The organism is Nocardioides sp. (assembly GCF_036493135.1).
Taxonomy (GTDB): Bacteria; Actinomycetota; Actinomycetes; order Propionibacteriales; family Nocardioidaceae; genus Nocardioides.
Genome location: NZ_DASXQG010000097.1, coordinates 1 through 56420 on the forward strand (window position 1 = coordinate 1; position 56420 = coordinate 56420).

At 70.6% G+C, this 56420-nt stretch carries 52 protein-coding genes, 2 tRNA genes and 2 pseudogenes; 21 read left to right on the forward strand and 35 right to left on the reverse strand.

Annotation, left to right across the window (positions count from 1 at the left end; translation table 11 throughout):
* From VGJ24_RS18495 to VGJ24_RS18505, 3 genes are all read left to right on the forward strand, one after another.
* A partial coding sequence (locus VGJ24_RS18495) for an N-acetylglucosamine-6-phosphate deacetylase (RefSeq protein WP_331502118.1) occupies positions 1-911 on the forward strand: 911 nt, incomplete at its 5' end.
* A gap of 52 nt (positions 912-963) precedes the next feature.
* A complete protein-coding gene (locus tag VGJ24_RS18500) occupies positions 964-2847 on the forward strand; it encodes a glycoside hydrolase family 3 protein (protein WP_331502119.1) in 1884 nt (627 codons plus the stop codon).
* Positions 2848-3089: 242 nt separating this feature from the next.
* Entirely contained in the window at positions 3090-4700 is a 1611-nt protein-coding gene (locus VGJ24_RS18505; protein WP_331502120.1) for a beta-N-acetylhexosaminidase, read from the forward strand.
* Positions 4701-4768: 68 nt separating this feature from the next.
* Here VGJ24_RS18505 and VGJ24_RS18510 read toward each other — a convergent pair whose 3' ends face one another.
* The 5 genes from VGJ24_RS18510 to VGJ24_RS18530 form a co-directional block, all read right to left on the reverse strand.
* The gene (locus VGJ24_RS18510) at positions 4769-6562 is read right to left on the reverse strand and encodes a S9 family peptidase (protein ID WP_331502121.1); all 1794 of its coding nucleotides are present in this window, start codon (positions 6560-6562) and stop codon (positions 4769-4771) included.
* A 36-nt stretch (positions 6563-6598) separates the two neighbouring features.
* Positions 6599-7177, reverse strand: a complete 579-nt coding sequence (locus VGJ24_RS18515; protein ID WP_331502122.1) for an AAA family ATPase — start codon at positions 7175-7177, stop codon at positions 6599-6601.
* A gap of 44 nt (positions 7178-7221) precedes the next feature.
* Entirely contained in the window at positions 7222-7593 is a 372-nt protein-coding gene (gene trxA, locus VGJ24_RS18520) for a thioredoxin (RefSeq protein WP_331502123.1), read from the reverse strand.
* A 107-nt stretch (positions 7594-7700) separates the two neighbouring features.
* Positions 7701-8096, reverse strand: a complete 396-nt coding sequence (locus VGJ24_RS18525; RefSeq protein ID WP_331502124.1) for a VOC family protein — start codon at positions 8094-8096, stop codon at positions 7701-7703.
* Complete coding sequence (locus VGJ24_RS18530) at positions 8093-8869, reverse strand: methyltransferase domain-containing protein (protein ID WP_331502125.1); 777 nt, start codon at positions 8867-8869, stop codon at positions 8093-8095. The genes VGJ24_RS18525 and VGJ24_RS18530 overlap by 4 nt, the downstream gene beginning before the upstream one ends.
* 96 nt (positions 8870-8965) lie before the next feature.
* Between VGJ24_RS18530 and VGJ24_RS18535 the strand changes: the two genes are divergently transcribed.
* A complete protein-coding gene (locus VGJ24_RS18535; protein WP_331502126.1) occupies positions 8966-9460 on the forward strand; it encodes a MarR family winged helix-turn-helix transcriptional regulator in 495 nt (164 codons plus the stop codon).
* Positions 9461-9542: 82 nt separating this feature from the next.
* On the opposite strand, the pseudogene VGJ24_RS18540 reads toward VGJ24_RS18535, so the two are convergent.
* From VGJ24_RS18540 to rsmI, 6 genes and pseudogenes are all read right to left on the reverse strand, one after another.
* Positions 9543-11349, reverse strand: a pseudogene (locus VGJ24_RS18540) (ABC-F family ATP-binding cassette domain-containing protein).
* Complete coding sequence (locus VGJ24_RS18545) at positions 11342-12265, reverse strand: 4-(cytidine 5'-diphospho)-2-C-methyl-D-erythritol kinase (protein ID WP_331502127.1); 924 nt, start codon at positions 12263-12265, stop codon at positions 11342-11344. The pseudogene VGJ24_RS18540 and the gene VGJ24_RS18545 overlap by 8 nt, the downstream one beginning before the upstream one ends.
* Positions 12262-13116 carry a 16S rRNA (adenine(1518)-N(6)/adenine(1519)-N(6))-dimethyltransferase RsmA gene (rsmA, locus tag VGJ24_RS18550; protein WP_331502128.1) on the reverse strand — a complete coding sequence of 285 codons (855 nt, stop codon included), beginning with the start codon at positions 13114-13116 and terminating at the stop codon, positions 12262-12264. The genes VGJ24_RS18545 and rsmA overlap by 4 nt, the downstream gene beginning before the upstream one ends.
* 118 nt (positions 13117-13234) lie before the next feature.
* Positions 13235-14434 (reverse strand): transglycosylase family protein, encoded by a 1200-nt coding sequence (locus VGJ24_RS18555; protein WP_331502129.1) that lies wholly within the window; start codon positions 14432-14434, stop codon positions 13235-13237.
* 188 nt (positions 14435-14622) lie between these two features.
* On the reverse strand, positions 14623-15495 hold the full coding sequence (locus VGJ24_RS18560) for a TatD family hydrolase (RefSeq protein WP_331502185.1): 873 nt from the start codon (positions 15493-15495) through the stop codon (positions 14623-14625).
* Positions 15496-15511: 16 nt separating this feature from the next.
* Positions 15512-16378, reverse strand: coding sequence for a 16S rRNA (cytidine(1402)-2'-O)-methyltransferase (gene rsmI / locus VGJ24_RS18565; RefSeq protein ID WP_414691117.1), 867 nt, complete (start codon positions 16376-16378; stop codon positions 15512-15514).
* A gap of 95 nt (positions 16379-16473) precedes the next feature.
* On the opposite strand from rsmI, the gene VGJ24_RS18570 reads away from it, so the two are divergent.
* On the forward strand, positions 16474-18204 hold the full coding sequence (locus VGJ24_RS18570; protein WP_331502130.1) for a dolichyl-phosphate-mannose--protein mannosyltransferase: 1731 nt from the start codon (positions 16474-16476) through the stop codon (positions 18202-18204).
* Between the two features lie 40 nt (positions 18205-18244).
* On the opposite strand, the gene VGJ24_RS18575 is transcribed toward VGJ24_RS18570, so the two are convergent.
* The gene (locus tag VGJ24_RS18575; protein ID WP_331502131.1) at positions 18245-19840 is read right to left on the reverse strand and encodes a fibronectin type III domain-containing protein; all 1596 of its coding nucleotides are present in this window, start codon (positions 19838-19840) and stop codon (positions 18245-18247) included.
* A 172-nt stretch (positions 19841-20012) separates the two neighbouring features.
* Entirely contained in the window at positions 20013-20981 is a 969-nt protein-coding gene (locus VGJ24_RS18580; RefSeq protein WP_331502132.1) for an aldo/keto reductase, read from the reverse strand.
* A gap of 47 nt (positions 20982-21028) precedes the next feature.
* On the opposite strand from VGJ24_RS18580, the gene VGJ24_RS18585 reads away from it, so the two are divergent.
* Positions 21029-21271, forward strand: coding sequence for a hypothetical protein (locus VGJ24_RS18585; protein WP_331502133.1), 243 nt, complete (start codon positions 21029-21031; stop codon positions 21269-21271).
* A 277-nt stretch (positions 21272-21548) separates the two neighbouring features.
* On the forward strand, positions 21549-22904 hold the full coding sequence (locus tag VGJ24_RS18590; protein WP_331502134.1) for a helix-turn-helix transcriptional regulator: 1356 nt from the start codon (positions 21549-21551) through the stop codon (positions 22902-22904).
* 7 nt (positions 22905-22911) lie between these two features.
* Here VGJ24_RS18590 and VGJ24_RS18595 read toward each other — a convergent pair whose 3' ends face one another.
* On the reverse strand, positions 22912-23055 hold the full coding sequence (locus VGJ24_RS18595; protein WP_331502135.1) for a hypothetical protein: 144 nt from the start codon (positions 23053-23055) through the stop codon (positions 22912-22914).
* Between the two features lie 638 nt (positions 23056-23693).
* Between VGJ24_RS18595 and VGJ24_RS18600 the strand changes: the two genes are divergently transcribed.
* Positions 23694-23936, forward strand: a complete 243-nt coding sequence (locus VGJ24_RS18600) for a DUF3263 domain-containing protein (protein WP_331502136.1) — start codon at positions 23694-23696, stop codon at positions 23934-23936.
* Positions 23937-24000: 64 nt separating this feature from the next.
* On the opposite strand, the gene VGJ24_RS18605 is transcribed toward VGJ24_RS18600, so the two are convergent.
* The 7 genes from VGJ24_RS18605 to VGJ24_RS18635 form a co-directional block, all read right to left on the reverse strand.
* A tRNA-Ala gene (locus VGJ24_RS18605) sits at positions 24001-24076 on the reverse strand.
* 101 nt (positions 24077-24177) lie between these two features.
* Positions 24178-24951, reverse strand: coding sequence for a hypothetical protein (locus tag VGJ24_RS18610; protein ID WP_331502137.1), 774 nt, complete (start codon positions 24949-24951; stop codon positions 24178-24180).
* 60 nt (positions 24952-25011) lie between these two features.
* Positions 25012-25611 carry a GNAT family protein gene (locus tag VGJ24_RS18615; protein ID WP_331502138.1) on the reverse strand — a complete coding sequence of 200 codons (600 nt, stop codon included), beginning with the start codon at positions 25609-25611 and terminating at the stop codon, positions 25012-25014.
* 10 nt (positions 25612-25621) lie between these two features.
* Entirely contained in the window at positions 25622-26092 is a 471-nt protein-coding gene (locus VGJ24_RS18620; protein WP_331502187.1) for a MogA/MoaB family molybdenum cofactor biosynthesis protein, read from the reverse strand.
* Complete coding sequence (gene moaC, locus VGJ24_RS18625) at positions 26092-26562, reverse strand: cyclic pyranopterin monophosphate synthase MoaC (protein WP_331502139.1); 471 nt, start codon at positions 26560-26562, stop codon at positions 26092-26094. Before moaC ends, VGJ24_RS18620 begins: the two co-directional genes overlap by 1 nt.
* A gap of 8 nt (positions 26563-26570) precedes the next feature.
* Positions 26571-27803, reverse strand: a complete 1233-nt coding sequence (gene glp / locus VGJ24_RS18630) for a gephyrin-like molybdotransferase Glp (protein WP_331502140.1) — start codon at positions 27801-27803, stop codon at positions 26571-26573.
* The gene (locus VGJ24_RS18635) at positions 27796-29172 is read right to left on the reverse strand and encodes a UTP--glucose-1-phosphate uridylyltransferase (RefSeq protein ID WP_331502141.1); all 1377 of its coding nucleotides are present in this window, start codon (positions 29170-29172) and stop codon (positions 27796-27798) included. The genes glp and VGJ24_RS18635 overlap by 8 nt, the downstream gene beginning before the upstream one ends.
* Positions 29173-29194: 22 nt before the next feature.
* Between VGJ24_RS18635 and VGJ24_RS18640 the strand changes: the two genes are divergently transcribed.
* Positions 29195-29809: a 5-formyltetrahydrofolate cyclo-ligase gene (locus VGJ24_RS18640; protein WP_331502142.1), complete on the forward strand. Its 615-nt coding sequence runs from the start codon at positions 29195-29197 to the stop codon at positions 29807-29809.
* Positions 29810-30015: 206 nt separating this feature from the next.
* Positions 30016-30108 (forward strand): annotated as a pseudogene (locus VGJ24_RS18645) (FmdB family zinc ribbon protein); the annotation flags it as partial.
* A 62-nt stretch (positions 30109-30170) separates the two neighbouring features.
* Here VGJ24_RS18645 and VGJ24_RS18650 read toward each other — a convergent pair.
* Complete coding sequence (locus tag VGJ24_RS18650) at positions 30171-30395, reverse strand: hypothetical protein (protein ID WP_331502188.1); 225 nt, start codon at positions 30393-30395, stop codon at positions 30171-30173.
* A gap of 80 nt (positions 30396-30475) precedes the next feature.
* Between VGJ24_RS18650 and VGJ24_RS18655 the strand changes: the two genes are divergently transcribed.
* Together VGJ24_RS18655 and VGJ24_RS18660 are read left to right on the forward strand one after the other, a co-directional pair.
* Positions 30476-31129 (forward strand): SAF domain-containing protein, encoded by a 654-nt coding sequence (locus VGJ24_RS18655; protein WP_331502143.1) that lies wholly within the window; start codon positions 30476-30478, stop codon positions 31127-31129.
* 51 nt (positions 31130-31180) lie between these two features.
* Complete coding sequence (locus VGJ24_RS18660) at positions 31181-31576, forward strand: MscL family protein (protein ID WP_331502144.1); 396 nt, start codon at positions 31181-31183, stop codon at positions 31574-31576.
* 24 nt (positions 31577-31600) lie between these two features.
* Here the strand turns inward: VGJ24_RS18660 and VGJ24_RS18665 are convergent, their stop codons facing one another.
* Positions 31601-31798: a hypothetical protein gene (locus VGJ24_RS18665; protein ID WP_331502145.1), complete on the reverse strand. Its 198-nt coding sequence runs from the start codon at positions 31796-31798 to the stop codon at positions 31601-31603.
* A gap of 19 nt (positions 31799-31817) precedes the next feature.
* Positions 31818-33008, reverse strand: a complete 1191-nt coding sequence (locus tag VGJ24_RS18670; RefSeq protein ID WP_331502146.1) for an LCP family protein — start codon at positions 33006-33008, stop codon at positions 31818-31820.
* A 198-nt stretch (positions 33009-33206) separates the two neighbouring features.
* On the opposite strand from VGJ24_RS18670, the gene VGJ24_RS18675 reads away from it, so the two are divergent.
* The 3 genes from VGJ24_RS18675 to VGJ24_RS18685 all read left to right on the forward strand — a co-directional run bounded on the left by VGJ24_RS18675 (position 33207) and on the right by VGJ24_RS18685 (position 37390).
* Positions 33207-34601, forward strand: a complete 1395-nt coding sequence (locus VGJ24_RS18675; RefSeq protein WP_331502147.1) for a PQQ-binding-like beta-propeller repeat protein — start codon at positions 33207-33209, stop codon at positions 34599-34601.
* Positions 34602-34647: 46 nt separating this feature from the next.
* A tRNA-Arg gene (locus VGJ24_RS18680) sits at positions 34648-34723 on the forward strand.
* A gap of 228 nt (positions 34724-34951) precedes the next feature.
* Positions 34952-37390, forward strand: coding sequence for a CHAP domain-containing protein (locus VGJ24_RS18685; protein ID WP_331502148.1), 2439 nt, complete (start codon positions 34952-34954; stop codon positions 37388-37390).
* Here the strand turns inward: VGJ24_RS18685 and VGJ24_RS18690 are convergent.
* Positions 37387-38580, reverse strand: coding sequence for a saccharopine dehydrogenase family protein (locus tag VGJ24_RS18690; protein WP_331502149.1), 1194 nt, complete (start codon positions 38578-38580; stop codon positions 37387-37389). The two genes, VGJ24_RS18685 and VGJ24_RS18690, sit on opposite strands and share 4 nt — an antisense overlap.
* Before the next feature lie 56 nt (positions 38581-38636).
* On the opposite strand from VGJ24_RS18690, the gene VGJ24_RS18695 reads away from it, so the two are divergent.
* From VGJ24_RS18695 to VGJ24_RS18705, 3 genes are read left to right on the forward strand one after another with little or no spacing between them, the layout of a single operon-like run.
* Complete coding sequence (locus VGJ24_RS18695) at positions 38637-40610, forward strand: beta-propeller domain-containing protein (protein ID WP_331502150.1); 1974 nt, start codon at positions 38637-38639, stop codon at positions 40608-40610.
* Between the two features lie 30 nt (positions 40611-40640).
* On the forward strand, positions 40641-40910 hold the full coding sequence (locus VGJ24_RS18700) for a DUF2277 domain-containing protein (RefSeq protein ID WP_331502151.1): 270 nt from the start codon (positions 40641-40643) through the stop codon (positions 40908-40910).
* A 9-nt stretch (positions 40911-40919) separates the two neighbouring features.
* Positions 40920-41744, forward strand: a complete 825-nt coding sequence (locus VGJ24_RS18705) for an NAD-dependent protein deacetylase (RefSeq protein ID WP_331502152.1) — start codon at positions 40920-40922, stop codon at positions 41742-41744.
* Between the two features lie 49 nt (positions 41745-41793).
* Here the strand turns inward: VGJ24_RS18705 and VGJ24_RS18710 are convergent, their stop codons facing one another.
* Together VGJ24_RS18710 and VGJ24_RS18715 are read right to left on the reverse strand one after the other, a co-directional pair.
* Positions 41794-42348: a hypothetical protein gene (locus tag VGJ24_RS18710; protein ID WP_331502153.1), complete on the reverse strand. Its 555-nt coding sequence runs from the start codon at positions 42346-42348 to the stop codon at positions 41794-41796.
* Between the two features lie 187 nt (positions 42349-42535).
* The gene (locus VGJ24_RS18715) at positions 42536-43222 is read right to left on the reverse strand and encodes a metal-dependent transcriptional regulator (protein WP_331502154.1); all 687 of its coding nucleotides are present in this window, start codon (positions 43220-43222) and stop codon (positions 42536-42538) included.
* Between the two features lie 66 nt (positions 43223-43288).
* Here VGJ24_RS18715 and VGJ24_RS18720 point away from each other — a divergent pair, with 66 nt between their 5' ends.
* Positions 43289-44080, forward strand: a complete 792-nt coding sequence (locus tag VGJ24_RS18720; protein WP_331502155.1) for a hypothetical protein — start codon at positions 43289-43291, stop codon at positions 44078-44080.
* A gap of 6 nt (positions 44081-44086) precedes the next feature.
* A complete protein-coding gene (locus VGJ24_RS18725; RefSeq protein WP_331502156.1) occupies positions 44087-45691 on the forward strand; it encodes a glycoside hydrolase family 13 protein in 1605 nt (534 codons plus the stop codon).
* 4 nt (positions 45692-45695) lie between these two features.
* Here the strand turns inward: VGJ24_RS18725 and VGJ24_RS18730 are convergent, their stop codons facing one another.
* From VGJ24_RS18730 to VGJ24_RS18750, 5 genes are all read right to left on the reverse strand, one after another.
* A complete protein-coding gene (locus tag VGJ24_RS18730; RefSeq protein WP_331502157.1) occupies positions 45696-46139 on the reverse strand; it encodes a MarR family winged helix-turn-helix transcriptional regulator in 444 nt (147 codons plus the stop codon).
* A complete protein-coding gene (locus VGJ24_RS18735) occupies positions 46126-46248 on the reverse strand; it encodes a hypothetical protein (protein WP_331502158.1) in 123 nt (40 codons plus the stop codon). The genes VGJ24_RS18730 and VGJ24_RS18735 overlap by 14 nt, the downstream gene beginning before the upstream one ends.
* 323 nt (positions 46249-46571) lie before the next feature.
* The gene (locus VGJ24_RS18740; protein WP_331502159.1) at positions 46572-47957 is read right to left on the reverse strand and encodes a radical SAM/SPASM domain-containing protein; all 1386 of its coding nucleotides are present in this window, start codon (positions 47955-47957) and stop codon (positions 46572-46574) included.
* A gap of 9 nt (positions 47958-47966) precedes the next feature.
* Entirely contained in the window at positions 47967-48377 is a 411-nt protein-coding gene (locus VGJ24_RS18745; protein WP_331502160.1) for a hypothetical protein, read from the reverse strand.
* A gap of 90 nt (positions 48378-48467) precedes the next feature.
* The gene (locus VGJ24_RS18750) at positions 48468-51269 is read right to left on the reverse strand and encodes a helix-turn-helix transcriptional regulator (protein ID WP_331502161.1); all 2802 of its coding nucleotides are present in this window, start codon (positions 51267-51269) and stop codon (positions 48468-48470) included.
* A 138-nt stretch (positions 51270-51407) separates the two neighbouring features.
* On the opposite strand from VGJ24_RS18750, the gene VGJ24_RS18755 reads away from it, so the two are divergent.
* Positions 51408-51944: a helix-turn-helix transcriptional regulator gene (locus tag VGJ24_RS18755; RefSeq protein WP_331502162.1), complete on the forward strand. Its 537-nt coding sequence runs from the start codon at positions 51408-51410 to the stop codon at positions 51942-51944.
* 41 nt (positions 51945-51985) lie between these two features.
* Here the strand turns inward: VGJ24_RS18755 and VGJ24_RS18760 are convergent, their stop codons facing one another.
* Genes VGJ24_RS18760 through VGJ24_RS18770 form a run of 3 tightly spaced genes read right to left on the reverse strand, consistent with a single transcriptional unit; the run spans position 51986 to position 56356 of the window.
* Positions 51986-54004, reverse strand: coding sequence for an ABC transporter ATP-binding protein (locus VGJ24_RS18760; protein ID WP_331502163.1), 2019 nt, complete (start codon positions 54002-54004; stop codon positions 51986-51988).
* A complete protein-coding gene (locus tag VGJ24_RS18765) occupies positions 54001-55734 on the reverse strand; it encodes an ABC transporter ATP-binding protein (protein ID WP_331502164.1) in 1734 nt (577 codons plus the stop codon). The genes VGJ24_RS18760 and VGJ24_RS18765 overlap by 4 nt, the downstream gene beginning before the upstream one ends.
* A gap of 4 nt (positions 55735-55738) precedes the next feature.
* The gene (locus VGJ24_RS18770) at positions 55739-56356 is read right to left on the reverse strand and encodes a helix-turn-helix domain-containing protein (RefSeq protein ID WP_331502165.1); all 618 of its coding nucleotides are present in this window, start codon (positions 56354-56356) and stop codon (positions 55739-55741) included.
* Between the last annotated feature and the right edge of the window lie 64 nt (positions 56357-56420).

Sequence of the window (56420 nt, forward strand, 5' to 3'; positions counted from 1 at the left end):
CCACGATGCTGGCCAGCCTGGTGAGCGCGTCGTCCCCCGACCTCGTCGCGGCGATCGCGGCGATCTCCTCGATCGCCGGGACGGGGTCACCGGTCGTCGGCTGCCACGTCGAGGGGCCCTTCCTGGATCCGGCGCACCGGGGCGCCCACGACCCCGCCTCCCTGCGCCTACCCGGGCTCGACGAGCTCGGCACCTGGCTGGCTGCCGGTGTCGACGACACCGGTCGCCCCACGGTCCGGATGGTGACGCTCGCCCCGGAGCTGCCGGGTGCCGCCGCGGCCGTCGAGCTCCTCGAGCGGTCCGGGGTCGTGGTGGGCCTCGGCCATACCGGCGCCGACGCCGCCGTCTTCGGAGAGGCCCTGCGGTCACTGCGCAGACCCCTGGTCACCCATCTGTTCAACGGCATGGAGCCGCTGCACCATCGCCACCCAGGCCCGGTCGCCGCCTCCCTGGATGCGCTGGCCCGCGGGGCCACGCACGTGGAGCTCATCGCGGACGGCGTGCATCTCGCCGATGAGACGGTGCACCTGGTGTTCGCGGTGGACCCCGGGCGGCACGTCGTACTCGTCAGCGATGCGATGGCGGCCGCCGGGATGCCGGACGGCGACTACGAGCTCGGGTCGGTACGCGTGCGGGTCGAGAACGGCCGGGCGTGGACCCGCGCCGATCCGCCGTCGCTTGCGGGAGGCACCTCGCACGTCGCCGACCTGGTCCGCCGCTGCGTGGTGCGGGCCGGCGTCGATCCGGTCGCGGCGGTGGCCGCGGCCAGCACCACACCCGCCGCCCTGCTCGGCCTGGACGACCGCGGCAGCCTTGCGACCGGTCTGCGCGCCGACCTCGTGGTACTCGACCGCGACTGGAGGGTCCGCCGGGTGGTGCAGGGGGGCGACTGGGTCCGGGTTCCAGGCTAGTGTCGTCTCGTCCTTCATCTCGGGGGGCAGGCAAACGAGCCCGGAGGCGCCTGTGTTCGCTCGGTCAGCATCCACCACCCACCACACCCGTACATCGCTCCGGCTGCTGGTCATCGGCCTCTCGATGGTGACGGCCGCGACGTTCGGTCCGACCGCGGCCACGGCCGGAGGTCCCGGACATTCCGGCGACGCGCCGTACCGCGGCAAGGTGATCTCCCTGATGCGGCACATGACGCTGGAGCAGAAGGTCGGCCAGCTCTTCGTCATCGAGGTGGCAGGTCGCGACGCCGACAACGTCAGCGACGCCGCCAAGACCGTCAACCAGCGGCTGTACGGCGTCGACACGCCCGCCCAGGCGATCGCGAAGTACCAGCCCGGCGGCGTCATCTACTACACGACGCGACAGGCCTGCTCCGGTTGCCCCAGTGACGACAACATCGGCGATCCCGCCCAGGTCGCCACCCTGTCCAACGGGCTCCAAACCGCATCGCTGGCGCAGCCTGCACACATCCCGCTGCAGGTCTCGGTGGACCAGGAGGGGGGCGCGCTCGTCGCCCGCTTCCTCGCCCCGGCGACGCAGATGCCCGGCAACATGGCGCTCGGCGCGGGCCGATCGGCCCAGGATGCCTACGACTCGGCGAAGGTGATCGGCGAGGAGCTCAAGTCGGTCGGGGTCACGCAGGACTACGCGCCGGTCTCCGACGTCAACATCAACCCCAACAACCCCGTGATCGGGATCCGCTCCATCGGGGGCGATCCGGATCTGGTCTCCCACCTGGCCTCGACGCAGGTCAAGGGCTACCACGCGGGCGGGATCTCCGCGGTCGCCAAGCACTTCCCCGGCCACGGCGACACCGGCGTCGACAGCCACTTCGGCCTGCCGCAGGTCACCCACACTCTGGCGCAGTTCCACGCGATCGACCTGCCGCCCTTCGAGGCCGACATCGCAGCCGGCGTCGACACGATCATGACCGCCCACGTGGTCTTCCCGGCGGTCGACCCGTCCGGCGCGCCCGCGACGATGAGCCACAAGATCCTCACCGGCGTGCTCCGCGACGAGCTCGGCTTCAAGGGCCTCATCGTGACCGACGCGCTCGACATGGCTGGCGCCACGTCGACCTACCCGCCGGACGTCGCACCGGTCCAGGCGATCCTCGCCGGCGCGGACCAGCTGCTCGTCCCGCCGCAGATGGACACGGCGTACGCCGCCGTGCTCGACGCGGTCCACAGCGGCGTGATCAGCAAGCAGCGGCTCGACGAGTCGGTCTACCGGATCCTTCTGCACAAGTACCAGCACGGCATCTTCCAGCACCCGTTCGTCGACCCGGCCGTGGCGCCCACCGTGATGGGCGCCCCGGACCACCTCGCCGCAGCGCAGGCGATCACCGACCGCACCACGACGCTGGTGAAGAACGACAGCGGCCTGCTCCCGCTCGCCGCCGGTCCCCGCCAGGTGCTCGTGGCCGGCTGGGGCGTTGGTACGACGCAGACGATCGCGAGCGCGCTGGCCGCGCGAGGCGCGACGACACAGGTCCTCGAGTCGGGCACCACCCCCTCGGCGACCGCGATCGACAAGGCGGTCGCAGCGGCGCAGGGTGCCGACCTCGTGGTGGTCTCGACCAACAACGCCTACGCCGTCGACGCGACCACGGGGCAGCCGACGGCGGCCGCCGCGGCGCAGACCCGGCTCGTGCGGGCACTGCTGGCGACCGGGAAGCCCGTCGTGGTCGCCGCGATGCGCAACCCGTACGACGTCGCGTCGTTCCCTGAGGCGCCGACGGTGGTCGACACCTACGGTTACACCGCTGACCAGGTGGAGTCGCTCGTGCGGGTGATCTTCGGCGAGGTGAACCCGACCGGCCTGCTGCCGGTCTCGATCCCACGCGCGGACGGCGCTGGTGAGCTGTTCCCGTTCGGCCACGGCCTGCGCTACTGATGACGGACCTGTCGCAGGACGGCGCAAAGCCCACCGCAGAGGTCCGCGTGAGGGCCGATGAACGCCCTTGTCGTCAGAGCGCGCAGGGGTGTAGACCGAGAACGATAGGAAAACGCACAGCTTCCGGGTAGCCGTGCACCTTTCCGCTGCTCGGAGCGGAAAGGACACTCATGCCTCGGCGCCGTCGCAGCACCCGCCTGATCGCGTCCATCCTCGCAACAGCCGTGGGGTACCTCGTAGCCATGTCCTCGTCGCCACCGGCGTCGGCCGCACCGAGCGCCGCGCCACAACTGGTGCCTGAGCCCGTCTCGACGGCCGTCGGCACGGGCGACTTCACCATCACCAGACACACGCACATCGTCGCCAAGCCGGGATCCGCTGCTCGGGTCGTGGCGGAGGATCTGGCGGCGTACCTGCGCCCGGCGACCGGATATCCACTGCCGGTCGTGTCCGGTCCCGGAGGTGACCGCGACATCCGGCTCGCGCTCGGCGACGCGCCCGAGCTGACACCCGGTCAGACAGCAGAGGGGTACGTGCTCGACGCGGGCCGAGATGGTGTGAACCTCGCGGCCGACACGGCACATGGGCTCTTCAACGGCATCCAGACCATCCGGCAGCTGCTGCCGGCTCGGATCGAGAGCCCGACGACGGTCCCGGGACCGTGGACGATTCCGTCGGTGCACATCGTGGACTACCCGCGGTACGCCTACCGCGGGTTCATGCTCGACATCGCCCGGCACTTCCAGACGCCCGAGACGGTGATGCGGCTGATCGACGAGGCATCGGCGTACAAGATCAACACCCTGCACCTGCACGTCAGCGACGACCAGGGCTTCCGGATCGTCATCAACGGCTTCCCGAACCTCACTGACATCGGTAGCCAAGGATCCGTCGGCACAGATGGCCGCACGATGGACCCGGGCGGGTTCTGGACCCAGCAGGACTACAGAGGAGTCGTCGCGTACGCCGCAGCGCACTTCATGAGCGTGGTGCCCGAGGTCGACTCACCGGGCCACAACAACGCGATCATCATGTCCGAGTACGACGACACCACGAACCCGTTGCTGAACGGTCACCCGCAGGACATCAACTGCAGCGTCCACAACCCGCCGCAGTGGAACTTCATCGGCGATGTCGGCTTCAGCGCGATGTGCCCGGAGAGCGAGAACTCGTTCACCATCTACCACGCGATCATCAGTCAGCTCTCGGCGATGTCGACGAGCCCGTACTACCACCTCGGCGGCGACGAGGTGCCCTCGACCGTGCTGGACCAGGACCGCTACGCCGCGTTCATCAATGCGGAGATGCCGCTCGTCACCGCCCAGGGCAAGATTCCGATGGGTTGGGCCGAGCTCGCCGGTCCTGGCACCAACCCGCCCGCCGGCTCGGTCGCGGAGTACTGGAACCCCGCGTCCGGCACCAGCCCGGACACGGCCACTGCCCATGAGGCGGTCGCCAAGAACATGAAGATCGTGATGGCACCGGCCAACCACGCCTACCTCGACCAGAAGTACGCACCGGACACGCCGCCGGACCTCGGCCTGACCTGGGCGTGCAACAGCGGGTGCGACGTCGACCAGTTCTACAACTGGGACCCGGGCAGCTATGTCACCGGTGTCACCGACCAGAACGTGATCGGTGTCGAGGGTGCGATGTGGGGCGAGACCGTACGCAACCTCAGCGAGGTGCAGTACCTGGTCTTCCCGCGGCTGATCGCCCTCTCCGAGGTCGGCTGGACCCCGCAAGCAGCGCGAGACTACGACGGCTTCCTGCCTCGGCTGGCCGCACAGGGACCGCGCCTGACCATGGCCGGGACCAACTTCTATCCGACCCCGAAGGTCCCGTGGGGCTGAGCTCCGGATCCGGGTCGTCCCCCTCAGCGGGTACAAGAAGATCCGCTGAGGCGGACGACCCGATCACGTCAGAGCAACTGCTGCTCCAGGAACTCCAGGGCGGCCGGGTAGGCGTCGAGGCGGTTGGCCCGCTTGGCGAGACCGTGTCCTTCGTCGTGGTACACCCGCATCTCGCAGGGAACGCCCTTCTCGTCGAGGGCGGCCTTGATCTGCTCGGCCTCCGAGAGCGGCACGCGCGGGTCGTTGGCGCCGTGGATGACGAACAGCGGAGAGACGATGTCGTCGAGGTAGGTGATCGGCGAGGCCGATACCAGGAACCCCCGGTCGTCGGCGAGCGAGCCGTACTCGCGCTCGCGGATCGCCCGGCGGTAGTCCGAGGTGTTCTCGAGGAACGTCACGAGGGACGAGATGCCGACGATGTCGACCCCCGCCGCCCACCGCTCGGGCTGCATCGCGACACCGGCGAGCACCATGTACCCGCCGTACGAGCCACCCCAGAGCGCGGACCGGCCACGGTCGAGCCCGATCGTCGGGAGCCACTCGTGGAGGGCGGCGAGATCGGCGACCGAGTCGAGCCGGAGCGCCACGTCGTCCAGTGACACCCAGCGCTTCCCGTAGCCGGCGGAGCCACGGACATTGGGCACGAGTACGTCGAAGCCGGCCAGCGCGAGCGCCTGGAACGTCGGGGCGAAGATCCGCGCCGCCTCCGCCTCCGGGCCGCCGTGGATGTGGATCACCGACGCCCCGCTGGTGTTGTCGGGCGCGGCGTACCGGAAGCTCGGGATCTGCTCGCCGTCCGGTGCCGGAACGCGGTGGACGGTCGGAGTCACCAGCCGGTCACGGAGCTCGCTCGGTACGCCGTCTCGACCGTCGACGAGCACGGTGCCGGCACCGGTGCCGGCGTCGACCCGCATGATCGAGCCCGGGTCGGTCGGCGTCACCGCGGTCACCGCGAACGCCGAGGAGTCCGGCGCCCAGACCACGCTCACCGGGACGATCGGATCGAGGTCGACGTCGGTCACGTGGATGCCGTCAGCCCGGTGCACGGCGAGGCTGTCTAGCCCGTCGACGTGGTGACCGACCACCATCAGACTGCCGTCCGGCGACAGGCGAGCCGAGACGTCGTGGTCGTCGGCCTCGACCAGGGACGTCCAGGTGCCGTTGGCGTCGAGGCGGAGTACGGCGTGGAACTCCCGCTCGTGGTCGGAGGTCAGCACCAGGGCCGCGTCGTCCGCGGTCCAGCCCGCCACGTGGTGATCGGCCTGCTCGTCGGGGTCGGTCACGCTGCGGGACCCGGTGCCGTCCGCCAGCACGATGCTCGTCGAGCTCGGCCGGAGACTGATCATCGTCACGGCGACCGACTTCTCGTCGTGCGAGACCTCGGTCGACGCGACGTACCCGCCGCCGTCGTACACGACCCGCTCCTCGCCGGTCGTCAGGTCGCGCACGATGACGTCCATGTCGACGTTGTTGCGGCGGTTCGTGGCGAAGACGACCGACGTCGCGGTCACGTCGAGCAGCGTGTTCATGTGCGCCTCGTCGCGCACGAGCGGGGTGAGGCCGTCGAGGCCGACCGGCGGCCCCGGGAGCTCCGTCAGATCGAGCGTGGACAGCTGGAAGTTCTCGTCGCCGCCCTGGTCGTGCTCGATCACCACCTGGCGCCGGCCGGGCACGTAGCGTCCGCGACAGCGCGAGGGCAGGTCGGTCAGCGGCGTCGTGCTGCCGTCGGGGGCGATCTCTACGAGCTGCTGGCTGCCGAGGTCGTCGTACCCGGCAAGCACCCGCCCGTCGACGTCGAGGTCGAGCGCGACCCAGGTACGGGTGTCGATGAGCAGTCGGAAGAGATCCGAGCAGGAGGTCACCTGGGGAGACTAGACGCCATCGCACTCACCGTTGTGTCAGCCGCCTGACGCTGCGACCCATGCCAGCACCTCCGCGGCCACCTCCTCCGGCGCACGGTCGGTGTTGTCGATCCGGAGATGGGGGAAACCTGCGATGACCTCGTCGCCGGGTGACGAGACGCCGGTGTTCATCTGGATCCGTTCGAGGTCGCGCACGTTGCCCTCGGACCACACCAGGTCGCGCTTCGACTTCTTCTCCGCCAGGCGGTACGGCGTGCGGTTGCGGTCGAGTCGGGTCTCGAGGTCGGCGTACAGCTCGACCATCACGATCCGACGACCCGCCTCGACGAACGGCGCGAGGTGCCGGCGCATGGCCGCTGCATCCTCGGGGAGGTCCAGCGCCCAGACCAGGGTGAAGACCAGGTCGATGTCCGCCGTGGCAGCTTCCTCCAGCACGCGCTGGCGGAACTCGCTCATCAAGGTCTGGAACTGCGGTGTCTCGAACTCGAACACGTCGAGGAGGGGCTCGATCACGTGGTGGTTGTGGAAGAGCCGGAAGTCGCTCGCGTCCGCGATCTCCCGGCCGACGGTCATCTTCCCGACCGCGGGCGGTCCGAACACGAAGAGCAGCGTCACGCGCCCAGAATCACCGATCGCCACCGGGCGGCGCGACCGGATTCTCAGGCCCGCTTGGCTTCCTGCTCCGCGACTTGCCGTCGTACGTCGTCCATGTCGAGGCCGCGGACCGCCGTGACCAGCTCCTCGAGCGCCGGCTCGGGCAGCGCCCCCGCCTGGCGGAAGACCAGGATGCCGTCGCGGAACGCCATCAGCGTCGGGATCGAGCTGATCTGGAGCGCACCCGCGAGCATCTGCTCGGCCTCGGTGTCGATGCTGGCGAACGTGATGTCACCGTGCGTCTCGGACGCCTTCTCGTAGACGGGCGCGAACATCCGGCACGGACCGCACCAGGATGCCCAGAAGTCGACCAGCACGATGCCGTCCTGGGTCACCGTCTGCTCGAAGGACTCCTCGGTCAGGGGAAGGGTGGCCATCACGAACCTCTCCGCCGGCTGCTCCGGCTCCATCACATGTGTGTCAGGGCCAACGCCCGGGACCGTCGCGGCATTCCGACGGCTCCGTCGTGGTGGCGCCCTGAGCGTCAGCAGGCGTCGGTCGGACGGACCTGGAGCACCTCGACCCGGTTGCCGGCACCGTCGTGCGTGTGGAAGCGCAGGTAGCCGTCGAACGTCTCGCGCTCCCGGTCGTCGACCCCGAAGCCGGCGGCCGACACGGAGGCCGCGACGGCGTCGAGGTCGTCCACCACGAAGGCCGGGTGGGCCTTGCGCGCAGGCAGGAACGGATCCTCGACACCGACGTGGACCTCCGCGGCGACCTCGCCCAGTGCGTCGTACGAGCGGAACCAGGCGCCACCGCGGCCGCGCAGGGCGACGGTCTTCTCGACCTCGGTCAGCCGCAGGGCGTCTCGATAGAAGCGGCGGGCGTCGTCCTCACCGCCGGGCGGGCAGGCGACCTGGACATGGTGGAGGGCGATCACGCGGCGGACACCTGGGCGACCACGAAGATCCGGCGGAAGGGCAGTACGACGCGGCCGTCGCGCTCGGGGTATGCCGCGCGCAGGCGTCGCTGGAACTCTTCCTCGAACGCCGGGCGCAGGTCATCGGGCAGCGCCTGCAGCGTCGGCCGGGCGCCGGTGCCGGAGACCCAGGTGAAGACCGGGTCGGGCCCGGTCAGGACATGGAGGTACGTCGTCTCCCAGGCGTCGACGGTGCAGCCCCGTCCGGCGAGCTCCTCGAGGTAGACGACCGGGTCGTGGCTGCTCGGCACCGCGACGTCTCGGGTGTGCTCGGCGTACGGCGCCTCGGCGGCGAGGTCGTGGCGGATCGTGTGGCTCGGCTCCTCGAAGTTCCCGGGCACCTGGAAGGCGAGCCAGCCACCCAGCCGCACCCGACCGACCAGACTCGGGAGCAGGTCGAGGTGGTCAGGGACCCACTGGAGCGTGGCGTTGGAGACCAGGACGTCGACCGGGTCGGCGTCGGAGGCCCACGCGCGCAGGTCGGCGACCTCGAAGACGATGCTCGGGTCGACTGTCCGGGCCTTCTCGATCATCTCCGGGCTCGAGTCGAGGCCGGAGACGTCGGCGTCGGGCCAGCGCTCGCGCAGCAGTGAGGTGAGGTTTCCGGGGCCGCAGCCGAGGTCCACGACCGACGCCGGTGCCGGAGCTCCGATGCGCGCCAGCAGCTCGACGAAGGCGCGGCCGCGCTCGTCTGCGTAGGTCAGGTAGCGGTCGGGATCCCAGGTGTGCGGCACGGCGCGCCTCCTCAATCTCTTGACGTCAAGATATCTCTGAGTTTCGTGAGGATTCACCTTGATGTCAAGATTCTCGACAGCCTATAGACTGGCGGTGTGCGCGACGAGGTGGACGAGCTGCTCGAGGCCTGGGGCCGCGAGCGCAGCGACCTCGACCTCGCGCCGGTCGCGGTGTTCAGCCGGGTGAGCCGGCTCGCGCGTCGGCTCGAGCTGGCCCGGAGAGACGCGTTCGCCGCCCACGGCATCGAGCAGTGGGAGTTCGACGTGCTGGCCGCCCTGCGCCGCGCGGGCGCGCCGTACGAGCTCTCCCCCGGGCGCCTGCTGCACGAGACCCTGGTGACCAGCGGCACGATGACGAACCGGATCGACCGGCTCAGCGCGCGTGGGTACGTCGAGCGCTACCCGGACCCTGACGACCGCCGCGGAGTCATCGTGCGGCTGACGACCGACGGCCGGTCGGCCGTGGACGCGGCGTTCGCGGCGCTCCTCGACGCCGAGCGCACCCTGCTGGAAGACCTCCCCGAACGCGATCGCACCCGCCTCGCCTCCCTCCTCCGCACCCTCCTCGCCCCGTTGAGCACCCCCCGTTGACCCGCCAGAAGTTCACGCCGTAGAACGCTGACCCGCCAGAAGTTCACGCGTACGACGGTCCGGCACCGCCGACGCCGGCCCATCACTCCAGCACCTCGGCCGCCTCGAGCCACTCCTCCTCGAGCTCTGCCCGCTCGCGGGCGAGGGCGGCGAGCCAGGCGCTCAGGTCGGTCAGGCGCTCGTGGTCCGCAGCGTGGGTGAGGACTTCGGCATTCAGCTCCGCCTCGCGGGCCGAGACCTGCTCGAGCCGCTTCTCCACCCGGGCCAGGGTCTTCCGCGCTGCGCGTTCCTCGGCGCTGCCTGCGCGGGCCGTGACCGGTGGCACCGCGTGAACTTCTGGCGGGTCGGCGCTCGTACGGTGTGAACTTCTGGCGGGTCAGCGCGTCTGGCGGTGAACTTCGGGCGGCTCGGCGACGGGAGAGGTACTCGTCCACACCACCGGGGAGCAGCGAGATCTGGCCGTCGTCGAGGAGGCCGTAGACCACGTCGGTGACGCGCTCGAGGAAGTAGCGGTCGTGGGAGACGACCACCAGGGTGCCGGGCCAGTCGTCGAGAAAGTCCTCCAGGACGTTCAAGGTCTCGATGTCGAGGTCGTTGGTGGGCTCGTCGAGGAGCAGCACGTTGGGTTCGGAGAGCAGCAGCCGAAGCAGCTGGAAGCGCCGCCGTTCGCCACCGGACAGGTCGCCGATCCGCGCGGTCAGCTTGTCGCCGGTGAAGCCGAAGCGTTCGAGCATCGAGCTGGCACTGATCTCACCCGTGGCGGTGCGGGTGACCCGACGGATCGACTCGATGGTCGGGAGGACCCGGCCCTCGGGATCGAGTACGTCGAGCGTCTGGGTGAGGTGCTGCAGCGACACGGTCCGACCGTGCTTCACCCGACCGACGCTCGGGGTCAGGGTGCCGTCGAGCAGTGCGAGGACCGACGACTTTCCCGCGCCGTTGACCCCCACGATCCCGACCCGATCACCCGGGCCGAGGCGCCACGTGGCATGGGACAGCAGCGTCCGGTCGCCGCGGACCAGGTCGACGTCCTCGACGTCGAACACGTCCTTGCCGAGACGTTGGGCGGCGAAGCGTTGGAGCTCGAGCCGGTCGCGAGGCGGCGGCTCGTCGGCGATCAGCTCCTCGGCGGCCTCGATCCGGAACTTCGGCTTGGCGGTGCGGGCCGGGGGTCCGCGTCGTAGCCAGGCGAGCTCCTTGCGGGCGAGATTGCGACGACGTACCTCCGACGCGGCGGCCTGCCGCTGCCGCTCGGCCCTGGCGAGCACGAAGGCCGCGTAGCCGCCCTCGTAGGAGTCGACGACGCCGTCGTGCACCTCCCAGGTGCGCTCGCAGACCGCGTCGAGGAACCACCGGTCGTGCGTCACGACCACCAGCGCGGACGGCAGCGTTGCGAGGTGTCCGGCCAGCCAGGCCACCGCCTCGACGTCGAGGTGGTTGGTCGGCTCGTCGAGGACGACGAGGTCGTGCTGGTGCAGGAGGAGCTCCGCGAGCGCGCAGCGGCGGCGCTCACCGCCGGACAGGCCGACGACGGCCCGGTCGAGCTCGATGCCGGCCAGCAGCTCGGTGACGATCTCGCGCGTGCGCGGCTCCGCGGCCCACCCGTGGTCCGGCCTTCCCGCCAGTACGGCGTCGCGGACCGAGTGGGTGTCGTCGAGGGCGTCGCCCTGGTGCAGATGGGCGATGTGGAGCCCCCTGACGGCCGACACGCGGCCGTCGTCGGGCGGCTCCTGGCCCGTCATCACCCGGAGCAGCGTCGTCTTGCCGTCGCCGTTGCGACCGACGATGCCGATGCGCTCGCTCGCGGCCACACCGAGCGACACCTCGGTGAGCAGCGGGCGCACGCCGTACGCCTTGGAGACCCGCTCGAGATTGACGAGGTTAGCCATCGGCCACCACGTGGGCGCCCGCGACCGGCCCGTGCGCGACGAGTACGACGCGCCTGTCGTCGGCGGCGGTGAGCGCACCCGCGACGGTGCGCGCGTGGTCGCCCGACTCGCAGAGGAACACGCACGTCGGGCCCGAGCCCGAGACCAGCCCGCGGAGGGCCCCGGCGGCGACGCCTTCGACGATGAGCCGGGCCAGGTCGGGACGCAGGTCGCACGCGGCCTGCTCGAGGTCGTTGTGCAGCGCCGCGGCCAGCCGGTGTACGTCGCCGCCGGCGAGCGCGCCGACCACCCCATCGGGAGGCGCCGGGACCTCCGGCGCGTTCGGCCGCAGCTCGTCGTAGTGCCGGTAGACCGCCGGCGTCGACAACCCCTCCTCCGACGGCACGACCACCCACCACCAGGTGCCGCGGTCGTCGAGAGGGGTGACGATCTCGCCGTGGCCCTCGCCGAGCGCGGATCCGCCCACCAGCGCGAACGGCACGTCACTGCCGAGCCCCGCCGCGAGCAGGATCAGGTCGTCGTCACTGATGCCGAGACCGTGCAGCCGGTCGAGAGCGAGCAGCGCCCCCGCCCCGTCGGCCGACCCGCCGGCCAGGCCACCGGCGATCGGGATGCTCTTGTCCACGCGCACGTCGGCCGTGACCGGCCGGCCGTGGTGGTCGGACAGCGCGGCCGCGGCCCGGTCGACGATGTTGTGGCCGGGTCGGGGCAGGTGGCTCGCGTCGATGTACGACGCGACGTGCGTCGCCACGGTCAGCCGGCCCGCCCCGGTCGACGGCAGGGCCACGGTCAGGTCGTCGTACAGGCTCACGGCCTGGTAGACGGTCACCAGCGTGTGGAACCCGTCGGCGCGCGGAGCACCGACGCCGAGCAGCAGGTTGATCTTCGCCGCAGTCCGCACGGTGAGACCACTCATGCCATGGCCTCGGCGATCCGGGCGAAGGCCTCGACCCCGAGCGACTCGCCGCGTGCCATCGGGTCGACCCCGGCCTTCGCCAGGGCCCGCTCGGCCGCCTCACTCGAGCCGGTCAGGGTCCGCAGCGCGCCGCGCAGCACCTTGCGACGATGGGCGAACGCCGCGTCGACGACCGCGAACACCTGCTCCCGGGTGGCCGTCGTCGGCGGCGGCTCGCGTCGGGTCCACGCCACGAGCCCGGAGTCGACATTGGGCGCCGGCCAGAAGACGTTGCGCCCGATCGCGCCCGCGCGGCGGACGTCGGCGTACCACGCCGCCTTCACACTGGGTACGCCGTACACCTTGGAGCCGGGTGGTGCGGCCAGCCGGTCGGCGACCTCGGACTGCACCATCACCAGCCCGCGCTCGAGGCTGGGCAGCAGCGCGAGCAGATGCAGGAGCACCGGCACGGAGACGTTGTAGGGGAGGTTCGCGACCAGCGCGGTCGGCGGCGGCCCGGGGATCTCGGTCACCCGAAGCGCGTCGGCGGCCAGCACCTCGCAGTGCCCGGCCAGGTCCGCGGCGTACGTCGCAAGCGTCGCCGGCAGCGCGGCGGCCAGCACCGGGTCGACCTCGATCGCCACGACCCGGCTCACCTCGCCGAGCAACCCCAGCGTCAATGACCCCAGCCCCGGCCCGACCTCGACCACCACGTCGTCCGGCTTCAGGGCCGCCTCGCGGACGATGCGACGCACGGTGTTGGCGTCGATCACGAAGTTCTGCCCCCGCTGCTTGGTGGGGCGCACGTCGAGCCGCGCGGCGAGTGCACGAACGTCCGTCGGCCCGAGCAGAGTCGGGCCGACGGACGTCATGGTGGCCAGCCTATTGGGGGGAACCAGGCTGACCGTCCGGTGACCGGAGGCGCGGAGAATGGTCCCGAGGGGGGTTCGGGACCCGGCGCGACCGCCCACCGAGCTCGCTATTGCGTTGTCAACGCGGAAGACCCAACGACGCCGCGCAGGCCGGCCAGGCGCCGTACCCACCACTGGCGTTGCGGATCTTGGTGGCGATGGCGATCTGGGTCAACCGCGAGGCATTGCTGGGAAGTCCACTTCCACCGTACGCCTGCCACGTGCCCAGCGAGAACTGAAGTCCGCCGTAGTAGCCGTTCCCGGTGTTGGTGGCCCAGTTGCCGCCGGCCTCACACTGCGCGAGCCGATCCCAGACGGTGTTGCCGCCGGCGAAGGCCGGCGCGACCGTCTTGGTGCCGACGCGTTCGATCTGCGCCACCGTGCCGCGCAGCACCTCCTGCGAGACCACCCGGCGGGCCACGAGGTGTCCGTTGCGGAACATGATCCGGTAGGTCACGTTGCGGAGACCGTCGCGGCCGCTGCGCACCACGGTGCTCGAGCCGCTCGCCATCGACGCGTCGTCGCGGGTGACCGTGGTGAACGGCACCGACTCACCGTCGACGTGCTTGCGGACGATGCGGATCCGGTCGAGGACGACCTTGTCGCCCTGGCTCAGCTGATGGTGCAGGCCGGGGTGGACGACGTCGTGCTTGCCGAGCGTGACGTCCAGCGCCTTCAGCGCCTGCCCGACCGTGTACGCCGGCACGGTCTTGTGCACGGCCTTCTCGCCACCGATCACGAACGTGAGCCGCTTCGGGGTCGCGATCGAGATCCGCAGCCCGTCGCGGGTGATGCCGGCGCCGCGGCTCACCGACAGGTGCGCGCGATCGAAGCTGCGGTTGATCTCTTCGAGCGCGCCGCGCACGTCCGTCGCGGTCACCCAGTACGTCGAGGTGTCACCGTCGACGTCCAGCTTCAGCGGCTTGCCGTAGCGGACCGCGATGCTCGTGCCGTCGTGGACGGGCTGGTCGACCGCCGGCGCGACCTCGTCGTGCGAGCGGAGAGAGATCCCCTGGTCCTTCAGGACCTGCCCCACGGTGTCGCCGCTGGCCGTCACGTGCTCGACCTGGCCGTCCACGTTGAGGGTCACGTCCTTGCCCATCGCTGCGTAGCCGACGGTGGTGCCGATCACCGCAGCCAGGGCGACCGCCCCGGCGGCGAGGAGCGCTGCCTTGCTCTTGCTGATGCGTGCGAACTTCTGGCGCACAACTCTCCAGACGTCGTACTTCCCGGGCCTCGGAACGGCGCCCGCTCCCACGAGGCACCGTGCGGTACTCATGGAAAAGGCTGCGCAACTGGTACGCAGCCCCGAACGCCGGTTTCGCGTGATGCACCCGATCCCGGCCAACAGCCACAGGACCATACGGAAGCCGTCGAGTCCACCCCAACTCCTCGGGTGGTCCTGTGACCAGGCTCTCCCTGTCCGAAACCCGCCAGGACGCGCTCGTCACCGGGTGGCTCCCGGCGTCACCACGGTCCGCCGAACGCCGCCTCGGTGTTGGCGTCGATCGCCTGGCACAGGGCACCCAGGTCGTCGCCGCGCACCTCGGCCATCGCCCGCACCGTCACCGGCACGAGGTACGACGCGTTGGGGCGGCCGCGGTACGGGGTCGGCGTCAGGAACGGCGCATCGGTCTCGACCAGGACGCGATCCATCGGCGCGACCGCGAGCGCGTCGCGCAGCGGCTGGGCGTTCTTGAACGTCACGGTCCCGGCGAAGGACAGGTAGGCGCCGCGGTCGAGACACGCCCTGGCGAAACGCGGGTTGCCGGAGAAGCAGTGCATCACCCAGCGCTCCGGCGGGCCCTCGGCGTCGATCACGTCGAGCACCGCGTCGTGGGCGTCGCGGTCGTGGATCACGAGGGTCTTGCCGAGCCGCTTGGCCAGGTCGATGTGTCGCACGAACGACGCGACCTGGGCTTCGCGACCCTCGGGCCCGGTGCGGAAGAAGTCGAGCCCGGTCTCGCCGACCGCACGCACCTGGTCGTGCGCCTGCGCCAGGCGCTCGATCTCGGCGAGCCCCTCGTCGAGCCGCCCGTCGGCGGCGAGCCGCGGCGCCTCGTTGGGATGGAGGGCCACGCCGGCGACCAGCGCGGCGTGGTCCTGGGCGGCCCGGACCGCCCACGCGGCCCCGGGCAGGTCGCAGCCGATCTGCACGATCCGGCGTACCCCGACCGTGCTCGCGCGGGCGATCGCCTCGCCGGTCTCGAGCCAGTCGCCGTCGGAGATGTCCAGGTGGCAGTGGTTGTCCACAACCGGATGCGGGAGCGGCTCGGGCAGCGGCGGACGCTCGCGGTCACGACGTTGCCCCTGCTCGCTCTCCACGGAACGGCGGCGCATCGGCCCGGCCGACGACTCAGGCATCGGGTCCTCCCACGCCGTGCACCGCGTCGTACACCGTCCGCTTCGGTACGCCGGCGCGTGTCGCGACCGCGCGGATCGCTTCCTTCCTGGTCACGCCGTTCTCCTCCTCGGCCGCCACCGCAGCCTGCAGCGACTCGGGGTCGGACGCGATCGAGCGGGCCGAGACCGCGCCGGACACGACGATCGTCACCTCACCGCGTACGCCGCCATCGGCCCAGCCGGCCAGCTCGCCGAGCCCGCCGCGGCGTACCTCCTCGTGGGTCTTGGTCAGCTCCCGGCACACCGCGCCCGGTCGGTCCGCACCGAACGCCACGGCCATGGCCGCGAGCGTCGCCGCCGTACGGTGCGGCGCCTCGAAGAACACCGAGGTCCGCTCCTCCTCCGCCAGCGCCGCCAGCCTGCGAGCCCGCTCGCCCGCCTTGCGCGGCAAGAAGCCCTCGAAGCAGAACCGGTCGACCGGCAAGCCGCTCACCGCCAGCGCGGTGAGCACCGCCGACGGGCCCGGCACCGCCGTCACCTGCACGCCGGCGTCGACCGCGGCTGCCACGAGCCGGTAGCCGGGGTCGGAGACACTCGGCATCCCCGCGTCGGTGACGAGCACCACGCGGTCTCCCTCCAGGAGACGCTCCACCAGTCCGGGGGTGCGAGACGCCTCGTTCCCCTCGAAGTACGACGTGACCCGGCCCTTGACCTCGACGCCGAGCTCTCTGGCGAGCCGCGCGAGTCGACGGGTGTCCTCGGCCGCGATCACGTCGGCGCCGGCGAGCTCCGCGACCAGCCGGGGCGGGGCGTCGGTGATCTGCCCGATGGGAGTCGCGGCGAGCACCAGCACCCCGGCGTGATCGGACGTCCTGGTCACCCCTCGATCATCCCAGCACACGCGGTCGTCCGCTCCAGTGGCCACTAGGGGTTCCTGTCAGGCGGACGACCCGACGGGCCCTACAGTTGCGGAGCGTGACGACCGGAGCAGCCGCGCCCCCCGAGCGCGGCCGGATGACCGGTCTGTCGCACGACGCCGACGGCGAGCCGGTCCCACTCGCCCAGGAGCGCGCCCGGCCACGCAGGCGCCTCGAGGACCCGTTCATCGGCTGGACCGCGACCCTCTCGATCACGCTGGTCTCGCTCTTCCTGCGGCTGTGGAAGCTGGGCACGCCGCACGCCTTCGAGTTCGACGAGACGTACTACGCCAAGGACGCCTGGTCGCTGTGGCACTTCGGCTACGCGCGCGACTACATCGACAACGACGGCGGCGTCGCCAACAAGCACATCCTCAACGGGCAGAGCACCCATCTGTGGAAGCCCGACGCCTCGATGGTCGTCCACCCCGAGGTCGGCAAGTGGCTGATCGGTCTCGGCGAGAAGCTGTTCGGGTTCTCCCCGCTCGGCTGGCGCGTCGTACCCGCGGTGATCGGCACGCTGCTGATCCTGGTGATGATCCGGTTCGTACGCCGCCTAACCGGATCGACCCTGCTCGGCTGCATCGCCGGACTGATCCTGAGCTTCGACGGCCTCGAGTTCGTGCTGTCGCGGCTGGCCCTGCTCGACATCTTCGTGGCGTTCTTCCTGCTCTGCGCGGTGCACTGTCTGGTGCTCGACCGCGACTGGTACCGCGCCCGGCTCGCTGCCCTGGTCCCCGGTCAGGTCGAGGACGACGGGTGGGGTCCGGTCAAGGCGCTCCTGTTCCGGCCGTGGCTGCTGGTGTCGGGGATCTGCTGGGGCCTGGCCTGCGGCAGCAAGTGGGAGGCGATCTATCCGCTCGCCGCCTTCGGAGTCCTGGTCGTCGCCTGGTGCGCCGGAGCGCGCAAGTCGTTCGGGGTCACCTTCGCCGGCCCGAAGTCGCTGCTGGCCGACGGAGTCCCGGCGTTCGTGCACCTGGTGCTGGTCGGCCTGATCGTCTACCTCGCGACCTGGACCGGCTGGCTGATGCATTCGTCCCAGTACGTCGAGTACCTCTCCGACACGCAGTACACCCACTACGTCTCCGGCGGCTCGGACTGCGGCAAGAACATCACCTTCGACAACTCCAAGCACTGGCCGACCGCCGGCCAGCCGGTCAGGCACGGCCTTCCCGGCCTCGTCCAGGGTCTCGAGTCGCTGTGGTACTACCACCGCGACGTCTACGTCTTCCACACCCAGTTCCTCACCGGGTGCACCCACACCTACGCCTCGCAGCCGCGCGGGTGGTTGCTGCTCAACCGTCCGGTCGGCGTCGACGCCGAGACCGGCATCAAGCCGGGCACCGGCGGCTGCGACGCCCCGCAGGGCAGCGACTGCCTGCGGCAGGTGATCCTGCTCGGCACACCGGCCGTGTGGTGGGCCGGGGTGCTGGCGCTGATCGCGTCGCTGTTCTGGTGGATCGGTGCGCGCGACTGGCGGTTCGGGATAGCCGTGGTCGGCGCGGCCTCCACGTGGCTCCCCTGGTTCCTGTACGACGGCCGGCCGATCTTCAGTTTCTACTCGATCATCACGCTGCCGTTCCTGGTGCTGGCGCTCACCCTGGTGATCGGGAAGCTGCTCGGTCCGTCCACGGCGCCGACGCCACGACGTACCGTCGGGGTGGTCGCCGCCGGCTCGTACGTCGTGCTGGTGATGCTGAACTTCGCGTGGTTCTGGCCGATCTACACCGACGCGCTGCTGACCCACGCCGAGTGGCTGCAGCGCATCTGGTTCTCCCGCTGGATCTGACGACCCCGCGCCCGAGCGCGGGGACCGCAGAAGCTCGCCGTCAGCGCACGGCGACGGTGAACTTGTGGCTGCTCGCCAGGCCGGGGTGACCGCCGTACACGACCTTGTACGTCGTCTTCTTCCTCGGCTTGACGGTGGTGTCGAAGTGGCCGCCGCCCTTGGTCTTGATCGTGCCGATCATGGACCACTTGCCGCCCTTCGGCTTCGCCCACAGCTGCAGCTTGCGCTTCGAGAGCTTCGCGTTCCGGTCGCTGCTCGACAGCTTCCCGCCGAGGTGCGCCCTGGTTCCGTGGCGGATCGCCTTCGGCCCCGACAGGCTGAGCTTGGTCGGGTAGAGCGTGTCAGTGCCCTTCGTCGACCCGCCGTTGCTCTCGGCGGCGACGGTGACCTTGTAGGTGTGGCCGTTCTTCAAGCCGGTGAGCATCGCGGACGTGGCGGTGGGGCCGACGTTCCTGACCACGGCCGGGCGACCGGCGGTCTTGGCGCTGACCTTGTAGCCGGTCAGCGGAGCCCAGGCACCAGGAGCCTTCGCCGCAGCCCAGGTCACCTTGCTCTGGCCGTCCCCGCCCTTGGCCGTGACGTTGCCCGGCGCTCCAGGTCGGCAGTTGCTGGTACTCGTGCGCACGCTGTTGGGGACCCCGGCGGTCACAGTGGTGCCGTTGACGGTTCCCGAGTCGCGGTTCCAGCTGCCCTGGAAGGTCGTGTTGGTCAGCGTGACGTTGACCAGCTTCGTGTTGGTGCTGAACCGCCCCACCGCGACACCGAAGGGGTCGCTCCCCGACGGGGCGTTGCGGCGGAACAGGTTGCAGTCGACGGCCGCCGTCGTCTTCGAGGTGCCCGCCGTGTTGTCGGCGGCGACCCCGAAGTCGGCGTCGTTGCCGGAGAAGACGTTGCGCTTCACCTCGACCCGCAGCGTGTGGTCGAGCTTCACGCCGGCGCGGTACACGCCGGCACCGGCTGGCTCGGCGCCGCTCAGGTTGATGTGGTTCTCGGCGACCGCGCCGTGCGCGAGATTCTCGACGAGGATCCCGGAAGCAACACTGCCGGCCCCGGTGCTGGGGTTCCCGATCGTCGACCGGAGGACGGTGAACCGCATCGAGTCCGTGACGTGGACCGCGGCTTGCTGGTAGCCCTTGATCGAGCTCCCGCCGTCTACCTTGACCTGGTCGGTGGTCGCGAACGTCGCGGCCAACCCCGTGTTCGCGATGGACACGCCGTAGCCGGCGGCGCCCGATCCTTGCCCACCGGTGATGGTCACCTGGTTGACCCGGCCCTTCGCGCCGTCGAACTGGATCACGTTGACGTTGCCGACGCCGCTGGCGTCGATGGCGAGGTGCCCGACAGTCATGGTGGCCGGCGTAGTGCCCGAGCCGGGCGCGTTCTTGATGATGGCGCCGGTCCACGCCCCGCCCGGGTCGGCCGTGATCGTGTGCCCGTTGCCGTCGATCGTCCAGCCGTCCTCGACCACCCACGTGTCCGTCATGGTGCAGTCGCCATTGAGGCTGTGTGTGTGCGTCGTGGTGTTGTCAGTGAAACTGCATCCGGTCTCGGCGTGCGCCGCCTCCATCGGCAGCAGCAGTCCGCCAACCGTGGCCGCGGCCGCGGCGACACCCAGGAAACGCCTGGTACGCATCATCGTGAGATCCCCCCATAGACATGTCTGGGCCACGCGTCCGCGAGAGATCACAAACCCCCAGCCCCCGTTGTGGTCCAAGGATCCGGGCGAGGCACGAGCGAACCAATAGTCCAAGCGGGCCAAGAACCCTGGCCCGTTCGGGCCACGTGGTCACCCGGCGTGCGCTGATGCCCTATCGGTGACCCGCGATCGCGTGCGGCACGTACCCGTCGCCGAGCCCGGCGACCTCGTCGTCGGTGAGCTCGAGGTCGACCGCGGCGACCGCGTCGGAGAGGTGCTCCGGGCTGGTGATGCCGACAATGGGTGAGGTGACCGCCGGCTGCGCGAGCAGCCACGCCAACGCCACCTGGGCCGGCGCGACGCCGCGACGCTCGGCGAGCGCGAGCACCTTGTCGACCACGGTCTGGTCCTCGTCGCGGTACAGCGAGGCACCGAACTCGTCGGTCTCCGACCGTGCGGTCTGCATGTCCCAGCGCCGGGTCAGCCGCCCGCGGGCCAGCGGGCTCCACGGGATGACGCCGACGCCCTGGTCCGTGCACAGCGGCAGCATCTCCCGCTCCTCCTCGCGGTAGATCAGGTTGTAGTGGTTCTGCATCGAGACGAACTTCGTCCAGCCGTTCCGCTCGGCGGCCTGCTGCATCTTGGCGAACTGCCAGGCGTACATCGAGGATGCGCCGAGGTAGCGCGCCTTCCCCGCCCTCACCACGTCGTGCAGGGCCTCCATCGTCTCCTCGACCGGGACCTCCGGGTCGAAGCGATGGATCTGGTAGAGGTCGACGAAGTCGGTCCCGAGCCGGGCCAGGCTGGCGTCGATCTCCTGCAGGATCGACTTGCGTGACAGTCCGGCACCGTTCGGGCCGGGGCGCATCCGGCCGTTCACCTTGGTGGCCAGGACGACGTCCTCGCGATCGGCGTGCTTCCACAACGAGCGGCCGGTGTACTCCTCGCTGGTGCCGGCGGAGTACACGTTGGCGGTGTCGAAGAAGTTGACTCCCGCGTCGAGAGCGGCCTTGATGGTCTGCTCAGCGAACGCCTCGTCCTTGGTCCAGGGGCGGGCCTGTCCGCCGTCGCCCCAACTCATGCAGCCGACCGTGATCCGCGAGACCTGAAGCCCGCTGTTGCCAAGCCTGGTGTACTCCATGCTTCCTCCTCGAGACGTGCCTGCTCCTCCACCCTGGCACGCCCGCGGTGAGGTGCTCAGCCCACCTCCGTGACCACCTCGAAGAGCACCGGCGAGCCCGGGAGGTCCTCCTGCTCGAGCGGCACGATCGGCTGCGCACGCTGGTCACCAAGATGTTCGCGACGAGGGAGACCTCACTGCCCCCGGGCGGCACGCGCCTCACCCGAAAGGACTACGAGGACCTCGTCTCGTCGTTGGCGCTGGTCTCGGCTGGGAGGCTTTCAGCGTGCTGCTCGACGTACGCGGTCTGACTCCCGGAGCCGCACGGACGCTCACGCTGCGCACGGCGGAGCCCGGGCCAGAGACACGTCACGCGTGCGTCGCAACGACGCACGCGTGACGCCTAGCCCCCCGGCCAAACACCGGCATTCTATCCGCGAGCGGTGCGACTGCCGACCGTGGAGAATCTAGTCGTTCGGTTGGTATGAGGTAGTCCTTTGGGACCAGTTCGGCCAAATTTGCCTCCAAAGATCGCCGACTTGTCAGATTTCTTGCCCAGATGGGCCATCTCTCGGTCACAATCGCGCTATGGACGTCCGGGATGCAGACCTGCTCAAGGAACTCGACCCCGCCGAGCTGGGCCAGAGGATCCGTGCTGCCCGCGTGGCGAGGGGGTGGACCCAGACCCAGCTGGCCGGCGGAGACGTCTCCGTGGGATACGTGTCGCGCATCGAGTCGGGGCAGCGTCGGCCGAACAGCCAGACGCTCGACGACCTCGCCGCGCGCCTCGGAGTGCCCACAGAACACCTGCTGCGCGGGGTCACCGCGCGCGAGTACGACGAGATCAAGCTCACCCTCGACTTCGCCGAGCTCTCCCTCGAGACCGGCGAGCACGTAGAGGCCGAGGTCCAGGCCCGTCAGGCGCTCGACCGTGCCAGCGTCGCCTCGCAGGACGAGCTCGTCTTCCGGGCTCACTACATCGTCGCCCGCGCCCTCGAGGGCCAGGGCAACCTCGACGACGCGATCCTCGAGCTGGAGAACCTGGTCTACTCCCGCAAGGGCGGTCTGCTGCGGATCAAGAGCGCGATCGCGATGGTCCGCTGCCTGGCGAACTCCGGCGACCTCAACGCCGCGATCGAGGTCGGCGAGCGGGTGACGGCCCAGCTGTCGGGATCGCACGTCGAGAGCTGCGATGAGGCCGTTCAACTGGCCGTGACCGTCGCGCTGGCCTACTTCAACCGCGGCGACGCGGGACACGCCATCCGGATGTGCCGCAAGGCGATCGTCAAGGCCGAGGCCCTGGATTCACCCATCGCGCGCGCCTCGGCGTACTGGAACGCCAGCGTCTTCGAGTCCGAGCGCGGGGCGGTGAGCACCGCCGTCCCCCTGGCCGAGCGAGCGCTCGCACTCCTCGCCGAGGGTCAGGACGCCCGAAACCTCGCGCGCCTGCGCACGTCCTTGGGTCGTATGCAGCTCGAGCTCGACCCGCCCGATGTCTCCGAGGCCAAGCGGCACCTCGAGAAGGCGGCCGAGGAGCTGGCCTGGTCCAGCGCCAGCCCGATCGAGATCGCGCGCAACAACATCTCGATCGCCCGTGCGCATTACCTCGAGTGCGACCTCCTGAGCGCTCGCGACATCTGCAACGAGATCATCGCCGCGGCGAAGGATGTAGCTCCCTTGCTCGCCGCCGACGCCGAGGCCCTACTGGGCCAGGTCGTGGCGGCGACCGGCGACGCCGACGGCGCCAAGGCGGCGTACCGTCGCGCGGTCTTCCTGCTGACGGGCGCAGGCGCAGACCCTCATGCGGCGCAGCTGTGGTTCGAACTCGCCGACCTCCTCGAGGAGATCGGCGACGTCGAAGCGGCGCGCGACGCCTACCGGAGCGCAGCAGCTGCCTCCGGGTTGCGTGCCCGTCCGAAGGTTCGGGCGGGAGTGCAGGTCTAGCTGCGGATCAGCAGCAGCCGTCCGCGACCCTGGACGAGGTCTTCGCGTGGCCGGCGTCGGCAACTGTCATCGGCGCAGTGGCGACGATCCCCAGCGCGGCGACGAAGGAAGTGGCCAGAGCGGCGAGCTTGATCTTGGTGTGACGTGCCATGTCAGTGATTCTCCCTGTGTGGTGCGGTTCGAGCTCCGGGAGAAGCATGGAGCACACCCTGGCAAATTTGGAAGTCTTGACAAGCACCCACGTGTCGTGTGTGGCGCCTGTGACCATCCCGCCAGAGCCCTCCAATGGCTCTCCTGAGCGTGTCTGAGCGTGAAATCCGGGGGCTTAGGTAAAAAGCGGATCAATTTCAAGAATCTGCTTCGCACGCGCGCGCGACGTGTAAACTTGAGTCAACATCAGATGGCAACCCCCCAGCCATCAGATGCCACCCATCGGATGGCAACCCCCCAGCCATCAGGTGGAGAAGCTCGCAGGCGCCAGCCCCCCAGGCCGAATGCGAGAAGCGAAATGGCTAAGGCCAATCGCGACCGGCCCCCCGCATCCGTGCGGGGGGTCCTTACATTTCCGGGACTTTTACCTTTTGACAAGGGCCGTCCGATAAACCAGCGATAACGCGGCTTACGGTGGGTTGGAGCTGGACTAGACCAGTTGGTCGGGTTCGGGCCGTTCGGCTGTGGCCAGACGGCACCTTGGGCCCGGTCCCGGTGAGGGCAACGGCGAGCGTCGCGGCCCGTTGATCACCCGACCGCCTTCGAGGCGACGAACCCTCGTGTGGCAGGCTCGCCGCCATGCTCGACGAGACCGCGCAACGGACGCTGGACCTCGAGTCCGGCTGGTGGCGGCACGCCGGCACGAAGGACTCAGCGATCCGCGCCCGCTTCGCGGAGGACCCCGCGACGTACTACCGGCGCCTCGGCCGGCTCCTGGACGACCCCGCGGCGGTCGCTTACGCGCCGGTCCTGGTACGCCGACTCCGCCGGCAGCGCGCTCGCCGGCTCGGATCCCGCTCCGGTCGCCGCCTCGCGGGCTGACCGGGGACCCGGGCAGAAAACAACACGACCGGGCCGTCGGCCGGGTCGAGAGAAGGTCACGTGATGGTGGAGCTGAGGGGACTCGAACCCCTGACCCTCTCATTGCGAACGAGATGCGCTACCAGCTGCGCCACAGCCCCAACGCGCCGCCTGGACCGATCCTCGACCAGCACGGCGACGCGAAGCGAAAGGCTAGCACCGGCGGTGAGGGCGTCCGAATCGGCCCGAGTCGTTCCGGTGGTCAGGATCCGACGGCCGCGTCGCCCGAGTCGTCCTTGCGCGAGGCCCGGCGTTGGACTCGGTCGGCGGCCTCGGCCTCACGGGCCAGGGCGGAGTCGGCCTCGGTCCGTCCGGAGGTCCAGACACCCGTCGAGTCGAGGTCGATCGTGCGGACGGCACGACGCGCCGCCGGCTTCGAGACGTACGTCGGGAGCGTCACCGGGACGGGATCCCACATGCTCGGGTCACGCTCGGTCGCGTCGGCCGACGACGCCTCGACCGGAGGGGTCTCCACGGCCGCGCCGGCCTCGTCGTCGGTCTCCGGGAGGACGACCGGGCGCCAGGCGCGCTCCCTCTTGACCATCAACCGGCAGGCGACCAGCCAGGCGACCAGCAGCCCCGCCGGCGCGGCGACGTACGTCCAGGCGATCCGGCCGTCGGCGCAGGCGCCCACCACACCCGCCAGCGCGACGAGGAGCAGGGTGAGCACACGGCGGCGACGCCTGGTGGCCCTGCGGGCGGCGTCGCGACGCTCGGCGTACTGCGCGGCGGGCGTAGCTGTGCTCGGCGAGGGCTTGGTGGTGACCATCGCCGCCGTGGCTCGCGCAGGCGTGACGACGAGCCGGGCCATCCGCGCGCTGACCGGTTCGCGGCGGGCCAGGACCCGCATGCTCTGGGAGAACCGGTCGATGGAGCGGCCCCGGACGACGTCGTCGTGGTGGCGAAGAGCCTTGGGGATTAGGTAGGCGGCCCAGGCGACGGCCAGAGCCACGAAGATGAGTCCGCTCAGGTCCACGACCCGACCCTAGATTCGCTGCCACAGGCGGCCGGGGATGTCAACAGGTGTGTCGCGAAATCACTCTTGTGACTGTTGGGACAGGCGAGCCAACATCCCGTCCGGACACTCCTCGACGGTGATCGCGTAGATCCGGTGGTCACGCCAGGCCCCGTCGATGTGGAGGAACCTCGGCGCGTACCCGACCTCGCGGATGCCGAGCTTCTCGACGACCCGCAGCGAGTTGGAGTTCTCCGGCCGGATCGCGACCTCGATCCGGTGCAGCCCGGCGGAGCGGAAGCAGTGGTCGATCACCAGGGCGACCGCCGTCGGCATCACGCCGCGACCCGCGACGTCGCGGTCGAGCCAGTAGCCGACGGACGCGAACTGTGCCGAGCCCCGGACGATGTTGTTGACCGTGACCTGGCCGGCGAAGCGCCCGTCGACCTCGATCGCGAATGCCATCCCGAGGCCCTGGCGGGCGTTCCGCTGCATCCGACCGACCAGGCTGCGGAACGTGGCCGGCCGCTCGGTGCCCCCAGGGGGGACGGTCGCGTCCCACGGCAGCAGCCACGCGGCGTTGCGGCGGCGTACGGCGCGCCAGGCGCGGGCGTCGCGGTAGCGGAGGGGGCGGAGCGTGACGGCGCCGTACTGCAGCGTGGCCGGCCACCCGGGGCTCATGCGGGCCTGCTCAATGGTCGCTCCCCAGGACCTGCTCGACGGCGTGCACGAGGAGCGGCTCGAGGACCGCGATCGCGTCCTTCACGCCACCGCGCGAACCGGGCAGGTTCACGACCAGGCAGTCGCCGGCGACGCCAGCGAGTCCGCGGGACAGGGCGGCGGTCGGCACGCCCTTGCCGACGCCGTACGCGCGGATCGCCTCGGCGATGCCGGGCACCTCGCGGTCGAGCAGCGCACGCGTCACCTCGGGTGTGCGGTCTGTCGGCGTGAGGCCGGTTCCCCCGGTCGTCAGAACGACGCGCGCACCACCATCGACCTCGGCCGAGATGGCCGCGCCGACGGGCTCGCCGTCGGGCACGACGATCGGCGGGTTGCACGAGAACCCCAGTGACGCCAGGAAATCCACGAGCAGTGGTCCGGTGGTGTCGTCGTACACCCCGGCGGCCGCGCGGTTGGAGGCGACCACGACAGCGGCGCGCATCATCGACGGAACTCCCCGGACTTTCCGCCGGACTTGCTGAGGATGCGTACGTCGGTGATCACGGCCCTCTTGTCGACCGCCTTGACCATGTCGATCACGGTGAGGCCGGCGACCGCGACCGCGGTGAGCGCCTCCATCTCGACGCCGGTGCGGTCGGTGGTGCGGACCGTCGCGGTCACCTCGACCGCATCGTCGACGACCTCCAGGTCGACGGTGACCGAGGACAGCGCGAGCGGATGGCACAGCGGGATCAGTGTCGAGGTCTGCTTGGCGCCCATGATGCCGGCGAGCCGGGCCACGGCGAGGGTGTCGCCCTTCGGTACGCCGGCTCCGCGGAGCAGGGTCACCACCTCCGGTGACACCAGCACGCGTCCGGCCGCGACGGCCTCACGGGTCGTCACGTCCTTGCCTGACACATCGACCATCCGGGCGGCCCCGGTCTCGTCGACATGGGTGAGACGGTCCGCCATCTGGTCTCCTAGAACTCCTCGTCGAGCGGTAGCACGGTCACTGTCTCACCGGCCTCGACCCAGGTCACGGACTCCGGCACCACGACCAGCGCGTCGGACTCGGCGAGGTCTCCGATCAGGTGTGACCCCTGGGCCCCGACCGGCGTGACCGCGAGCCGGCCGTCCACGACCGTCAACCGGCCACGGGCGAACTGTCGGCGCCCCTCGGGCGACCGGAGGCCCTGGGTCAGCAGAGCGTCGACCTCCGGTCGGATGTACGGCGTGCGCCCCATCAGTCGGCGAAGGGCGGGAAGGACGAACTGCTCGAAGGAGATGTACGACGAGACCGGGTTGCCCGGCAGAGTGACGATCGGGACCGCGTCCTCGCCGATGGTGCCGAAGCCCTGAGGCTTGCCGGGCTGCATGGCGACCCCGCCGAACCACACCGTGCCGAGCGGCGAGAGTGCCTCCTTCACCACGTCGTAGTCGCCCATCGACACGCCACCGCTGGTGACGACCAGGTCGGCCCGCACCAGCTGGTCGTTGAGCGCGTTGAGGAAGGCACGGGGGTCGTCGGGGACGATCCCGACGCGGTAGGCGATGGCGCCCGCCTGCCGGGCGGCGGCCGCGAGCAGGAACGAGTTGCCGTCGTAGATCGAGTCGCGGCCGAGGGACGAGCCCGGCTCGCGGAGCTCGGACCCGGTGGATATCACCACCACGCGAGGACGCGGTCGCGACCGGACCGAGGACCGACCAACCGCTGCGAGCAACCCGATCTGGCGCGCCCCGAGCACGGTCCCCGTGTGGACGAGCAGGTCGCCCTCGCCGACGTCCTGGCCCCGGGGGCGGATGTGCTGCCCCAGCTCGGGGGCCCGGGAGATCACGACGTTGGCGACGCCGCGGTCGGTCCATTCGTACGGCACGACGGAGTCCGCTCCGGCCGGCACGGGTGCACCGGTCATGATCTTCACGGCCGTGCCGGGCGACATCGCGAGCAGGGACTGCTGGCCGGCCCCGATCTCACCGACGACCGGCAGGTGGACCGGCGACTCGTCGCCGGCCGACGCGACGTCCGCGTGGGCCACGGCGTACCCGTCCATGGCGGAGTTGTCGAAGCCGGGCAGATCCACCGACGCGTGCACGTCCTCGGCGGCCGCCAGCCCGAAGGCCTCCATCAGCGGCTGGTCGAAGGCCGGGAGCGGCTCGATCGCGGAGAGGATGCGCTCGCGGTGGTCCTCGACGGAGACGAGCTCGTCAGTCATGCTCCAAGACGCTACCCGGCGGCACTCGCTCGGCCGCCCCGCTCTCCAGGGTCACGTCGCCGACGACCTTCACCTTCGGGCCGAACGTCCAGTCCCCACTGACCTTCAGCGACGTGGCCGCGCGCAGGCTCGGCGCGCCCTGGGGGAAGCGGCGTTCGAACTCCGGCACCAGCTTGTAGTACTCCGGGTCGAGGTCGACGAACGGGACACCGGCGGCCGGGTCGAGCACGAAGTCGTTGCCCACGTCGTAGACGTCGGACCGGAGCACGAGCAGGTCGTTGGTCGTCTTCACCGGCACGAAACGGTCGCGGCCGACCTCGATCGTGCGCGCGCCCTCGAAGACCTCGATCGCGGCACCCATCGCGGTCTCGATCTGGATCACCTCGGGCGTCGACGGGTCGGCCGGGTCGACGGTCTTGACGTTGCGGATCAGCGGCAGGCCGAGGATGCCGTGACGGGCGTCGAGCGCCTCGGCCATCGCCCGAAGGTCGAACCAGAGGTTGTTGGTCGAGCAGAACCGGTGTCGGTCGAGGTCGGCCAGCGCCGCCCGATCCTGCTTCGACGTCTGCGCGGTCTCGCGGAGCACGATGCGGCCATCGGAGGTACGGCGGGCGAAGTGGCCGCCCTTGCGGTCGGACGGCGTACGGCGTACGGCCTCGATGGCGAACGGCGCGCCCGACTCGGCGAACCAGCCGGCGATGCTGGCGTCCGGTACGGCGCCGAGGTTGTCGCTGTTGGAGACGAAGACGCGTTCGTAGCCCTGGTCGATCAGGGTCTGGAGCAGGCCGGTGCCGCGGAGGGCGGTGTAGAGATCGCCGTGCCCGGGCGGGCACCACTCGAGGTCGGTGTCCCTGCCCCAGACGACCGGCGTCAGGTCCTTCGGGAGGAGCTTCGGCTCGCGGTTCTGCAGGAACTCCAGGGGCAGTCCGTCGACCGGGAGGTCGGCGTACCGGGCGAGCGCGTCCATGGTGTCGGTGGACGTGCGGAAGCTGTTCATGAACAGCAAGGGCAGGCGGGCGTCGTGCTCGCGTCGCAGGTGGAGCACCTGCCGGGCGATCACGTCGAGGAACGACATGCCCTTGCGCACGCAGAGCAGGCTCTTGGCCCGCTCCATGCCCATCGAGGTGCCCAGGCCGCCGTTGAGCTTGATCACCGCCGTGGTGCGCAGCGCCGCGGATGCGGTCTCGGCGTCGACATCGACGTCGGAGAGCGACTCGCTGTCGATCGGTTCGATCGACGACTCCGGGATCAGGCCGGTCTCGCCGTGCTCGAGGAGGCGGTAGTAGTGGGCGAAGGTCTCGATCGCGACCGGGTCGATGCCTGCCTCGGCCATCTTCGCCCGCGCGCGGTCGAGTCCGGTACTGCTCATGGCTCGATCGTAGGCTGGCCGGGTGCCACCACCGCAATCCCGACCAGGTGATCCACCGGCCTCGGCGGCCGCCGTTGCGAAGATCGCCCTCCGCGACCAGATCCGTACCGCACGCCACCGGTTGCCGGTCGCCGAGCTGGGGTCGTTGGGCCGCGATCTGGCGGCGGTGGTGACCGCTCATCCCGACGTACGCCGAGCCGCGACGCTGACGGCGTACGTGTCGGTCGGATCCGAGCCCGGGACCGGCGAGCTGCTGGAATCCCTTGCTGCACTGGGGAAACGCGTGATCCTGCCGGTCGTCCGTCCCGACATGGACCTCGACTGGGGTACGTGGCGCGGCTCGGCCTCTCTGGTCCCGGCGCGCTACGGGCTGCTCGAGCCGGTCGACCGGCTCGGGGTCGACGCGATCGCCACGGCCGACGTGGTGCTCGTGCCCGGGCACGGCGTCTCGGCAACCGGGGCTCGGCTCGGCCAGGGCGGCGGCTGCTACGACCGGGCGCTGGGGCGGGTCCCGGTGGGCACCCCGGTGGTGTGCCTGCTCTACGACGACGAGGTCGGCCTCGACGTCCCCGTCGACGACCACGATCGACCCGTCACCGCGGCCGCGACCCCGACCCGCTGGGTCGACCTGCGCTGAGGTCGCGGGCGTGCCGTCGTATTGGCGCGATCGCGCGGTTGTGACAGGCCAGATCCCCGAATCGATGTCACAACGGCGCGATCGCGCGGTTGTGACAGGCCCCGGGCACCACCTCCGGGCATCGGGTCGATGACGTAGAGTTAGCAGTCGGCGGTGGGGAGTGCCAGCCGCCGCAGCGACCCGCACCGACCTGAGGATCACCTGCGTTGCCCACCTACCAGTACCGCTGCCCCGAGTGCGGCCACGCCTTCGAGCAGTTCCAGAGCTTCACCGACGACGCCCTCACCGTGTGCCCCGCGTGTGGCGGGCAGCTGCGCAAGGTGTTCAACGCCGTCGGCGTGGTGTTCAAGGGGTCGGGCTTCTACCGCAACGACAGCCGCGGCGGCAGCTCGAGCTCCTCGTCCGACTCCTCCGACTCCTCCGGCGACGCCGCGGGAACGTCGTCGGGATCGTCCGACTCCTCGTCCTCCTCGTCCTCCTCGACCTCGGGCTCGAGCTCGGGCTCGGGCTCGGAATCCTCCGGGTCCTCGTCCTCGACGCCGTCCAAGCCCTCACCCTCGTCGAGCACGGCCGGGTCCACCGCCACGAGCTGAACGCACGGCGACTGCCAACGGGGGCTGTGGACAGACACCCCGACGCAGGTCCGAGCACGCCTACCGTCGAGGGATGCCTGCTTCGACCGAGCCGTCCCCGACCGGTGACCGCCGCGCCCGGGTTCGCCGCGGCGTACGCCGCACCGTGCTGGCACGACGCCGTCCGCTGGCCGCCGGGTGTGCCGCGATCGCGGTCGTCGCCGGGGTGCACGCGGCTCGACCTCCGGCCGGGCCGACGGTGGCGGTGACGGTGGCCGCCCACGACCTCGCCTCCGGCATCGTCCTCGATCGCGACGACCTGGTCGTGCGCCGCTACCCGGCCGCCTCCGCTCCCGCGGGTTCCGAGCCCGAGGCCGTCGGGCGCACGCTGGCCGCTCCGGTCCGCGAGGGCGAGCCCGTGACGGACGTCCGCCTCGTCGCGCCGTCGCTCGTCGCCGGCTATCCGGGCCGGGTCGCGCTCCCGGTGCGGATCGCCGACGCGGACGCCGTGGCGCTGTTGCGGGCGGGCGATCGCATCACCCTGCTGGCGGCCGACCCGCGCCGTGGCACTGCGACGTACGTCGCGATCGACGTGCCCGTCCTCTCCCTGCCCGCCCCGGCCGACCACGACAGCGGAGCAGCCGGGCTCACCGGTCGCCTGGTCGTCGTGGCCGCGCTGCCCGAAGACGTCGACCACGTCGCCGGCGCCGCCGCGACCGATGTCATCAGTATCGTGATCAACCGCTAGCGTGACCGACGTCCAAGAGGCCGACCGCACGGGCGGCCGAGAGGAGTCAACATGTCCGGGTTCAAGAACTTCATCCTCCGTGGCAACCTCGTGGAGCTGGCCGTCGCGTTCGTCATGGCAACGGCCTTCGCGGCGGTGGTCACCGCGTTCGTCGCGCTGATCATGGGTCTGATCGGCAAGGCCGGTGGCCACGCCGACTTCAGTTCCTACAAGCCGGGCGGCCTGCTGGTCGGTGTGTTCATCACGACCGTGATCTCGTTCGTCGTGATCGGCGCGGTCGTCTACTACCTCGTGGTCACGCCGTACACGAAGGCCAAGGAGCGCTACTTCCCCGACGAGGCCGGGGGCACGCCGGCGGACGTCGCCCTGCTCGAGGAGATCCGCGACCTGCTCGTTGCGCAGGGTGGCGGCGCCACGTCGACGGCGACCACACCGCCGACCGCCTGAGACCAGGAGCCGCCCCGCCGCGGCTCAGCCGTGGTGGGGTGGCACCTGTCCGCGAAGCCACCGGTCGCGCGCGTCGTCCTCCTCGGACGGCGGCTCGGGGTCGCGCTCGTCCTGCGTGGTCTCGGGCAGTACGTCGCCGAAGACCGCGGCCAGGCGCCGGCGACGATGCGACTCCGACTCGTCGTCCGGCGAGGTTGGGGGTGGACTGCGGTCGTCGGCCATCAGGCTGCCCTCACGTGTCTCAGGCGCAGAGCCCGTTGGCGAGGTTGTCGGCGGCCGCGGCCTGTTCCTGCTGACCGTTCTTGGGGTGCTTGGTCACGCCCGGGATGTGCTGAGCGCTGAGCGAGCCCGACAGCATCGCCTTGTTCAGCACGTCGTCGTTCTTGATCGCGTCCCAGACCTGCTGCGCCTCGGGCTTCCAGACCACCCGGTTCGGATCGCTGGGGTCGGGCTCCCATGGCGTCGTCACGAACTGGATGTGCTCCAGGCCGATGTGCCGGAACTGGTAGGCCAGCCCGACCAGCTTGGAGATGCTGCCGATGTCGGGGTCGAGGGTCAGCGACTTGGTCGCCGCATCGATGAACCTGGCCAGGTGGATCGGGTTGGCCAGCGTGTCCGCGCTGATCGCCTGGTGGGCCATCGACGCGATGAACGCCTGCTGGCGCTTCATCCGGCCGATGTCCGACCCGTTGCCGAGCGAGTGCCGCTCGCGCACGTAGTTCAGGGCCTGGTCGCCGCTGAACTTGTGCGTGCCGGCGGGCAGCGTGATGTGGCCGATCGGGTCGTTCACGGCATGCGGGATGCAGACCTCGACGCCACCGATCGCGTCGACCATCGACTTGAACCCGTTGAAGTCGACGACGACGTAGTGGTCGACGCGCACACCGGTCAGCTGCTCGAACTGGCGCACCGTGCAGCCCGGGCCGCCGATGTTGAAGGCCTCGTTCCACATCGCCCCGGTGGCAGGAGGCGAGATCTCCTTGCCGCTGTCGTTCAGGCAGGCCGGCCGGTTCACGATCGAGTCGCGCGGGATGCTGACGCCGTACGCGTGCTCCCGGTCGCCCGAGAGGTGCAGCAGGATCGTGGTGTCGGACCGCTTGCCGATGCCGGTCAGGTTGTCGATGTGGTCACCGGGTGCGTCGCGGTTGTCCGAGCCCATGATCAGGATGTTGATCGGGCCGTGCGGACCCTTCGGCGCCTGCGGTGTCGGCCGGTCGGAGCCGAGCTCGCCCGAGATGTCCTTGACGTTGAGGTTTCCGTTGTAGTGGCGGTATAGGAACACCACGGACAGTCCGGTGACCAGAGCGATCACGACCATGGTCGCGCCGACGGCCTTGGCCACCGTGTGGTGCGTCTTGGTTCGGCCCTTCCGCTTCCCGCCGGCCGCGTCGTCGTCGGGGGTCCCGGCGCCGTCGGGTGGCAGGGCGGACATCAGCGATGGACCTCGAGTCGGAAGAGATGGGGCATCAGCCGGGCGTGGCCGCGGCCACCCCAACATACGGGGTTCACCAAAGTGTGACCAGGACGTGCGCCGTTCACCAACTCGTCGTGATATGCGCGCGAGGCTCCGCGGCCGCGCCCATGCGATCGGACAGGTGACGGGAGTGACGGTCCGGGCCAGACTGACCGAATGCGACGCCTCTTCTCGGTCCTGGTCCCCCTCTCCTGCGTCCTCGCCGCCGCCTGCTCCTCGGCCTCGCCGGCCGCCTCGCGGCCCACCACCCCGCAGGTCCACCAGCCACGTGCCGACGGGACCGCGGCGCCGCGCGCCTCGGGCGCCTTCACACCCTGGTGGACCTACCACCGCACACCGTCCCGGTCGGGCCACACCACCCACAGCGTCGGTACGCCGCTGAAGCCGGCGTGGACCAAGCTGCTGGGCGACGCGGTGTACGGCGAGCCGCTCGTCGTCGGCAGCACCCTCATCGTGGCCACCGAAGGGAACCGCGTCTTCGGGCTGAGCGCCCGAACGGGGCATGTCCGTTGGCAGAAGGGTCTGGGCACGCCGCAACCGATGAGCGGGCTGCCGTGCGGCGACATCGACCCGCTCGGCGTCACCGGCACGCCGGCGTACGACGCGAGCACGGGGTCGGTCTTCGCCGTGGCCGAGACCGTCGGCGGCCATCACACCCTGTGGGCCTTGAACGCCGAGACCGGCAAGAAGCGCTGGCATCGCTCGCTCGACGTACTGCCCGATCGGAACCGGAAGGCCGAGCAGGAGCGGTCGGCGTTGCTGGTCGAGCACGGACGCGTGGTCGTGTCGTTCGGTGGTCTCGCGGGTGACTGCGACAACTATGTCGGCTACGTGACGTCGACGTCCGTGACGGGCAGCGGCCGCACGTTCCACTACGCCGTACCGACGGCGCGCGAGGCCGGGATGTGGTCGCCGGCCGGACCCGTGCTGGGCCGCAACGGTCACGTCTACGTCGCGAGCGGGAACGGCGCGGAGCTCCACGGCCGCTGGGACAAGAGTGACTCGGTGACCGAGCTGAGCCCGAAGAAGCTGCACCGGCTGTCGGTGTTCGCGCCATCGACCTGGAAGGACGACAACATCCGAGACCTCGACCTGGGCTCCATGTCCCCGATGTCGGTGCCGGGTGTCCACCGCATCGTGATCGCCGGCAAGCGGGGCGTCGTCTACCTGCTGCGTGAGCGCCTCGGCGGGGTCGCCTCCGCGGTGGCCAACCTCGGCGGCTGCCACGCGTTCGGTGGCGGCGCTCGCGTGGGTCGGACCGTGCTGATGCCCTGCCTCGGGGAGGATCAGATCAGGGCTCTCCACGTCGGCCGCTCGAGACTCCACTGGACGTGGTCGGCCGATGGTGTGTTCGGCGCCCCGATCATCGCCGGCCACCGCGTGTACGTCGCGGACCGCTACTCGGGCGACCTGGTCGTGCTACCACTGAGCTCGGGCCACGTGGTCCAGCGGATCCATGCCGGCGACCTCACCCACTTCCCGTCCTCGGTCGTCGACGGCGGCCACGTGTTCGTCCCGACCCTGACCGGGATCACCGCGTTCCGCGGCTGACGGCGACTCGGTCCCCGCCGGTCGGTCCTGAGAAGATGGCGCCCACGCCCCAGTAGCTCAGTGGATAGAGCAGCCGCCTCCTAAGCGAAAGGTCGCCAGTTCGACTCTGGCCTGGGGCACCACAGGGGCACCAGGGGCACCACAGGTCACCTTCACCGAGTTCTGCGTCCCGCACGTCTCGGCCTGCTGACCTGATCCCTGTCTCCCGACCCCGGCATTCCCGGGACAGCACGCGGCGGAACGGCGAGAATCGGGCTGGAATCCCACCGATCCGGCGGCCCTCGAACTACCACGTTGTAGTTATCCGAACCCTCTCCCGCCACGTCTTTCCCACAGTTAACGTCTGCCACATGCGTATCGGACGACGCACGCGCCGGCGTGCCTCCTCGGCACGTCGTCTGTGCGCCGTCGTACTTCTGGGACTGCTCGCCGCACTGGCACCCGCACTGCTCCACCCGCAGCCGGTCAGCGCCGCCTCCGGCGTCGACGACTACCCGTCCCGGCTGAAGAACGCGCCGCAGGACTCGCTGGTCGACCCGTGGCAGTTCTACAACCGCGAGTGCACGTCGTTCGTCGCCTGGCGGCTGAACTCGGAGAACCAGGTCGCGTTCAACGACTACTGGCAGGGCCAGCACTGGGGGAACGCCTCGAACTGGAAGAGGGCCGCCGCCGCGCTGAACATCCCGGTCGACAACAACCCGACCCGCGGCGCGGTCGCGTGGTGGGCGGCCGGCTCGGCCGGGTCCTCGCGCGGACACGTCGCCTGGGTGCAGACCGCCGCCAGCGGCGCGATCACGATCGAGGAGTACAACTACCTCCACGCCGGCAGGTACGACACCCGCACGATCTCGAGCTCGAGCTCGTTGTGGCCGAGCGGGTTCATCCACATCAAGGACACCCAGATCCGCAACACGGCCTCGCCGGCGGTCCGGGGTACGCCGCAGGTCGGCAAGAGGCTGACCACCAGCAAGGGCTCCTGGAGCGCGAAGCACCTGACGTTCAAGTACCAGTGGCTCGGCAACGGCAAGCCGATCGCCGGCGCGACGTCGAGGTCGTTCACCGTGGGCGCCGGCCAGCTCGGCCAGAAGATCCGGGCCAAGGTCACCGCGATCAAGTCCGGAGCGCACTCGGGTACGGCGAAGTCGCGCGCAACCGACAGCGTCGCCAAGGGGGTCTTCGTGAACACGGCCGCCCCGGCGGTGAACGGCACCGCGCAGGTGGGCCTCCCGCTCGCATCCAGCAGAGGCATGTGGAGCGCCCCCGGCACCTTCAGCTACCAGTGGTTCGCCGGCAGCAAGCCGATCACCGGGGCCAGGGCGGCGAGCTTCACCCCGACCGCCGACCAGCTCGGCAGCGGCCTCACGGTCCGGGTGTCCCTCAGCGCGGCCGGCTACAAGACGCTCCGGGTGAGGTCCGCCCCGACCAGCGGCGTGCTGCCCGGCCAGTTCGTGGCGAAGACCCCGCCGAGCATCACCGGCGTCGCCCAGGTCGACCAGCACCTGACGGTGAGCCCCGGCTTGTGGAGCCCGCCCGGAGCGGTCAGCTACCAGTGGCTCGCCGACGGCACGCCGATCCATGGCGCCACCGGCACCGGCTACACGCCGACCCCCACCGACCTGCGCAAGAGCATCTCGGTCCGGGTCACGGTCAAGCAGCGCGGGTACGACAGCGCGGTCGTCACCTCGGTCGCCACCGCGGCCGTCGCCCCCGGCACGTTCCTCAACTCCGTGGCGCCGACGATCTCCGGCACGCCCCAGGTCGGTGTTCCGCTGACCGCCGGCAAGGGCACGTGGTCGCCGCGCCCGGACATCGCCTACCAGTGGCTCGTCGACGACGTCGTGATCCCGGGCGCCACCTCGACCACGTTCACGCCGCGCCCGCAGGATCTCGGCAAGAGGGTCACCCTCCTCGTGACCGCCACCCGGCCGGGGTACCTGACCTCGTCCTTGCCGACCACCGCGGCGTCGACCGTCCGGGCGGGCGTCATCCACAACCACCGGGCGCCCGTCGTCAGTGGCAAGGCGGTCGTCGGACACACGCTGGTCACCACCGACGGCACCTGGTCGATCACCCCCGACAGCGTCGGCTACCAGTGGTACGCCGGCAGCGCCCCGATCGGCGGCGCCACCTCGTCGACGTACCAGCCGACCGCGGCGGACGCCGGTCAGCGGATCCACGTCGTGGTGACCGCACGCCACGCCGGCTACACGTCGTCGTCGGCGGCGTCGGGCAGCACCGATCCGGTCGTCTTCGGACGGGTGTCGTTCGACAAGCCGACCATCCGCGGCCAGGCAGTGGTCGGACGCACGCTCACCGCACATCTCGCGAGCGTCGACCCGTCGACGGCGACACCACGGTTCCACTGGTACCGCGACGACCGGAAGATCCGCCACGCGAACCAGGCGACGTACGTCGTGCAGACCCGCGACCTCGGCCACCACCTGCACGTCGTCGTGACGATGCGGGCCGCGAACTGGCTGCCCCGCGACCGACGTTCGGCAGGTGTCACCGACGTCCGGACCGCGCCGCGGCTGCACGTGCACACGTCACTGCGGCACGGGAGGATCTTCCTCCGGCTGCGCGTGGCGGCGCCCGGGCTCAACGCACCCAGTGGCTCGGCCCGCGTGAAGCTCGGCCACCACCGGGTGGGCGCGTTCACGGTGACCGACGGACGCGGCAGTCGGCTGCTGGCGCCGATGCGACGCGGGCAGCATACGCTGACCGTCGTCTACCGAGGCGGCCCCCAGGAGACCGTGGGCCGGACGACGGTGACGGTCACCATCCCCTAGAGCACCTCGAACTTCAGGCCCGCGGCACGCAGCCGGCCGGTGAGCGCGTCGCCCATCGCCTGCGCCGTCGTGACCTGCCCCGCGGTCCGTGGGTTGTCGTCGAACGCCAGACACAGCGCGGACTCGGCGAGCATCTTCGCCGTCTCGTCGTAGCCCGGGTCACCGCCGGAGACCCGGGTCCGCACGGTCTGGCCGCCTCCTTCGCCCACGAAGTCGACGGTGAACCACGACTTGGCACGACGGCCCGCGTCGGGGCCCTCCCCCTGCGGGACGCGACCGAGCAGCGCCCGCCGCAACGGCGGCACCTGCGCGGCCAGCCCGAGCGCGGCCACCGTCGAGGCGCCGCCGACGGCGTACCGCAAGGTCTTGGTGCCGGCGAAGTGGGAGTAGCGGAAGTCGGGTCCGTACGCCGGGAGCGCGGCGCCGCTGCGGGCCACGATCGTCGGGTCGATGGTGGGCAGCGGAAGCAGCCATCGGCCGAGCACGCTGTCGTGGTGCGGGTTGCCCCTGACCGCGCGGGAGCGGCGGCCCTCGGGCCGCGGTTCGATCTCGCGGCGGGCGGCGTAGGCAGCGCGGGCGTGTCGGATGCGCGAGAACCCGTTCATCGCCGAGTGGAAGGTGCCGCCCGAGATCATGGCGCCGGCCCGCACGACTCCGCGCAGGGTGATCGGCACGTCGTCCGGCAGCTGCTGGACGGTGAAGTACGCGCCGAGGTCGTGGGGGATCGAGTCGAAGCCGCAGGCGTGCACGAGACGGGCGCCGGTCTGCTGGGCCGTGGTGTGGTGGGCGACGTAGGTGCGGTCGACGAACTCGGACTCGCCGGTGAGGTCGACGTAGTCGGTGCCGGCCTGGGCGCAGGCGGCCACCAGCGGCTCGCCGTACCGGAGGTAGGGGCCGACGGTCGTGATCACGACGCGCGCCCGGTTGGCGACGTCCTTGAGCGAGACGTCGTCGTCGACGTCCGCGGTGAGCAGCGGGAGGTCGCCGAGCGAGTCGTCGACGGTCACCAGGTGCTCGCGCAGACCCTCGAGCTTGGCCTGGCTGCGCCCGGCCAGGCCCCAGCGCAACCCGTCCGACGCGTGCCGGGCGAGGTACTCCGCGGTGAGGCGACCGGTGAAGCCCGTGGCGCCGAAGAGGACGAGGTCGAGCTCGCGGTCTGACGGGGGGTCGGAGCGTGACGCGTCGGTCATGCGATCCATCGTCCCAGCCCGGGGAACCCTTCGGCCAGTGCGGCCGTCTGATGGCCATGACCCTCGGAACCGCGTTGCGCCGGATCGTCGCCACCGTCACCGTGCTGCTCGCCGTGACCACCGCCTTCGCCGCCGGGTTCCTGGTCTCGGACACCCGGCACGACCAGAAGCCGATGCTCGATCTCACCGCCGCCGGTCTGGACAGCGGCCTGTCGTGCGACCGCCTCCGACAGTGGTACGTCGACCACGGTCTCGACCGGGTCACGGCCTGGGGCTGGCAGATACCGGCGATGCGCGCTGCGGAGGTTCCGCAGGCGGGTGTGGCCGAGAACTCCGTGGGATCCCCGACGAGCCCCTCGTTGGACACCACGACCGGCAGCGGCACGGGCACGAACGTCCAGGAGACCGGCGTCGACGAGCCGGACATCGCCAAGGTCTCGGGTGACCTGCTGGTGCGGATCAGCGGTGGCTCCCTGAAGACCGACGACGTCAGTGGCTCCGAGCCGCGCCGGCTCGGCGTCGCCCCGCTGAACCGGATCGGCGACCCGCAGCTCTTGCTGGCCGGCGACCGCGCGGTCGTGATCGGGTCCGAGGTCGACGACCCCGCCGCCGGCGCTCCCCTCGTGGCACCGCCTCCGCGGACCCTGGTGCTCACCTACGACCTCAGCGACCCGAGCCACCCGGCGCTCGTCGACTCCCGCGGGTACGACGGGTCGCTGGTCACCGCCCGTCAGGTCGGGTCCACCGTTCGGCTCGTGCTCGACGGCGGGCTGCCGGCACTCGACTTCGAGACCCCCTCGTCCTCGGTCGGTCAGGAGGAGGCCCTGGCCCACAACCGGGCGGTGGTGCGCGCCTCCACCGTCACCGACTGGCTGCCGCAGGTCACGGCGTACGACACCGCGACGCACGGCCCCTACGGGAGCCCCACCTCGAACGCGCTCGTCGACTGCTCCGACGTCGCGGTGCCCGAGACGTACAACGGGCTCGGCACCCTGACCGTGGTCGGGTTCGACCCCGCCACCCCGGACCGGGCCGACGCGACAGCCGTCGCGACCTCGTCCGCCACGGCGTACATGTCGCCGACCCACCTGTACGTCGCGACGTCGCCGTGGCAGCAGGCCTGGCAGCGCACCGGTGGCCCGATCGTGATGCCGATGAACGCGCCCGGGCCGACCAGGATCTACGGGTTCGACCTGAGCGGAACGGCCGCCCAGTACGTCGGGATGGGATCGGTCGACGGCACGATCGGCGGAAGCTGGGAGATGAACGAGTACGACGGCGTGCTGCGGGTGGCCATCTCGTCCGGCTCGGTCACGACGGGGACGTCCATCGTCCTGCTCCGGCCGGAGTCCGGCCGGCTGATGGACATCGGGCAGCTGGACGGGCTCGGCGTCCGGCAGGAGCTGAAGTCGGTGCGGTGGTTCGACGATCTCGCGGTGCTGGTGACCTTCCAGCAGACCGACCCGTTCTACGTCGTCGACCTCGCCGACCCGGTCCACCCGCGGGTCCTCGGTGCCCTGCACCTGCCGGGCTGGTCGTCGTACCTCCACCCGGTCGGGCCGCACCTCGTGCTCGGCCTCGGGCAGACCTCCCCGCAGTCGGTCATGGTCGACCCGCCGCAGCCACTGCCGACGAAACCGGCGCAGACGGTGGACCCCCAGCCTGTGGACCCGCAGCCGATGATCCCGCAGCAGCGCGCGAAGGCGACGCTGTTCGACATCTCCGACCCCGCCCGTCCGCGCGACCTGGGCACGGTCACCTACCCGGAGGGCAGTGTGGCCCAGGCGGGGACAGACCCGCACCAGGTGACCTGGCTGCCCGACCAGGACACCCTGCTCACCGTGATCGGCGGCGCGTACGGCCAGGCACGGGCCTGGATCTCGGTGCTGACGGTCCGCGACGGCACGATGCACGACCGGCTGGTCGCCGTGCCCGGGGCGGCCGACGTGAACGACGTACGCACGCTGCCGCTGGCCGACGGCCGGGTGGTCCTCGTGGCCGGCGACTCGGAGACATTCCTCCCGCTGTGACCGATCGTGGCTCCCGCGTAGGCTCGAGCCATGTGTCGCAACATCCGCCCGTTGAACAACTTCGCGCCGCCCGCGACCTCGCAGGAGGTCCGCGACGCCGCGCTCCAGTTCGTGCGCAAGGTCAGTGGCTCGACGCACCCGTCGGCCGCCAACCAGGAGGCGTTCGACCGGGCCGTGCACGAGATCGCGCACGTGACCCAGCATCTCCTCGAGGACCTGGTCACCACGGCGCCGCCGAAGGACCGCGAGGTCGAGGCCGAGAAGCGGCGGGCCCGGTCGCGCGCCCGGTACGCCAGCTGACCTGTGTCGATGACCGTCGAGGCGCCCGAGATCGCCGTACCGGAGCAGCTCCGGCGCGGCCACCTCGTCGTCCTCACCGGCGCCGGGCTGTCGACGGACTCGGGCATCCCCGACTACCGCGGGCCGGGGCCACGGGCGCGCACGGGCGGGCCGATGACCTACCAGGAGTTCGTCAGCGGTCCGGCGGCGCGGCAGCGGTACTGGGGCCGCAGCCACCTCGGCTGGAGCCGGATGGGCGGCGCCTCTCCGAACGCCGGGCACCGGGCGCTGGCCGCCCTCGACCCGGTCCTGCTGATCACCCAGAACGTCGACGGCCTGCACGAGGCGGCCGGCTCGCGCCGGCTCGTCGCGCTGCACGGCCGGATCGCCGACGTGATCTGCCTGTCCTGCCGGCGTACGTCGAGCCGCGCGGCGCTGGCGACCCGCATGGTCTCGGCGAACCCGGGCTACGCGGAGGTGCATGCGGCCGCCGAGATGCGACCGGACGGCGATGTCGAGCTCGACGACACCGCGGACTTCGTCGTCCCGGACTGCGAGGGCTGCGGAGGCGTCCTGAAGCCCGACGTCGTGTTCTTCGGCGAGAACGTCCCGCCTGCGCGGGTCCAGCGGTGCTACGACGCTGTCGACGCCCTGACCCCCGACGACGCGTTGCTGGTGGTCGGGTCGTCGCTGACGGTGATGAGCGGCTTCCGCTTCGTCCGCCGCGCGACCAGGGCCGGCGTCCCCGTGGTGATCGTCAACCGCGGCGCCACGCGTGGGGACGACCTGGCGACGGTGAGGCTGGAGGCCGGGTGCACTGAGTTCCTGACCGCGCTCGCGCACAGTCGCCGATGACCGTGGGGCCGCGGTCGCGGCCCCACAGACACCATCGGCAAGACGAGGATCAGCGGCCCGGTCCACCTCCGTGAACACGGGTCGAGCTCGCCGCGACCTTCCCACCGGAGACGCCCCTCTTCGGGGTCGCCGCCCACGACCCGGCCGCGGATACGCGATTGGCCGTGACCGCAAAGGCGATCAGCCATGCTCCGTACCGGCTTGCCGTCGGGCCACAGTTGTTGACCATGTCACACACCTCGAGGCCGGTACCTGTGTTGTCGTTGAACGTCTCGAACAGGCAGAGGTTCCCGGGCTTGGCCTTTGGCCTGGTCGGGGTTCCCCCGGCGCAGGCGGGCGGCACGGTCCCGCCGGGAGTGATGATGTGGACCGTGGGCGGGGACTTGAAGTCCCAGCCGAACGAGATGTTGTCGTTGAACGGATCGCCGGGATTGGCCGCCTTTCCATCGACGATGAACTGACCACGCAACGTCTTCGGCTTGGGCGCGAACTTCTTCTTCGCGGCCTTCTTCGTGAAGTACCGATGGTCGGCCCGAGGCTTGATCTGGTGATTCCAGGCCTTGGACCAGTTGATGCCGCTGAGCGCATTGGCCGCGGGCGTCACGATGACCGCTCCGGCCCCGAGAAGGACGATCGAGCAGAGGATCGCGAGCCAGCCGCGCCCCAGTTTCTTGAACATGCGTGTGCTTCCCTTCGCCGGGCGCTCGTGGATGACCGCCGGTGAGGGCAGCGTGGCGCAACCGCAGGTGGCGTGACATCCACCCGCGGGAGTATTTGTCCCGCGCGATCTCTCAGACGCGACTGACGAAGATGTGGCCCGCGGCCTCGAGGTCCAGCTCGGCGGTCTCACCACCGGAGCCGACCAGGACGCCGGCGTCCGTCGCGGTGACCCCGACGACCTTGTCGGGCAGGGCGCCGATGCGACGCAGCGTGCCCATCAGCGGCTCGTCCTTCTGCAGCTCCTCGGAGATGCGACGCACGCGGACGCTCGCCTGATCCTCGCCGGCGAGGTCGGCCAGGAGCTCGGTGCCGTCGAGGAAGAGCGCGTCGGAGCTGGTCTCACCCAGCTCGCCGAGGCCCGGGATCGGGTTGCCGTAGGGCGACTCGGTGGGGTGGCCGAGCAGGTCGACGAGGCGGCGCTCGACGGTCTCGGACATCACGTGCTCCCAGCGGCACGCCTCGGCGTGCACGAGCTCCCAGTCGAGCCCGATCACGTCGGTGAGCAGCCGCTCGGCCAGCCGGTGCTTGCGCATCACCCGGGTCGCGAGGCGCAGCCCCTCGGCGGTGAGCTCCAGGTGTCGGTCGCCCTCGACGGTGACCAACCCGTCGCGCTCCATGCGTGCGACCGTCTGCGACACCGTCGGACCGGACTGGTGCAGCCGCTCCGCGATCCGGGCACGCAGCGGCACGATGCCCTCCTCGACCAGCTCGTAGATGGTCCGGAGGTACATCTCCGTGGTGTCGATGAGGTCACTCACCTACACATTGTGACCCATGGCCGGAGGGGCTGGCAGAGTGGAGGAAACACCCTGCCGAGGAGCCCGATGACCGACCTGATCATCCCTTCCCGTTTCTGTGGTCCGCCCTCGTCCGGGAACGGCGGCTACAGCGCCGGTGCGATCTCGGCGTACGCCGGCGACGAGTGCCCGGAGGACCACGCCCGTCCCTGGCCGGCGATCGCGGTGTCGCTGATGGCTCCGCCGCCGCTCGAGGTGCCGATGACGGTCACCCCCGGCGAGGGCGGCGGTGTCGTGGCGACGTACGACGGGAAGCCGGTGCTGTCCGCCCGCTGCAGCAGCGACGCGGTCGCGGACGTCGAGCCGGTGACGCCGGAGGAGGCACGGGCCGCGGAGACGTCGTACGCCGGGCTCACGAGTCACCCCTTCCCCACCTGTTTCGCCTGCGGCACCGGCCGCGAGCCCGGCGACGGCCTGCGGGTCTTCCCCGGTCGGGTCGCCGACGCTCCCGCCGAGCACGGCGCGCCGCCGCGTACCCGGGTCGCGGCGACGTGGACGCCCGACCCGACGGTCGCCGAGGACTTCCACGCGTACGCCGACGAGCACCCCCGTGTGAGCCTCCCGGTCACCTGGGCGGCGCTCGACTGCATCGGCGGCTGGGCGGGCGACCTCGAGGAACGGCTGATGGTCCTCGCCCGGATCACCGCTCGACTCGACTCGCTGCCGGTGATCGGCGAGGAGCACGTGCTGGTCGGAATGGGCCGCGGACACGACGGCCGCAAGACCTGGACGTCCTCCACGATGTACGACGCCGACGGCCGCGTCGTCGCCAGCGCCGAGCACCTGTGGATCGCGGTCGACCCGGCCGCGTTCGCCTGATCCACGATGACGACACCGAGGTCCGGCACCACTCCCTGGTGGCGCGACGCCGTCTTCTACCAGGTCTACGTCCGCAGCTTCGCCGACTCCGACGGCGACGGGCTCGGCGACCTCCCCGGCATCACCTCGCGGCTGCGCTACCTGCGCGACCTCGGCATCGACGCGGTCTGGATCACGCCGTTCTATCCCTCGCCTCAGCACGACGCCGGGTACGACGTGGCCGACTACCGCGGCGTCGACCCCCGCTTCGGCCGGCTCTCCGACGTCGACGACCTGCTGGCCCGCGCCCACGACCTCGGTCTCAGGGTCGTCGTCGACCTGGTGCCCAACCACACCTCGTCGGAGCACGCGTGGTTCCGGCAGGCGCTGGCTGCCGATCCGGGCGGGCCCGAGCGCGCGCGCTACCTCTTCCGCACGGGCAAGGGACGTGGGGGCGCGCAGCCGCCCAACAACTGGCAGTCGGTCTTCGGCGGCCCGGCGTGGACGCGGCTCCCGGACGGTCAGTGGTACCTCCACCTCTTCGACACCTCCCAGCCCGACCTCGACTGGCGCAACCCCGAGGTGCCGGCGATGTTCGACGACGTGCTGCGCTTCTGGCTCGACCGGGGGGTCGACGGTTTCCGGGTCGACGTGGCGCACGGTCTGTTCAAGGTGAAGAGCCTGCGCGACCAGCGCGGAATGACGGATCCGGGGAGCGGCGGCGACCTCCCGAGCGACCGGGAAGAGCGGGCGATGGTCGAGCGCACCGACCGCGACGAGCCGATGTGGGACCAGCCAGAGGTGCACGAGATCTACCGGTCGTGGCGCCGCGTCCTCGAGGAGTACGCCGGGGACCGGATGGCCGTCGCGGAGGCATGGACCCGGACCCCGGAGTCCATGGCCCGCTACGTGCGTCCCGACGAACTCCACCAGGCCTTCAACTTCGCGTGGCTGCTGGCGCCGTGGTCGGCCGCGGCGTTCGCCGACGTCGTGCGCGGCACGCTGGCGGCGGTGAGACCGGTCGGCGCGGAGCCGAGCTGGGTGCTCTCCAACCACGACGTCGTCCGCCACCCCAGCAGGTACGGCGGCGGATCCCGCGGGCTCGCGCGGGCCCGGGCCGCCACGTTGACGATGCTCGGGCTGCCAGGGTCGGCGTACCTGTACCAGGGCGAGGAGCTCGGGCTCGAGGAGGTCGACGTACCCCCGGAGTCGCGGCAGGACCCGTACTGGTTCCGCACCGGCAAGCCCGGGCGCGACGGTGCGCGGGTTCCGATCCCATGGCGCGGCTCGCGCTCGCCGTACGGGTTCGGGCCGGGGAAGGGCACGCCGTGGCTACCGATGCCGGACGACTGGGCACCGCTCACCGTCGCCGCGCAGCGGAAGGACCCGGACTCGACGTGGTCGTTCTACCGCGCCGTGCTTCGTGCCCGGCGCCGGCTGGGCGAAAGGGGGGACGCGGTGGAGATCGTGGAGGGTCGCGCGACGGTGCTGCACCTGCGCCGGGGCGACCTCACGGTGGTCTGCAACTGCGGCTCGCGTCCGGTGCGACTGCCGGCCGGCAAGGTCGTGGTCGCCAGCGGGCCACTCGTGGGCGGCCTGCTCCCGCCGGACACCGCGGTGTGGCTTCGCTGACCGGTCAGGCGTTCTTGTCGAGGGCCTCGTTGTAGCGCGCGAGTCCGGCGACGAACTCGCGCAGATCGGCCTCGGACCACTCGGACAGCTGCTCGGCGAGCCAGCGGCGGCGGTCGCTGGCGACGGACTCCATCCGGTGTACGGCGTCCTTGCTGGCCGAGATCAGCACCGCCCGGCCGTCGACGGGGTCCGGCTCGCGGTCGAGCAGGCCGAGATCGCACAGGTGCTGGACCTGGCGGCTGATCGCGCCCTTGTCGACGTTGAACAGCTCCGACATCACCGACGACCGCTGCGGGCCCTCGGTGGCGAGGTAGGTGAGCATCAGGTACGACGCGGGCTGGAGATCGGGGTGGACGGCGCGGGCGCGCTCCCCGATGACGCGCTTGACCCGACGGATCAGCACGCCGACCTCCTGCTCGAGGTGGCCGAGCTCGTCAGCGCGCGACATGGGACACCACCTGGGTGGCCTCGCGTGCGCGAGCCCCGAGCGGGCGCACGGTCTCGGGCACGGTCTCGGGCACAGCCAGTCCTCGGGTCATCGTGACGGTTGACTGCATCAACTTTATTCGATGCCGGTCCCCGCCACCAAGTCTGTGGACATCCTGACAGAGGCACGCCCGTGGGTGTCGGAAATGCAGACGACCCGCAGGTGTGACCACGGAGAAGTCCGGGTCCCTCCGGCCGGACGTTGGCCGGATCACCTGCGGATCGGGTGTCTGCGTTGAGATTGCCAGCAGTACTTCGGGCTGGCCGGTTGCTGCTAGACCGCAGCCACCTCACGCGTCCTATAAGTACTCAACTCCGGACCACCTCCTTTCCCGTGTACGACGACGCTAACCCGCGGACCCAAGTGCCCTCAACAGGTTTCCGATATGTCTTGTCAGGTGTTCACCGTGACGATCGGGAGCAAGGGGTGCCGGGGGCCGGCGCCGGACCCCGCGGCCTCGGCGGCCGCGACGTACTCCTCGACCTGCTGGCGGTAGGTGAGCCGGTAGGTCGAGCACTTCGAGTCTCCCGGATCGATCATCTGGTGATGGGCGCAGCCGCCCATGCAACCCGGTAGTGCGATGCAGCTGCGACAGCCCTCGTCGGTGAACGGGTCGTAGTGCAGCCACTTGAGCGCGCGGTCGTTGGGATCCTTCCAGGAGCGGAGGTGCCCCACGACCTCGTGATGGTTGCCCACCGAGTCCCAGCACTTGTAGAGCTCACCGCGAGCGCCGACGACGAGCTCGTTGACCCGGACCGCGGTGCACGGCGTCGAGATCGGCTGGGGCAGCGTCGTCGAGGCGAGGCCCCGGGCCCGCGCCTGAGCCAGGAAGTCGCGCTCGACCCCGGCGAACTCCGGGAGCGTGTAGCACGTGGGCCGGTAGGACTCGCTCGGGGCGCCGATCCCCTCGTCGTACGCCACGATCCGGCCCGGGTACACCGTCACCCTTCCCGAGAGGCCGCGGTCGACGAGCAGATCGAGGAGGCGCTCGTGCTCGCCGGAGTTCGACGCGTCGAGGTTGACCCGGATCGCGATCGGCAGCACCGACGCCGACTCCACGACGTTGTCGAGGATCGCGTCGAAGGTCGGTCGACCGTTCTTGAGTGGCCGCATCAGGTCGTGGCTCTCGGGCGGGCCGTCCAGAGTGATCTGGGCGCTCCCGACCCGGCAGGCCCGCAGGCGCTCGGCGGTCTCGCGGGTGAGCAGGTACCCGTTGGTCACGATGCTCGCCGAGTAGGCGATGTGCCCCGCGTCGCAGCGTTCCAGGAAGGCCTCGGAGAGCCGGTAGATCCGGTCCTTGCCGAGCAGCGGCTCACCTCCGTACCACGTGACCTCGAACTGCCGGATCGTCGGCAGCTGCTCGTCGAGCACCTCGAGCAGCAGACGCTCGGTCTCCGCGTCGAGCACCTCCGACGGCTTCACCTGGAAGCAGTACGGGCAGTCGAAGTTGCACCCGAGACTGGTCACGATGGTCAGCCCGAACGACGAGCGGTCGGCCGTGCCGGCCCGGTAGCGCCGCTCGAGCACCTCGAGCTCGTCCAGGTCGTCGGCCACGATCATCCGTCCGACGGTCAGCTCACGCAGGATCTCGGTCGACGCACGGCTGCTTTCACCCGCCAGGAAGAGCCCGACCTCGCGCCACTCGTCCGCGGCGACCGCCACGATGCGCCCCGAGAGACCGTTGTGGACCCACACCTTGTCGCCGCGCTCAACCACCACGTCGTAGCGCGAGAGGCGCAGTCGAGCCGTCGAGGCACCCAGGGCCGTCCCCGCGCTCATGAGGGCGGCTCAGCCGGCAACCTGCTGCGGAAACAGCCTCTGGTATGCCTCCCACTGCTCCAGCTGGCCGTTCTTCACGGCCTCCGAGCGTTCCCAGGGAACTCCGGGCATCTTGCCGGGACAGAGCCTGATCGACGGCACGTACGCGATCTCGACGTAGACCCCGTCGGCGGGCGGCGGCGGGTCCTGCGGTTCCACCGGGTTCTCCCCGACCTCCCGGACCTCCGAGCGGTCCCGCTGCACGATGAAGATCGCGTCGCTCAACGACAGGCTCACGGACAGTTCGAACAACCACTCAGCGACGGCGTCCCGATCATCAGGATCGACGTCGGGAGGCGTGTTGAGGAAGCCCTGCACGTCTTCTACGCTCCACCGGCCCCTGAGGTACGCCAACCTTTCCGTCTGCTCCGACTCGGTCATCGCGACTCCCCCCGCTGGAGGGAGAGACGCTCCGCCTCGCCCTCAACCGAAATCCCTAACTGCTCAGACTCGCCCTGCCACGGGGCCGCGTCAAGGTGTCGCCGCCGGCTCACGCGTCGGCGTCGTCGCGGGTAGCGCCTCCGACAACTCGTCCCGACTGCGGATCCCGAGCTTCCGGTAGACCGCCATCAGATGCGTCTCGACGGTTTTGATGGTGACGAAGAGCCGTTCCGCGATCTCGCGGTTGGTCAGGCCCTCGGCCGCCAGCGAAGCCACCTCGCGCTGCGACGCCGTGAGCGAGTCCGGGCCGCGGAGGCGATGTCGGCGCGGTCGACCGCCGGCCTGCGCCAGCGACTCCTGGGCACGTCGGCGAACCCGATCCATCCCCATCTCACTGGCCAGATCGGTGGCGCGGTACAGCACGTCGCGGGCCTCGGCGTCACGACCGATGCGGACCAGCGCTGCGCCGTACGACGCGAGGACCCGGGCCAGAATGGGTCGGCACGGCGTCCCTTCTGCCAGCTGCACGGCTTCCTCCAGAAGGTCCACGCCCTCACGCGCGGGCACGAAAGAGGCGGCCCTACGTAGTGCGTCGGCGTGCCGAGCGGGTGAGCCATAACGTCGCCGGACGTCCAGCTCCCGCCGGGCCTCAGCGGCCGCACGTGCCCGGTCTCCGAGGTGTTCGAAGGCGTGACTGGCGACGAGATGCGGTTGGAGCTCTGCCTCGATGTGGTCCACGGGTGCCCCTACTTCGCACGACAGCCCCAGCTGGTCCAAGATCTCGATCGCCCGGCTCGCGTCGCCGGCCAACAGTGCGCCGAGGGCGGGGTACACCAGGTCTTCGCCGATGCGTTCGCTCAGCTGCTCCGCGGCCGTGGCGTAGTCACCGCGTTCGAGAGCGAGCCGTCCCCGAGCCAGTCGATGGCTCCCGTCGTAGCCGACGAGATGACGACGTGAGGTGAAGGTCTCCGCGGTCGCGATCTCAGCGAGGACGTCCTCGAACTCACCGCGCGCCAGACCATGGGCGATGTAGCGGTGGTTGAGCTCGGCCTGGACCTCCGGGAGCACACCCGCGAGCCGAGCCACCGCAGGGGCGATGCGATCCAAGATCGCGTCGCTCGCATCGAGATCATGGTCGGCGAGGAACGTCGCGGCCGCGAGAGCGCCGTGGATGTCCCACTCGGTCAGGTCCTCCGAGTCGGCGGGCAGAGCGCTCATGGCTCGCCCCAGGTTGGCCACGAACTGCTCGGTCGAGCCCCCCTGCACGGTCCGGTCGTGGATGGCGGCGATCACCAGTAGGTAGCGGTCGAGATCCCCGGCGACAGGAAGGTCGTCGGCATGGGCCCGGGCGAGCTCGGCAGGTAGTGCGAGCCCCGGCTCGACGGCCATGATCACGTCGACCAGCAACTGCGCACGGAGGCGCACCTCCGTCGGGGAGTCACCTCGAGGATCCAGCTGGAGCACGCGTTCGTGGAGACGGCCCAGCTCGGCGTCCGGGTCTGCGTCCAGAAGGACGTTGAACAGCTCCGCTGCAGCGGCGAGCACCACCGTCCGGTCGGTGGCCTCCATGGCGGACCCGAGATGCTCTCGGGCGAGGTCCAGCTCGCCCTGGGCGTGCTCGGCGCGGCCCAGGGCGACCAGGATGCTCGGTCGCTGGGACCCTGGTGCGGGCTCGTCCAAGGCCCGCCTCAGGAGCTGCGATGCGACCGCCACCGAGCCGATCTCCAGGGCCGCGTGGCCCTGGGCGAGCAGGAATGTCGACACCTGTGGATCGCCCGCGCCCGGTGACGCGACGAGGTGCTGCACGACGGAGTTGGGGGCGGCGTCGATCGACCGCAGCAGGCGCGCGGCACGAGCGTGCAGGTCGCCGACCTCCACGTCGGTCAGCGTCTCCTCGACCGCGGCCCGGACGAGGGGGTGAACGAACTCGACGGGATCACCGTGGGTGAGCAGGCTGGCCGCCTCGAGACGCGCGATCTCGACGACACTGACGGCCTCGTCGAGCTCGGCCAGCGCGGCCGCCACCGACAGGGAGCAACCGTCGCCGAGCACCGCGGCCGCCTGAGCCAGGGTCGCGGCACCGGCGCCGAGCTCGCTCAACCGCCACGACATCGTCCGGCGCAACGACATCGTGCCGCCGGTGACGATCGACTGCAGGTCGGGCCGGAAGTCGTTCCGGTAGGGGCGCAGCAGCTCATGCAGGTAGAAGGCGTTGCCGCCGGAGACCATCAGGCAGTCGTCGACAAAGAGATCGTGAGCCGGCTCCCCGAGGGTGTCGGTCACCACCGCCCGCACCCCCTGGCGACTGAGCGGTTCGGGGGTGAGCACGACACAGTCCGGCTGCGCGGCCATCGTGGCCAGGCGGCGTTGTGCGTCCGGGTTCTCCACCGGACGGCTTGCCAGCACGAGCAGCACGGGGAGCACCGAGATCTCGGCCTGCACCTCCAGCAGCACGCGCAACGAGGCGGCGTCCGCCCAGTGGGCATCGTCCACGGCGAGCACCAGGGGTGCCTGCTCGGCGAGGCCGGCGACGAGCCACTGGCACCCGTAGTCGACGCCCTGCGCCAGCTCCGCGCCGGGGGTGAACAGAGGTCCGGCGAAGCGAGCGGCGCCCGTCAGCTCCGCAGGACCGCCCGTCGCCTCGACCGCCGGTCCGAGCAGCCGGCGCAGCACCTCGAACGGCGCCGCGGACTCGAGGTGCCTGGCGCGTGCCAGGAGGATGCGTGCTCCGTGCTCCCGAGCGACCTCGACGGCGTACTCGACCAGCGTGCTCTTGCCGAGCCCCGCCCGCGCTTCGACCATGAGGGAGGTGCCCCGCCCACCCTCGAGCGCGACGACAGCGTCGTCGATGGTCGCGAGCTCCGCAGACCTTTCGTAGAGCCGGTTCCCCACGGCTCACCCCCTGGTGATGCTTCCTTCGATGGTGGCACGCCGAGTCCTGGAGTGCCCTGGGGTTTTCCCGTGGGAACGCCTAACTTCAGGGTGGCGACCCTGACGACCCGGGCACCGGATTCGCGGAACCTGGAAGGCATGAACACCTTCGCCACCCACGCAGCCCCGATCTCCGGTCTGCTCTCGTTGGTAGCCGACACTCTCGACCACGAGCCGTCGAGCACCGGTACGCCGACGGGCCCGATCGTGCCGCCACAGGCACCGGACCTGTCCGCCGTGCTGGGGCCGGTCGCGGGCGGATGGATGGCGGTCAAGGACGACGGCCACGGCTGGATGCTGCTGCAGTTCGCACCGCGCACCGAGCCCAAGCCTTGGGGCGAGAAGCCCAGCACACCCGCGCGTCCCGTCCCGGCCCGGCCGGACTTCGGTGCCCGGGCGCGTCGCGTCCACACCGCGTTGACCGAGCGGGAGCGCGAGGTCCTGTGCCTGGTCGCCGGCGGAGCCACCAACCGCGCGGTCGGCGCCCGGCTGTTCATCTCACCCAAGACGGCCAGCGTCCACGTGTCGCGGATCCTGACCAAGCTGGACGCCACGACCCGCACCGAGGCCGCGGCACTGGCGCACGCCTCGGGGCTGGTCCGGCCGTGGGGGACGGTCGAGGGCGAGCTCGCCTGAGTCCGGGGGGAACCGGGGAAACGGGAGCGCCGTCGCCGAGGTCAGGCGACGGCGCTCTCCTCCGGTGCCACGAACTGCGCGTTGTACAACCGCGCGTAGGCGCCGTCCGCCTCGAGCAGCGAGTCGTGCGTGCCCTGCTCGACGATCGCGCCGTCCTCCATCACCAGGATCAGGTCGGCGTCGCGGATCGTGGACAGCCGGTGCGCGATCACGAACGACGTACGGTCGGTGCGCAGCGCCGCCATCGCATGCTGGAGCAACAGCTCGGTACGCGTGTCGACCGACGAGGTCGCTTCGTCGAGGATGAGCAGCTCGGGATCGGACAGGAACGCCCGCGCGATCGTGATCAGCTGGCGCTCGCCTGCGGACAGGTTGGCGCCGTCCTCCTCGAGCTGGGTGTCGTAGCCGTCGGGCAACGAGTGCACGAAGCGATCGACGTACGTCGCGCGTGCGGCCTCGAGGATCTCGTCCTCGGTGGCACTCGGACGGCCGTAGGCGATGTTGTCGTGGATCGTGCCCTCGAACAGCCAGGTGTCCTGGAGCACCATGCCGATCTGGTCGCGCAGCGCCGACCGCGGCATCGAGGCGATGTCGACGCCGTCGAGGGTGATCCGGCCCGAGGTGACGTCGTAGAAGCGCATCACCAGGTTGACCAGCGTGGTCTTGCCGGCGCCGGTCGGACCGACGATCGCGACGGTGTGACCCGGCTGGGCGACCAGCGACAGGCCGTCGATCAGCGGCTGGTCGGGGTCGTAGGAGAACGACACGTCCTCGAACCGCACCTCGCCGTGGCGCCGGCCGACCGGCGCCGCCGCACCGAGTGCGTCCGGCTGCTGCTCCGGGGCGTCGAGCAGCTCGAAGACCCGTTCGGCGCTCGCGACACCCGACTGCAACAGGTTCGTCATCGACGCGACCTGGGTCAGCGGCTGGGTGAACTGGCGGGAGTACTGGATGAACGCCTGCACGTCGCCCAGCGAGATCGAGCCGCTCGCGACCTTGAGCCCACCGAGCACCGCGATCACGACGTAGTTGAGGTTCCCGATGAACATCATCGTCGGCATGATCAGGCCGCTGACGAACTGCGCACCGAACGACGCCTCGAAGAGCTTCTCGTTCTCCTCGGCGAAGGTCCGCTCGACCTCCTGCTGCCGGCCGAACACCTTCACCAGGGCGTTGCCGGAGAAGGTCTCCTCGATGTGGGCGTTCAGCCGACCGGTGCGTCGCCACTGGTCGATGAACATGCCCTGGCTGCGCTTCATCACCGCGCCGGTGACGATCATCGTGATCGGGACGGTGACCAGGGCCACCAGCGCCAGCTCCCACGAGATCGAGAACATGAACGCCACCACGAACAGCACGGTCAGCAGCGAGGTGAGCAGCTGGCTCATCGTCTGCTGGAGGGTCTGGCTGATGTTGTCGATGTCGTTGCTCACCCGACTCAGCAGCTCGCCGCGGGGCTGCTGGTCGAAGTAGCTCAACGGCAGGGCGTTCACCTTGTCCTCGACCTCGGACCGCATCCGGTAGATCGTCCCCTGCACCACGTCGTTGAGCAGGTAGCCCTGGAGCCACGACAACACGGACGCCGCGACGTACACGGCGAGGACGAGCAGGAGGACGTGGCCGACGGCGGTGAAGTCGACGCCCTGTCCGACCACGAAGTGGTTCAGCGATGCGACGAGCGAGGCCTGCTTGTCGTCGCCCGCCTGGCGCAGGTGGTCGACCACCTGCTGCTGGGACGTGCCCGCGGGCACCTTCCCGGCGAGGTTGTTGCCGATGACGCCGGTGAAGATCAGGTCCGTCGCGCGGCCGAGGATCCGCGGGCCGAGCGACATCAGCCCGACGCTGGTGACCGCGAGCGCGACGACGCCCATCGCCTTGGTCTTCTCGGGCGCCATCCGGCGCACGAGACGCTTCGCGGACGGACCGAAGTCGTTGGCCTTCTGGCCGACCATGCCCCCACCGAACGGGCCGCGCCCGGGTCCAGGACCCGCCTGGACGCGCTCGGTCTCCTTCAGCTGAGCCGGCTTCTGCTCCGTGCTGCCGGGGGTGGTGGTGCTCATGCCGCCTCCTCCGCGCTCAGCTGGGACGCGACGATCTCCTGGTAGGTCGGGCAGTCGTCGAGCAGGTCGTGGTGCCGTCCGCGGCCGACGACGACGCCGTCCTCGAGCACGAGGATCAGGTCGGCGTCGCGGATCGTGGACACCCGCTGGGCGACGAGTAGCACCGTGGCGTCACGGGTGACCGGGCGAAGGGCGGCACGCAGGCGTGCGTCGGTGGCCAGGTCGAGCGCCGAGAACGAGTCGTCGAACAGGTAGATCTCGGGACGGCGTACGACGGCACGGGCGATGGCCAGACGTTGCCGCTGACCGCCGCTGACGTTGGTGCCGCCCTGGGTGATCGCCCCGTCGAGACCTTCGGGCATCTCGCGGACGAAGTCCGCGGCCTGGGCGATCTCCAGTGCCCCCCACAGCTCGTCGTCGGTGGCGTCGGGCTTGCCGTGTAGGAGGTTGGACCTCACCGTGCCGGAGAAGAGGTACGCCTTCTGCGGGACCAGCCCGATCACCGACCAGAGCCGCTCCGGCTCGAGTCGACGTACGTCGACGCCGCCGACCTCGAGCGTCCCGCCCGTGACGTCGAACAGCCGCGGCACCAGGTTGACCAGGGTGCTCTTCCCGGCGCCGGTGGAGCCGATCACCGCGACCGTCTGGCCGGGCCGTGCCTCGAAGGAGAGGTCGCGGAGCACCGGCCGCTCCGCACCTGGATAGCTGAACTCGACGCCGTCCAGTCGCAGCGTGCCGCGTTGCGGCAGGTCGGAGACGGGCTCGTCGGGCGTCGGCACCGACGTCGTGGTGTGCAGGACCTCCATGACCCGGTCGGCGCAGACCGCCGACCTCGGGATCATCATCATCATGAAGGTGCCCATCATCACCGACATCACGATCTGCATCAGGTAGGCCAGGTATGCCGTGAGGGCGCCCACCTGCATGGCGCCGGAGTCGACCCGGTGCCCGCCGAACCACAGCACGCCGACGGACGCGATGTTCGCCACCAGCATCACCGTCGGGAACATCAGGGCCAGGTAGCGGCCGGACCGGGTGGCGACCGCGGTGAGGTCGGCGTTGGCGGCGGCGAAGCGCTCGGTCTCCAGCGGCTCACGGACGAAGGCCCGCACCACGCGGACGCCGGTGATCTGCTCGCGGAGCAGCCGGTTGACCTCGTCGATCCGGCTCTGCATCAGCCGGAAGCTCGGGACCATCCGGGTGATGATCAGGCCCAGGCAGACAGCCAGCACCGGCACCGTCACCGCCACCAGCCAGGACAGGCCGACGTCGACATGGATGGCCATCACGATGCCGCCGACCATCATGATCGGCGCCATCACCATCAGGGTGCACGACATCAGCACGAGCATCTGCACCTGCTGCACGTCGTTCGTCTCGCGCGTGATCAGGCTGGGTGCACCGAAGTGCTGCACCTCGCGCTGGCTGAACATGCCGACCCGGTGGAAGATCGCGGCCCGCACGTCGCGGCCGAACCCCATCGCCGTACGCGCGCCGAACCAGACCGCGCCGACGGAGCAGCAGATCTGGACGAGTGCGACGCCGAGCATCACGGCGCCGATGTGGACGATGTAGCCGGTGTCGCCGGTCACGACACCCTTGTCGATGATGTCGGCGTTCAGGAACGGGAGGTAGAGCGCCATCACCGTGCCGATGAACTGCAGTGTGACGACCACGGCCAATGGGCGGCGGTAGACCGCGAGGAACCTGCGAACGAGCGTGATCAACATCTGGTTACTTCTCTCCCCGTGTGGCGACCCCCGAGAGGAGGAGGTCTGCAATCTGGTCCGCGCTGAGCGCGGGATTCATGCCGAGCTCGGGACGACTGGCCCCGAAGATCAGGCTGCGCAGAGCGACCGCCGCCACCTCGGGCTCGACCGCGAGCTCGTCGCGGTGCTGCTCGAAGATGCCGGTCAACCGGCGGTGCAGCTCGGCCTGCGCGTCGATGACGAACTGCGGCGGACCGAAGTGCTTCTTGTCGTGGTGGTGCGCCTCCTCCGAGGCCCCGAGGTGACGGCGTACGACGAACAGCACCGACATCGTCATCCGCATCCGGTCGAGCACCCGCTGGGCGGCGACCACGACCTTCTCGCGCAGGGTCGCGAGGCCGCGCATGGCCTCGTCGAACTCCGCCTGACCGTCGGCGGGGTTGATCGCCTCCTCGGCCGCGGCCAACATCAGGCTCGCCTTGTCCGGGAAGACCCGGAAGATCGTGCCCTCCGCGATGCCGGCCGCCTGCGCGATCTCGCGCGTGCTCACGTCCTCCCCGCGCTCGACCAGCAACGGCAGCAGTGCCGCGACGATCGCCTTGCGGCGTTCGTCGGGCGACAGGGCACTGGCACGAGGAGACATCGCCGCCAACGGTAACTGAGTGAGCGCTCACTCACAAGCACTTTTCGGGGTAGTCCCTGACGAA

Bases quoted from the DNA above. Each gene is read 5' to 3' on its own strand.
- VGJ24_RS18595 (WP_331502135.1), bottom strand. From the start codon at position 23,055: ATGGCACGTCACACCAAGATCAAGCTCGCCGCTCTGGCCACTTCCTTC.
- VGJ24_RS18665 (WP_331502145.1), bottom strand. From the start codon at position 31,798: ATGGCCGACGACCGCAGTCCACCCCCAACCTCGCCGGACGACGAGTCG.
- VGJ24_RS18545 (WP_331502127.1), bottom strand. From the start codon at position 12,265: ATGAGTGGTCTCACCGTGCGGACTGCGGCGAAGATCAACCTGCTGCTC.
- VGJ24_RS18690 (WP_331502149.1), bottom strand. From the start codon at position 38,580: ATGACCGACGCGTCACGCTCCGACCCCCCGTCAGACCGCGAGCTCGAC.
- VGJ24_RS18760 (WP_331502163.1), bottom strand. From the start codon at position 54,004: ATGAGCACCACCACCCCCGGCAGCACGGAGCAGAAGCCGGCTCAGCTG.
- VGJ24_RS18660 (WP_331502144.1), top strand. From the start codon at position 31,181: ATGTCCGGGTTCAAGAACTTCATCCTCCGTGGCAACCTCGTGGAGCTG.
- VGJ24_RS18620 (WP_331502187.1), bottom strand. From the start codon at position 26,092: ATGCGCGCCGCTGTCGTGGTCGCCTCCAACCGCGCGGCCGCCGGGGTG.
- VGJ24_RS18720 (WP_331502155.1), top strand. From the start codon at position 43,289: ATGACCGACCTGATCATCCCTTCCCGTTTCTGTGGTCCGCCCTCGTCC.
- VGJ24_RS18555 (WP_331502129.1), bottom strand. From the start codon at position 14,434: ATGAGTACCGCACGGTGCCTCGTGGGAGCGGGCGCCGTTCCGAGGCCC.
- VGJ24_RS18505 (WP_331502120.1), top strand. From the start codon at position 3,090: ATGTCCTCGTCGCCACCGGCGTCGGCCGCACCGAGCGCCGCGCCACAA.
- trxA (WP_331502123.1), bottom strand. From the start codon at position 7,593: ATGGCCACCCTTCCCCTGACCGAGGAGTCCTTCGAGCAGACGGTGACC.
- VGJ24_RS18600 (WP_331502136.1), top strand. From the start codon at position 23,694: ATGCTCGACGAGACCGCGCAACGGACGCTGGACCTCGAGTCCGGCTGG.
- VGJ24_RS18700 (WP_331502151.1), top strand. From the start codon at position 40,641: ATGTGTCGCAACATCCGCCCGTTGAACAACTTCGCGCCGCCCGCGACC.
- VGJ24_RS18755 (WP_331502162.1), top strand. From the start codon at position 51,408: ATGAACACCTTCGCCACCCACGCAGCCCCGATCTCCGGTCTGCTCTCG.
- glp (WP_331502140.1), bottom strand. From the start codon at position 27,803: ATGACTGACGAGCTCGTCTCCGTCGAGGACCACCGCGAGCGCATCCTC.
- moaC (WP_331502139.1), bottom strand. From the start codon at position 26,562: ATGGCGGACCGTCTCACCCATGTCGACGAGACCGGGGCCGCCCGGATG.
- VGJ24_RS18685 (WP_331502148.1), top strand. From the start codon at position 34,952: ATGCGTATCGGACGACGCACGCGCCGGCGTGCCTCCTCGGCACGTCGT.
- VGJ24_RS18730 (WP_331502157.1), bottom strand. From the start codon at position 46,139: ATGTCGCGCGCTGACGAGCTCGGCCACCTCGAGCAGGAGGTCGGCGTG.
- VGJ24_RS18705 (WP_331502152.1), top strand. From the start codon at position 40,920: ATGACCGTCGAGGCGCCCGAGATCGCCGTACCGGAGCAGCTCCGGCGC.
- VGJ24_RS18580 (WP_331502132.1), bottom strand. From the start codon at position 20,981: ATGGAGTACACCAGGCTTGGCAACAGCGGGCTTCAGGTCTCGCGGATC.
- VGJ24_RS18740 (WP_331502159.1), bottom strand. From the start codon at position 47,957: ATGAGCGCGGGGACGGCCCTGGGTGCCTCGACGGCTCGACTGCGCCTC.
- VGJ24_RS18725 (WP_331502156.1), top strand. From the start codon at position 44,087: ATGACGACACCGAGGTCCGGCACCACTCCCTGGTGGCGCGACGCCGTC.
- VGJ24_RS18735 (WP_331502158.1), bottom strand. From the start codon at position 46,248: ATGCAGTCAACCGTCACGATGACCCGAGGACTGGCTGTGCCCGAGACC.
- VGJ24_RS18770 (WP_331502165.1), bottom strand. From the start codon at position 56,356: ATGTCTCCTCGTGCCAGTGCCCTGTCGCCCGACGAACGCCGCAAGGCG.
- VGJ24_RS18745 (WP_331502160.1), bottom strand. From the start codon at position 48,377: ATGACCGAGTCGGAGCAGACGGAAAGGTTGGCGTACCTCAGGGGCCGG.
- VGJ24_RS18655 (WP_331502143.1), top strand. From the start codon at position 30,476: ATGCCTGCTTCGACCGAGCCGTCCCCGACCGGTGACCGCCGCGCCCGG.
- VGJ24_RS18615 (WP_331502138.1), bottom strand. From the start codon at position 25,611: ATGAGCCCCGGGTGGCCGGCCACGCTGCAGTACGGCGCCGTCACGCTC.
- VGJ24_RS18765 (WP_331502164.1), bottom strand. From the start codon at position 55,734: ATGTTGATCACGCTCGTTCGCAGGTTCCTCGCGGTCTACCGCCGCCCA.
- VGJ24_RS18575 (WP_331502131.1), bottom strand. From the start codon at position 19,840: ATGATGCGTACCAGGCGTTTCCTGGGTGTCGCCGCGGCCGCGGCCACG.
- VGJ24_RS18670 (WP_331502146.1), bottom strand. From the start codon at position 33,008: ATGTCCGCCCTGCCACCCGACGGCGCCGGGACCCCCGACGACGACGCG.
- VGJ24_RS18590 (WP_331502134.1), top strand. From the start codon at position 21,549: ATGGACGTCCGGGATGCAGACCTGCTCAAGGAACTCGACCCCGCCGAG.
- VGJ24_RS18695 (WP_331502150.1), top strand. From the start codon at position 38,637: ATGACCCTCGGAACCGCGTTGCGCCGGATCGTCGCCACCGTCACCGTG.
- rsmA (WP_331502128.1), bottom strand. From the start codon at position 13,116: ATGACGTCCGTCGGCCCGACTCTGCTCGGGCCGACGGACGTTCGTGCA.
- VGJ24_RS18560 (WP_331502185.1), bottom strand. From the start codon at position 15,495: ATGCGCCGCCGTTCCGTGGAGAGCGAGCAGGGGCAACGTCGTGACCGC.
- VGJ24_RS18635 (WP_331502141.1), bottom strand. From the start codon at position 29,172: ATGAGCAGTACCGGACTCGACCGCGCGCGGGCGAAGATGGCCGAGGCA.
- VGJ24_RS18675 (WP_331502147.1), top strand. From the start codon at position 33,207: ATGCGACGCCTCTTCTCGGTCCTGGTCCCCCTCTCCTGCGTCCTCGCC.